Origin of the sequence: Micromonospora violae, from assembly GCF_004217135.1 — a bacterium.
GTDB classification, from domain to species: domain Bacteria; phylum Actinomycetota; class Actinomycetes; order Mycobacteriales; family Micromonosporaceae; genus Micromonospora; species Micromonospora violae.
In genome coordinates this window covers 230,687-287,380 of the sequence record NZ_SHKK01000001.1, presented here as the reverse complement: position 1 = coordinate 287,380, position 56,694 = coordinate 230,687, and the positions used below count along the sequence as shown (strand labels likewise).

Sequence of the window (56,694 nt, the reverse complement as noted above, 5' to 3'; positions counted from 1 at the left end):
CGATGCGCCGCAGCCACCAGGGCAGCCGGCCGATGTCCTCACCCGGGCCGAGGATCAGACCGGCCCGGGCGATCAGCGCGCGCTGCCCGAACACCCCCCGCACGGCGTGCTCGGCACCGGCCTTGAGCTGCGGGTAGTCGCCGTCGACGGCGTCCGGGTCGGCGTCCACCACCGGGGAGTCCTCATGCAACCCGGTGGCGGCGTGGTCGGTGTAGACGGAGCCGCTGGACACGTACACGTAGTGGCCGACCGCGTTGACGAGGGCGCGGGCGGCATCGCCGGCGGCCCGCGGGGCACCGTCCCAGGTGTCCACCGCCACGTCCCACTCGCCGCCGGCCAGCGCCGCCAGGCCGTCCGGCGCGGTGCGGTCACCCCGCAACCGGTGCACGCCGGGCGGCACCGTGCCGTGCAGCCCCCGGTTGAACACCGTCACCGACCAGCCGCGGCGCACCGCCTCGATGACTGTCGCGCCGCCCACGAAACCCGTACCGCCCAGCACCAGCAGTCTCATGCGCTCCACAGTGCCGGCCCCGGTTGGCCCAGGACACCCCTGTTCACCGGTAGCGGATCTGCTCGTGGCAGAACCGCCAGGCGCGCGCTGGCCGTGCGATCCCGGTCGGGTCGAGGGCGTCGGCGTTCACCTACTCATCCGTCTCCGTTGCGGCCAGCGCGTTCCGGCGGCGTACCAGCACCGCACGCGCCCGACGGGCCGCCCGCAGGTTCAGTGCCGCCACCGCGCCGAGCAGGAGCACAACGCCCAGCAGTGCCAGCTCCAGGTCGTGTCGCAGCAGGCTGATGACCAGCGCCCCAACGCTGAACGCCACCCACGCAGCGACACCGAGCCAACCGGCGACCACCCGATCCCGGGCGAACAGCGGCATCCGTCGGGTCACCGCCCAGCCACCGAACGCCGCCCAGCCCAGACCGATCGCCACCAGGACGCCGAAGGCCACACCTGTGCGCGTCGGCAACCCGGGCTCGGTGGCCCAGAGCAGACCGATCAGGGCGCTCCCGGTGAGACCGGCGAAGGCCACGGCCAGGTAGAAGACCCGCCTGCGCAGCGACAACGGCGTGTCCAGCCGCGCCAACACCTCTTCCGGAGTCATGCCTCGTACCCCTTCCTGAGCAGTTCCTGACGCAACAGGGCGCGTGAGCGGTTGAGGCGGGACTTGATCGTGCCGACGGGTACGCCGCAGATCTGCGCGCAGGCGTCCAGCGACTGATCCTCCAGGTAGAACAGCATCAGCACCTCCCGTTCCCGGGCGGGGAGCGCCGCCAGCGCCCCGGCGAGCGTCTCCCGGTTGACGACCTCCTCCGCCTCGTCGTCGCCCGGCAGGTCGTCGATCGGCTCGGGTTCCGGGCGCCGGTACGCGTCCCGCAGCCGGTTCAGCACCGCGCGGCGCGCGATGGCGAACAGCCACGGGGCGAACCGGTCCGGTTGCCGCAGCTTCGGCAGCCCTGTGACGACCGCCAACCAGATCTCCTGCACCACATCGTCGTCGGACCGGCCCAGCATCCGCCCGACGTACCGCTCGACCGCCGGATGCCAGCCCTGCACCAGCTCGGTGAACGCCTCCCGCTCACCCAACTGACAGCGGACCACCAGCAACTCATCGCTCATCGGCCCTCCTTCGCCTGTTCAGTCGGCGGCGGAGCCCGGCAGGTTCACGCGGCCCGTTCACGAGCGGACCTCCGTCCAGAATGCAGGAAAGCCACCCCAGGCATGGTCAACAGAGCCGCCGGTTGCGAAACTGCTTCAATCCGCGTCAGCACGGGCAATCGAGGCGGTTGACGCATTCGGTGACCATACGTACCGACCAGGTGACACCAGGTGCCCGACAGGTGGACCCGACCGCTACCCGAGGCTGGCGCGACGTCGGCACGACCCGGACGGAGAAGGGAATGCCCAGCACCCCGCTGTCCCTGCCGCAACCCTCCGCGCGGGCCCCCGAGTTCGGCCGGGACGCGCTCATCGTCTGCGAGAACCTGGTGCGGATCTACCAGACCGGTTCCATCGAGGTGCAGGCGCTCCAGGGACTGGACCTGGCCGTGCAGAGCGGTGAACTGGTCGCCGTCGTCGGTGCCTCCGGGTCGGGCAAGTCGACGCTGCTCTCCATCCTGGCCGGCATCGACGCCCCCACCGCCGGGCGGGTCCGGGTCGACAAGTGGAATCTGCTGACGATGTCCCGCGCGGACCGGGTGAACTACCGGCGGCACACCGTCGGGTTCGTCCGCCAGCAGACGGCGAGCAACCTGATCCCGTACCTGACCGCACGGGAGATGGTGGACCTGCCGATGACGGCGGCCCGCACCGCGAAGGCGGAACGCCGGGAGCGCGCGGCCGACCTGCTGGACAGCCTCGGTGTCGCCGACTGCGCCGACCGGCGCCCCGGGCAACTCTCCGGCGGGCAGCAGATGCGGGTCGCGATCGCGGTGGCGCTGGCCAACCAGCCGCGGGTCCTGCTCGCCGACGAGCCGACCGGCGAACTGGACGCCGCCACGTCCGCGGAGGTCTTCGGGGTGCTGCGCGACGTCAACCGGCGCTACGGCGTCACCGTCGTCGTGGTGACCCACGATCCGGAGGTCAGCGGCCAGGTCGAACGGACCGTCGCGATCCGCGACGGGCGCACCAGCAGCGAGGTGCTGCGCCGCACGACCACCAACGCGGAGGGCGACACCCACATGATCGCCGAGGAGTACGCCGTGATGGACCGGGCCGGGCGGGTCCAGGTGCCCCGCGAGTTCCGTCAGGCGCTGGCGCTGACCCGACGGGTTCGGCTGGCCCTGGAACCCGACCACATCACGATCCGCCCCGACTCGGGAAGCGGCGAATGAGCGGCGAGGCGCTGCTGCGCGTACGCGGCGTACACCGGCGTTTCGGCACCGGGCCGACCGTCGTACACGCCCTGCGCGGCGTGTCGTTCGACGTGGCCACCGGTTCGATGGTGGCACTCGTCGGCCGGTCCGGCTCCGGCAAGACCACCCTGCTCAACGTCATCGGTGGCCTGGACCGCCCGGACGCCGGCACCGTGCACGTCGACGGCACCGACGTCACCGCGCTCGACGAGGACGGCCTGTCCCGGCTGCGGCGCGAGAAGGTGTCGTACGTCTTCCAGAGCTTCGGGTTGATCCCGGTGCTGTCGGCCGCGGAGAACGTCGCCGCCCCGCTGCGGATGGCCCGCGTCGACCCCGTCGAGCGCGAGCGGCGGGTCGAGCTGCTGCTGGAGCTGATCGGCCTGGCCGACCACGCTCGGCAGCGGCCGGCCGAGCTGTCCGGCGGCCAGCAGCAGCGGGTGGCGATCGCCCGCGCGTTGGCCGCCTCCCCCCAGCTTCTGCTCGCCGACGAGCCCACCGGGCAACTGGACGCCGAGACGGGCCTGTCGGTGATGGCCCTGCTGCGCGGGATCGTGGAGGCCGAAGGCGTCACCGTACTGGTGTCGACGCACGACCCGGTGATGATGGCCCTGGCCGACCGGGTGATCCGCATCCACGACGGGCACCTCGACGAGGACGCGGCCGGGCCGTCGTACGCCCCTGCGGAGGACGCCGGGTGACGCGACGATGAGGCTGGTCCGCCGGCGCGCCCGCGCGCAGTGGCCGTTGCTGGCCGCCCTCCTCGGGGTCGTCACCATCGGCGCGACCCTGCTGGGTACCTGCACCCTGCTGATCACCCACACCGCGGAGCGGGCGCTGGAGGTCGCCATGGCCCGCGCCGCGCCCGCCACCGTCGACGTGACCGTCTACACCGGCACCGTCGAGGGCCCGGACACGCGGTCGGTCGCCGCCGACACCCGCACCGAGGTGTCCGCCGCGCTCGCACCGTTCCCGGCGACCACCACCGCCCGGGCGTCGACGGTGCTGCGGGCGCTGCCGCCCGCGCTGGCCAAGGGCACCACCGTCCCGGCCCAGGCATACCTGTCGGGGTTGGACGACCTGCCGACCCGAGCCGAGTTGGTCACCGGGCGCTGGCCACAGCACCCGGGCGACGCGGTGCTGCTGGAGTCCACCGCACAACTGCTCGACCTCACCCCCGGTCGCCGGGTGCGCCTCGGCGCCGAGCTGGCCCACGCGCCCGTCCCGGCCATCGACGTGACAGTCGTCGGTGTGGTACGCCCACTCGCCGGGCGCGGCTGGGACCGCGACCCGCTGGCTGCGGCCGGCTCCGCCATCGGCTACCGGGACGGCCGCTTCATGCAGCCGGTCAACGCCTACGGCCCGTTCCTCGTCGACCTCGCCGACCTGGTCACCACCGGCGCCACCGTCGACCGGATGGAGATCACCGCCCATCCGGACCTGTCCCACAACAACCGCCGCGACCTGGCGACCGTGGCCGAGGCCATCCACAGCGCCGACCGCCGCCTGGCCGCCACCCTCGGCGGCCGTGTCCAGCTCGCACGTGTCGCCTCCGACCTGCCGCTGACCCTGCGCGCCGCCGACGACCAACAGCGCGTCACCGCCGCCGTCGTGCTCGCCATCGCCGCCCTCGGCGGTGTCCTCGCCGCCACGGCACTCGTCCTCGCCGGCCGGCTGACCGCGGGCATCCGCGCCGACGAGACCGCCCTGCGGTCCGCCCTGGGCACCAGCCGCCGCCAACTCGCCGCCACCGCGACACTCGAGGCCGGGCTCGTCGCGGCGGTCGCCGCCGCGCTCGCCATACCGGCCTCGTCGGCCCTGCACGCCGCCCTGACCCACCTGCCGCCGCTGGACGACGCCGGCCTGACCGTCCGACCAATCATCGCCGGTGCCCAGGTCCTCGCGGTCACCGGCGGCGCGCTGGTGCTCGCCGCCGTCCTCACCGTCCTGGCGATCCGGCCCGTCCCGGCACCCGGCGACCAACGCACCCGCCGCGAACTGCTGGCCCGATCCGGCGTCGACCTGATGCTCGCGGTGTTCGCCGCCGCCGGATGGTGGCAGCTGTACGCGCAGCCCACCGCCGCCAGCCCACGCGCCGACACGGTCCGGGTGCTCGCGCCGGCCCTCCTGCTCACCGCGGGCGCCGCCCTGGCCCTGCGGGTGATCCTGCCCGCCCTGCGCGGCGTCGACCGGCTGGCGTACCGCGCCCGCGGGCTGGCGCTCCCGCTGGCGATCTCCGAGGCCGCCCGCCGGCCACAGGCGGTCGCCGCCGGGCTGCTCGTCGGGCTGGCCTGCGCGGCCGGAACCTTCGGCCTCGCCTTCGACAACACCTGGCACCAGTCGCAGCGCGACCAGGCGGCGCTCTCCGTCGGCACCGACCTGGCACTCACCCTCAGCGCGGCGCCGGCCGCCGGAGACGGCGCTGCCGTCAGCGCGGCCACCACGGGGGCGGTGAGCCCCGCCCTCAACCGTGCCACCACCGTCGGTCAGTGGCTCGGCACCGCCGGCGACGCGCCCCGCCTGGTCGCCGTCGACACCACCCGCGCGACCGCGCTGCTGCGCGGGCGACTGGGCCACGACCGCGAATGGGCGGACGTGGGCGCCGCGCTGGCACCACGCACCCACATCACCGGCCTCGCCATCCCGAACGGCGCCCCGCTCGTCCTGAGCGGAACCGCCGACGGCGACACACCGCTCACCGTGACACCCCGGCTGCTGCTACAGGACGCCACCGGCCTCCGCACGTCCTGCACCGCTCCCGCCGTACCACTGAACGGGCAGGAGTTTCGGCTGCCCGCCTGCGCGACGGCGGACGGGCTGCGCCTCGTCGCGGTCGCCCTGCCGGTCACCGCCGACACGGTCGGCGGATCCGTCGCCGTGGCCGTCACGCTCACCGTGCCGCCCGGCGGGCCGGCGCAGCGGCCCACCGACGGATCGGACTGGACCGCCACGTCCGCACCGCCGGTCCCGAACAGGCTGCGCGACCCGAGCGTCACGGTGTCCACCACCCCGACGGGAACCGCGCTGCGGATGGCCGCGACCGTCGACCTCGGCGGCGCCGAGGACGCCGCCCGCACCCTCGTCGCCACCGCCTTCCCCGACCCCGGCCCGGTGCCCGTCGCCGTCTCCGACCGCTTCGCCAGCGAGGTCGGCGCCGGCAGCGGCAGCGAGCTCAGCGTCACGATCGGCATCACGCCCGTCCCGATCGTCGTCACCGAGGTCGTGCCGACCGTACCGTCCGCCCCCGGCGCCGTCGCCATCCTCGCCGACCTGGACACACTGTCGCGCGCACGCGTCGTCACCGGCGACCTTTCGTTCCCGGTCGACGCCTGGTGGGTCGGCCACCCCACCACTCCCGACGCCGCCGAGCGGGCCACCAACCTGCACCTGGGCAGCGTCGCGACCCTCGACGCGGAGACCGCCCGGCTCGTCGGCGGCCCGCTACGCGCCGGGCTGCCGGCCGCACTCCGGCTCATCGTCCCGGCCGCCGCCCTGCTGCTGCTCGCCGGAGTCGTCCTGCACGTCACCTGCGACCTGCAGGTCCGCGCCGTCGAGGTGGCGCGGCTGCGCGGGCTGGGCATGTCCCGGCGCGACATCCGGGCCGTCCTGCTCGGCCAACACGCCGGCGTGCTGCTGCCCCTGCTCGCGGCGGGCGCGACCGTCGGCGCGCTCGCCACCCGCGTCGTCGCCCCCCTGCTCGTACGCTCCGACACCGGCGCCACCCCCGTCCCGACCCCCCAGCCACACTGGCCGTGGCCAGCGGAGGCCGCGCTGCTCGCCGTCCTGCTGGCCGGATGCGTGCTGGCGGTCGCCGTCGTGGTCACCGTCCAGGTCCGCCGGGCCGACGCCGCGCACCTGCGGGTGGCCCCGTGAAGCGGTGGCTGACCCGCCGGCGGCCGGTGCCACACTGGCCCAGCATCCGTGGTCGCGGCCGTACCGACGCCGGACCGCTGCTGCTCACCGCCGCCGTCATTGCGGCCGTCGCGCTGCTCGCCGGGGCCGCGCCGGCGCTGCTGCGCGCCGCCGCCGACAACGCCGTCGAGGACGCGGTCCGCAGCGCCGGGCCGGACGCGAACGTCCTCGTACACGCCAACTTCGAACGCGACGACGGACCGACCGGCGGGCGGGTCCGGATGCCCGACCTCGCCGACGAGGTCGACGACTTCCGTGCCCAGGCGACCTACGCGCTCGGGCCCGACCTGGACGCCGCGCTGCTCCCGCCCGTCGCCGTCGTCGACGGCCCGATCCTGCGCATCACCGCCGGCAACGTGCCGCGTACCTTCCGATTCAGCTACCTGGCCGACGACCCCGGCGGCCCCGACATGACCTGGATCGCCGGCACCGCGCCCGGCCCCGCCGTCTCCGACGAGTACGTCGAGGTCCCCTACGGCGGACCACCCTGGCCGGTGCAGGTCGGCCTCTCCGAGGCGGACGCCGCCGCACTCGACCTCGGCCCCGGCGACCGAATCCCGGCCAAGGACGACCAGGGTCACGACCACGACATCCGCGTCAGCGGGATCTACCGGCCCACGGAGAGCGCCGACCCCGCCTGGCAACTCGCCCCGGAGCTGCTGCGCCCCGTGCCCGGCGTCGACGGCGTCGGGACCACCCGCTTCGCCGGCCTGCTGTCGCGCGAGTCGTTACCGGACGCCCGGCTCGCCCTCGACGAGGACCAACTGCGGCGTACCGTCCATTTCGCACCTGTTCCCGATGCGCTCACCTGGGACAGCACCACGACGCTCGCCGGCCAGGTGGTCACGCTCAAGGCCACCTCCGGCTCGTCGAGCGACCGCGCAGAATCCCTGAAGTGGGAGTCGCAGCTCGACACCGCCCTGCGCGATGCCCGGAATCGCAGCAGCGCCGCCTGGGCACAGGCCGCCGGCCTGCTCACCGGGGTGCTGACCGCCACGGTACTGGTCCTGCTGCTCGCCGCCGACCTGCTGGTCCGCCGCCGTACCCCGGTGCTGAGCGCCGCCCGGCAGCGTGGGGCGGCGCTACCCGACCTCGGCGCGGAGCTGCTCATCGAGTCCACAGTGGTGTCCCTGTCCGCCGCCGCTGTCGGGCTCGCGCTCGCCCGTACGGCCGCTCCGGGCGTCTCCTGGACCTGGGCCGTTCCCGTGGTCCTCGCCGGTGTCGTCGCCGGGCCGGCATTCGGCACCCTCGCCGCCGCCCGCGCCAGCCGCGACCGACGCCAACCCGCCAACCCGACCGCCCGGCGCTGGATCCGGGCCACCGGCCACCTGCGCCGCGCCGCCGTGGAGGCCGCCGTCCTGATCGCCGCGGTCGCCGCCTTCGTCACCCTGCACCAACGCGGGCTCCTGCCCGACGTCTCCGACGGCGACACCGGTGAGCTGACCGGCGACCTGATCCTGCCCGTCAGCGCCCTCACGCTGGGCGCGCTCGTCGGCGCGCTCGTCCTGCTGCGGCTCGTGCCCCTCGGAGCACGGTTCGCACTCCGCCAGTCCCTGCGCTCGCGCCGCCCGCTGGCCGTGTTCGGTGCCGCGCAGGCGGCCACCACGGCCGGGCGCGCGCTGCCGCTGCTGGTCCTGGTCAGCACCACGGCGCTCGCGTCGTTCGCGCTCATCCTCGGCAGCACCGTCACCCGAGGGCTGGCCGACGGCGCGTGGAGCACCGTCGGCGCCGACGCCCGCCTCGACATCGGTGCCGACGCCACCGCCGCCACGCCGGCTCTCGCCGAGCGCATCGCCGCCGCACCCGGGGTACGGCAGGTCGTCGTCGCGCAGGTGACCGACTCGGCCCGCGTCTTCAGCGACTCGACACTGCTCACCCCACGCCTGGTCATTGTGGACACCGCCGCGTTCCAGCGTCTGCTGGCCACCACCGCGCTGCCCGACGCGCCGGCGCTGGCCCGGCTCACGGCACCCGGTCCCGGGGACGTCCCCGCGCTGGTCCGATCGAGCGACGGCGAGCTGCGGACCGGCAGCCGGCTGCAACTGCCCCGCGACGACGCCCCGGCGATCCGACTCACCGCGGTCGGCACCGCTCCCTCCGTCGGCGGCGCCACCGACGTCGTCATCGTGGACGCCGCCGCCCTCGCCGACGCCGGGCTGCCCGCCGTCCCGAACACCGTCTGGGTGACCGGCCCCGGCGCGGCGCGGGCCGTGTCGAACACCGGCGTCGCCGCCGACGTGGTGCTGCGCGCGGACGTCCTGCGGGCGCAGCGCGTGGCTCCACTGACCGCGGGGCTGCTGCGGCTGGCGTGGACGGCCGCCGCGGTGCTGCTGGCGCTGGGGCTGCTCGGCCTCACGCTCGCCGCCGCCGCCGGTGCCTCGCAGCGGTGGCAGACCCTGACCCGGCTGCGGACCCTCGGCCTGCGACCACGCGACGTCCGCTGGGTCGCCGCCGGAGAGCTGCTGCCGCCGGTCGTGGTCGCCGCGGTGTGCGGCCCCCTCCTCGGGGCCCTGCTCGCCCGCCTGACGCTCGGCCCGCTCGACCTGCGGCTGCTCACCGGCCAGGCCACCGACCCGGCGGTGGTCCTGCCGTGGTGGCTGCTCGGCCTGGTGGGCGTGGCGCTGCTGGCGGCGGCCACCACTGTCGTACCGGTCGAGTCGGCGCTGCGGCGACGCGATCGGCTGAGTGAGGTGCTCCGCGCCGGCGAGTGACCGGAAGCCGAAACGCCGAGACCCGTTACCGGAGAGCCGGCAACGGGTCAGCTGATCTGCTTGCAGAGCTGGTGGGCGATACTGGGTTTGAACCAGTGACCTCTTCCGTGTCAAGGAAGCGCGCTCCCACTGCGCCAATCGCCCGTGGTGGCCCCGTGGGGCACATCGCGAGCGGACGACGGGATTCGAACCCGCGACCCTCACCTTGGCAAGGTGATGCGCTACCAGCTGCGCTACGTCCGCACGTCCCCGGCAACCGCCGGCGACAGGTGAACTCTACCCGATGCCAAGATCGCTTGGCACGGCACCCTCGGCGGTGGCGATTGCGCCGGTCGGCAGCGGGGTACTGAACACCCTCGACAGCGCACCACACCCCCTAAGGAGGCTGTCGTGGGTATCGGCACCAGCATCTTCCTGATCGCGCTCGGCGCGATCCTCACCTTCGCACTGGACGCCAGCGTCGGCGGCATCAACCTCGATGTGGTCGGCTGGATCCTGATGGCGGCCGGTGTGCTCGGCCTGATCATGACCACGCTGATCTGGGGTCGTCGCCGCCAGGTCGTCAGCACCACGGAGCAGCCGGTGGAGTACCAGCGGGTCGAGGAGCGGCGGGACATCGCCCCGCCGCTGTGACCCGACCGCGTCCAATCGCTGGCGGAGCCGGCGGATCACAGTGATCCCGGGCCGGCCGCCTTCCTGAAGGCGGCTGGCCCGTCGGTCAGTCCAGGCAGGTGAGCGCGACCTCGGCGTAGCGCGTCAGCGCCGCCCGGTCCGGGTTGATGGCGCCCATCACCCGCAGGCCCTGAAGGCTGGTCACCAGGAAGCCGGCCAGATCCGTGGCGCTGCGGTCGGACGTGATCTGGCCCCGCAACTGCGCCTCGGCCAGCAGGTCGTAGAGCGCCGCCTCCAGGGACTGGGTGGTCGAGCGGAGCCGGTCGGCGACCCGTACGTCCTGGTGGGCCCGCTCCATCGACGCGCCGACGATGAGGCAGGAGAGGTGCCGGCCGTCGCCGGTGATGTCGTCAACCGAACCGATGAACACCTCACGGATGACCGCCCGCGCGTCGTTGCCCGAGCGCAGCAGATCGACCATCGGGGTGGCGTAGCGCTGCCGGTACAGGTCGAGCACCGCCAGGTAGAGGCCGTCCTTACTGCCGAACGCGGCGTAGATGGAGCCGCTGCCCAAACCGGTCGCCTCGGAGAGGTCACGCATGGAGGTGCCCTCGTAGCCCTTGCGCCGGAACACGTCCATGGCAGCGTCGACCGCGGCGTCGAGGTCGAACTCACGGGTGCGGGCCACGGCGCAACGCTACCCGCTATCTGGAACGCTCGACAAAGTTTCGCCGGTCACAGCCGGCCGAAACGAGCCGTTCCCGCTGACCAGGAGGGTTCCGACAGTCGAGTTACCATCCAGATCATGGAGCCTCTCGACACGGTGCTGACCGCGCACCGGGCGTACCTGCTCGGTTGGAACATCGGTGTCGCCGGGGGCTCAGACCTCCCGACCTACCGCAGTGACGTGCCGCACGCACCTCTCAACGGCGTGCTGCGGGTGGCCGGGCGCACGCCACAGGACGCGCTCGCCGAGGCCCGGCGGCGCCTGCACGGCGTACCCCGGGTCTGGTGGGTTGGCCCGGACAGCGACGCCGGCACGGCGGACGGCCTGGTCGCCCTCGGCGCCGCGCAGGTCGCCCGCATGCCGATCATGACCGTGGGGATCGGGGAAGCAGCCGACGTTCCGACTCCGGCCGGCGTGCACATCGCCGAGAGCACCGACCTCGCCACGTTCGTCACGGCCTACGCCCGGGTGTCCGGAATTCCGGCGGACGGCGTGCCGGCGACAGTCGAACGAGAGAAGGCGTTCACCGGCGACGGCATGGTGCATCGGCTGGTCGGCCACCTCGATGACGGTCGGGTTGTCGCCACGGCCGTCGCCTGGATCAGCCACGGTCTGGTCACGCTCTACTTCGTCGGCACCCAGCCGGAGCAGCGCCGCCGGGGCATCGGCGCGGCGATGACCAGGGCCGCGCTCGATCTGGCCGCTGAACGGGGCGTCCGCACCGCCGCCCTCACCTCGTCGGCGGCCGGTGAGTCGGTCTACCGCAGCCTCGGTTTCCGGCCGGTGGGCGAGTTCCGTCTGTTGACATTTTGAGGGCCAGCGCGCGCGGCCCGCCAGAAACCATTGACTACGGGGTTGGGACAGCGTTGTCTTTACTGGCACCTGGGGAGGTACGACAGTGATCGATGATGTGTCCCTCGTGTTCTGTGTGACAGCTGACGTGTCGGTGCGCGAGCGGATGGTCCGACGCCTGAACGGCCTCGGCACTCTGGTGATCTGCACCGACCTCGCGGAGTTGCAGGCGATGATCGGCGGACCGGTCATCGGTGGGCCGGCCCGGCTCCCCACCACCGCGTCCACGCCCGCCGCCGCTCCACCTGTCGGCGCGGCCGGCCAGATCAGCCTCGGTGACCTCACCATTGACCCGCTTGAGCACCGGGTGACGTGGCGCGGGAAGCCGCTGGCCCTGACCCGACTCGAGCGCAACCTGCTCACCCAACTCGCCACCGCACCGGTCGGCGTCTGGACGTACGAGCGGCTCTTCGAATCGGTGTGGGGCTGCGCGTTCCTCGGCGACACGTCGATCCTGCACTCGGCCGTGAAGCGGCTACGCCGCAAACTGCGCGCCGCCGACGACACCCTGCGGGTGCACACCGTACGGGGAATCGGCTACCGGCTCACCGTCGACTAACCGCAGCCCGCCCGCGACGCCCGCCCGGCCCGCCCGGCCCGCCCGGCCCGCCCGGCCGCCCGCCCGGCCCGCCCGCGTCGATCATGGACTTGTGGTGCCGGATTTAGGGTCACTTGCTGAGTTTGTCCCCCACCACAACTCCATGATCGACGCCCCTTTTCCACGAGCGACGCCGCTCATCCAGGACCGACGCCGCCCAAAAGCGAAACGGCTCGTCACCGGTCTTCCGGTAACGAGCCGTTCTCCTGTGGTGGGCGATACTGGGTTTGAACCAGTGACCTCTTCCGTGTCAAGGAAGCGCGCTCCCACTGCGCCAATCGCCCGTGCTTGTTGCCGAGGTGGGGACGGGATTTGAACCCGCGTACACGGCTTTGCAGGCCGTTGCCTCGCCTCTCGGCCACCCCACCGAGGTTGCCCCCGTCATGCGTGGCGGCATCTCCGAGCGGACGACGGGATTCGAACCCGCGACCCTCACCTTGGCAAGGTGATGCGCTACCAGCTGCGCTACGTCCGCACGCCCCCGGACGTTCCCGGGTGACGGATGAGAACTTTAGCCGAGTAGGTGTTTGACTGCCAAATCGGGGTCGCCTCGGCGCGTCCCGGGTGGTTGCGACGGGATCGTCGCCACCGTCGGCCAGCTTCCTAGGGGGCTGATCTGGTGGCTGGATCGACCCTCGGCCGTCACACTCCGACACCAGTAGGCAACGATCGTCATCATCGCGTCGCAGGCCCGGGCAGCACCGGCCCCACGCCGTTCCACTGGGCGGCGGACCTCGACGAACACTCTCGGTGGAACGACCCAGGACACCCGAAGAAAGTGTCCGGCTTCCGACTGTCGCGGCGCTGATCAGCGCGTGGTGGTAACTGTTCGTGTTCGGGTGGATGGGCTACGGTAACGGTCGTGACGAGACGTGCGGCCGAGATCCGCCTGGATGCCCTGCTGCGCACCGCCTGTGACGTGATCGTGGAGCGCGGTCTGGCCAACACCCGGACGGCGGACGTGGCGAACGCCGCGGGCGTGAGTCAGGCGTTGGTCTTCTACCACTTCGCCACCAAGGAGCGGCTGCTCGCGCAGGCCTTCGCGTACGCCGTCGAACAGGACCTGGCCCGACTGGACGCGGTGACCCGCTCCTCGGCCGCGCCCCTGACGAAGCTCCGCCGGATCCTCAAGCTCTACACCCCGGCCGGGCGGGCGACCTCCTGGTCGATGTGGATCGACGGCTGGTCCGAGTCGCTGCGTACCCCCGAGTTGGAGAAGGTCTCCCGCCGACTCGACCTGCGCTGGCGGCAGGACCTGGCCGCGGTGATCTCCGCCGGGGTGGCCGACGGCACCTTCCAGTGCGCCGACCCCGACGGGGCCGCCTGGCGGATCAGCGCGGTGATGGACGGCCTCGCCGTCCAACTCGCCGTGCACGACCGGGTGATCTCCCGCCGACAGTTCGGCGAGTGGGTCCGGCTGGTCACCGCCCGGGAGCTCGGCCTGGACCCGGCCGACCTGGACTGAAGCCAGACGACCAGCACCAGGGCGGGCAAAACGGACTCGGCCCGCCCCGCTGACCGGAACAATCGGCAGCATGGAGCTCCTGGAGGCGTACCGCCGCAGTCTGGCCGAGTTTGTCGATCGGGTGGACCAGATCGAGCCCGGCCAGTGGTCCGACCCGACCCCCTGCTCGGACTGGGACCTCCGCACACTGGTCAACCACGTGGTGACCGAGGACCGGTGGAGCGTTCCGCTGCTGGCCGGCCGGACCATCGACGAGGTCGGCGACCGGTTCGACGGTGACCAGCTCGGCGACGACCCGATCGCGACGGCGCGGGAGGCCGCCGCGCAGTCCGAGATCGCCGCCACCCACCCCGGCACGCTCGACCGCACCGTGCACCTCTCCGGCGGCGACGCCCCGGCCACCGAGTACCTCCAGCAGCTCCTCGCCGAACACCTCGTACACGGATGGGACGTGGCGGTGGCGATCGGCGTGCAGCCGCGCCTCGACCCGGACGCGGTGCACGCCGCCGCCCAGTGGTTCGCCGGCCAGATCGACGCCTACCGGCGCGACAACCTGGTCCGCACCGGGGTAGAGGTGCCCGCCGACGCCGACGAGCAGGACCACCTGCTGGCCGCCTTCGGCCGCGACCCCAACTGGGCGCCGAGCAGCTGAGCAAATCTCGATCTGTTGGTGCGATAGCGGCTCGGGACCTTGCCGTGACCTCGGGAGACTGATATTCACAGATGCGCATGCGTCATCGCGCATTTGTGGTCGGTGACTCGCCGACCATCTCTCTCCCACAAGGAGGTCCCGTGCCACAACCGGAGTGGTCACCCCCGATGAGCCGGCGTCGACGCCGGCTCATCGCCATCCTGGCGACAACGGCGACGGTCGCCGCGCTGCTCCCCACCGGCGCAAGCACGGCGGCCCCCACCGGCGGCGCCGCCCCCACCGAGCGCCGGTCCGGGCCGTTCGCCGAAGGGCACGCGCCCGCCGACGCCGACAACCGCACCGGTACGGCGGCACCCGACGCCCGCCAACGCGGCCTGGCCCGCGCCGTCGACCCCGATGTCCGGTGGAACCGGCTCGGCACTCCCCAGGCGCTCGGCCCCGGCCGCACCCCGCTGGCCAGCGGACTGCCCGCCGACCCGGAGGCCGCCGCCCGCGCCTACCTGGTCGCCAACCGCGACCTGTTCGGGATGGACGCCGCCACGGTCGCCCGCATGGAACGGGTGCTGGTCCGGCCGATCGGCAGCGGCACCGTGGTCACCCTCCGGCAACGCTTCGGCGACCTGCCCGCCGGGCCGGACGGCCTGGTCACCCTCGCGATCGCCGACGGCGCGGTGCTCTCGGTCAGCTCCTCGCTGGCCCGCGACACCGACGCGCCGGCGCCGGCCACCCGCACCGCCGAGCAGGCGTACGCTGCCGCGCTCGCCGACGCCGCACTCACCCCCGACGCGGTGGCCAGCCACACCGTCCGGCCGGTGGCCGTGCCCACCCCGCTGGACGGGCCCCGGGCCGCCTACGAGGTGACCATGATCGGGGCGGACACCGAGCACCCGGCGGCGTTCACCAGCTACGTGGACGGCGGCACCGGGCAGGTGCTGGTCCGCGAGGACCTCGTCGACTACGACTCCGACAACCCGAGCTGGGCGGTCTTCCCGGCCACCCCACCCCGCGACCTCGGCCCCGGGCAGGACCCCCGGGTGCGCTGGTGCGGTGACCCGACCCCCGGCTGCCAGGCCGCCTTCCGCGACCCGGCCACCGGCCAGCCGTGGGATGTCGACGCGGGCACCGGCACACCGACCTTCACCTCGCGCGGCAACTCGGCCAACACGGTGCTGTCCTGGGGTGCGAACACCCCGGTCGTTGCCGCCCCCACCAGCCCGGAACGCCGCTACGAGTACCCCTTCACCGACCAGTGGCACCAGGCCCGGTGCAACCCGGCGGTGTTCACCTCCGCCCAGCGCAACGACGCGGACGCGTCGATCGCCAACCTCTTCGCCATGCACAACCGGATGCACGACTGGTCGTACCAGTTGGGCTTCACCGAGTCGGCGTGGAACCTCCAGGCGGTCAACCTCACCCCGTCCGGGCTGGGCGGTGACGCCGAGCAGGGCCGCGCCCAGCAGGGCGCGCTGAGCGGCAACCGCAACAACGCCAACCAGGGCACCCCGCGCGACGGGCTGCCACCGACCACCAACATGTACCTCTGGCAGCCGCAGGCCGGCGGACCGTACCCGCCGTGCGTGGACGGCGACTACGACATGACGGTGATCGGCCACGAGTACACCCACGCGATCACCAACCGGATGATCGCCGGCCCGGACAGCGGGATCAGCGGCCACCAGGGCGGCGCGATGGGTGAGTCGTGGGGCGACCTGCTCGCCGCCGAGTACCTCTTCCAGCACGGGCTGCGCGCGCCCGGCGAGACGCCCTTCATCACCGGCGGCTACGTCACCGGCAACCTGGTCAGCGGCATCCGCAACTACGACCTGAGCCGCAGCCCGCTCAACTACTCCGACATCGGCTACAACACCGCCGGCCCGGCCGTGCACGCCGACGGGGAGATCTGGGGCGCCACCAACTTCCGGGTCCGCTCCGCCCTGGTCAAGCGGTACGGCCTCGGCACCCCGCAGCGGCAGCTCGACTGTGCGTTGGGGAAGGTCGCGGCCGACCAGTGCCCGGGCAACCGGCGGTGGTCCCAGCTGGTCTTCGACTCGTTCCTGCTCCAGGCCGCCAGCCAGGTCAGCATGCTCGACATGCGCGACAACATGATCACCGCCGACCTGCTGCGCTTCGGCGGCGCGAACCAGGACCTGATCTGGGCCGAGTTCGCCCGCTCCGGCATGGGCCGCGACGCCGCCACCAACGGCGCCGCCGACACCGACCCGACGCCGAGTTTCGCCTCACCGCGCGGCGGCAACGCGACGCTCACCCTGCGTCCGCGCGGAGACAGCGCCGACGCGCCGATCCGGGTGTACGTGGGGGCGTACGAGGCACGGGCCGTACCGGTGGCCGACACCGACCCGGCGACCCCGATCCCGGACACCGTGGAGCTGGTGGCCGGCACGTACGACCTGCTCGCCGTGGCCCCCGGCTTCGGCCACCAGCGGCTCAGCGTGGTCGCCAAGGCCGGCCAGAACGGGTACGTCGACCTGCGGATGAGCCGCAACCTCGCCTCCGCCGCGTCCGGCGCGACCATCACCGGCGACGGGGTCAACCTGGACCGGGTCGTCGACGACACCGAGGCGACGAACTGGGCCTCCCTGGACGGGGTCGCCGGCCGGCAGCTCACCGTGGCGCTGCCCGGGGACGCCCCGCAGACGGTCAAGCGGGTGAACGTCAGCGCGATGCTGCGCCCGGCGATCACCGGCGACGCCGACACCGGCGCCCAGAACGCGCTCAGCGCGCTGCGCTCGTTCGCGGTGTCCGCGTGCAACGCGACGACCACCGACTGCGCGGACCCGGCGCGCTGGCAGCGCATCTACACCAGCGCGGCGGACGCGTTCCCCGGCGGGGCGTACCGGGCGTACAGCCGGGACATCAACCTCCGGACGTTCGCGGTGCCCACCACCCGTGCCACCCACCTGCGACTCGAGGTGCTGGCCAGCCAGTGCACCGGCGGCCCGCACTACGCGGGCGAGCAGGACGACGACCCGGCCACGACGACGGACTGCGCGACCGCCAGCCCGGCCCGCAACCAGGTCAGGATCGCCGAGTTCCAGGCGTTCTCGAAGTGACACCGTGGGGGCCGGCGGTCGCCCGCCGGCCCCCACGGCCCCCGATCAGCGGTACGCCCGACGCCAGCGACCGCCGGACCATCCCAACGACGGGCCCCCGATCAGCGGTACGCCCGACGCCAGCGACCGCCGGGCGCCCCCAAGGACGGGCCCCCGATCAGCGGTGCGCCCGGCGCCAGGGGTCAGCGACCGCCGGACGCTCCCAGCGCCGGTCCACCGGTGGGTCGTCGTCCGCACCGTCGGCCGCGGCCCGGGTCAGGTGCCGCAGCCGCAGCAACAGCCCCACCCCGAGGAAGAGCAACAGCCCGCCGAGGAGGAAGGCGACCTGCACCACGCCGAACGGGCTGGTCTGCGAGACCGGCCGGCCGGCGGTCGGCGGTGCGGCGTCGACCGGGTAATCCGTGACCGCCTCCTCCGTCGCCGTACCCTCGTCCTCGGTCGGCGCGCTCGCGGATTCGGTGGGTTTCGGCCGCGTCGGCGTCGGCTTCGGCGTGGCGGTCCGGACGCCGCCCACCCCCACCACCGAGCGGGTGGCGGTCTGCCGGGCCAGCAGGCGCAGGTTGGCGTCGTACGCCTCGGCGGCGAGGGTGATTCGCCCCTGGGTGACGTCCTCGGCGAAGGCCACCCGGTAGCGGGCGGTGACCGTGCGACCCGGGCAGAGCGTGCCCGGGTCGAGCTGCCGGTCGGTCAACCGGGCCACGTCACCCTCGGTACGGATCTCCAGCGGAAAGTCGCCGGTCTCCTCCACCCGGTCCATCTTCACCTGGTCGAGCCGGAGGCCCTGCACGGTGAGCACCATCGACCAGCGCACCTTCGCGCACCCGCCGCGCCGGTCCGTCTGGGAGACCACCGCGGAGATCGTCCGCACCTGCTCGCCGGCGGTGAACCGCCCCGGCAGGCCGCTCATCTCGGTGGTGAAGGCCGCCTGTGCCGGGGCGGCCGCCGCCAGCTCCACCCCGCTCAGACAGGCCAGCACCACCCCTGCCCGCAGCGCATACCGCCACACCGTCACCACCGCCGCCCTCCGTTCGGTCGCCTCCACCCCGCAACGCTAGGAGCGGGGCACCGGCCCGACCAGACGGGTGTGTTCGCACCGGACGGCAAGGAGAGGGTGGCTTTTCACCGACCGTGGTGAACCGGTCACCACTCCCCCGCGACACGCCGGGAGTCGGGCCGCTGGGAGAATCACACGGTGTCCGAGCTCTCCAGCGCGTTCGTCCGGCTGCACGCCCGGCTGGCCCCGGTCCCCTTCGTTCCCGAGGTGCGGCTGCACCAGGCGGACGAGCCGATCGGGCTGTGGGAGCTGACCGAGGGCCAGTTCTCCAGCGACCGGCCGCCACCGTTCTGGGCGTTCGCCTGGGCCGGCGGGCAGGCCCTCGCCCGCTACGTGACCGACCACCCGGAGCTGGTCGCCGGCCGCCGGGTGCTCGACCTCGCCTCCGGCTCCGGCCTGGTGGCCATCGCCGCCGCCCGCGCCGGCGCGGCGTCCGTGCGGGCCGTCGAGGTGGACGAGCTGGCGGTGGCGGCGGTCGCCCTCAACGCCGAGGTCAACGGGGTACGCGTCGACGCCGAGTTCGGCGACATCCTCGACGGTGACGCCGGGGACGCGGAGGTGGTGCTCGCCGGGGACGTCTTCTACAGCGCGGAGATGGCCCGCCGGGTCCTGCGGTTCCTGCTGCGCGCCACCCGGGCCGGCGCGCCGGCGCTGGTCGGTGACCCCGATCGGGCGTTCCTGCCCCGAGACCGCTTCGACGAGGTGGCCGCGTACGACGTGCCGGTGCCGGAGGCGCTGGAGAGCGTGCGGGTGAAGCGCACCACCGTCTGGCGGCTGCGGGCCGGGCTGCCGGAGGCGTCCAGCTAGCGTGTCCGGGTGCTGTTCCGCAGCTGGGCGCAGGTGTCCGACCCCGCATGGCCGGACGTGGCCCGGGTGCCGGACCACGTCGGCGGCTCCCACCTGGTCGTGACCCGGCACGCGTTGGTCCGCCAGGTCCTCGCCGACCCGGTCACCTACCGGCCGGACAACGCGCTGGACGCGGTGACACCGATGCCGGTGACCGCGTTGCGGGTGCTCGCCGGGCACCGGTTCCGACTGCCGCCGACCCTGGCGAACAACTCGGGTGCCAGCCATCCGCAAATCCGGGCGATCGTCGCGGAGGCGTTGCACCCCACCCGGGTCACCGCGCAGCGGCCCTGGCTCACCGCGCTGGTCCGCGACCGGGCCGCCCGGCTCGACGCCACGCTCGACACCGGTGCGCCGGTCGACCTGTACGCGGACCTCGCCGCCGACCTGCCGCTGCTGGTGCTGGCCCGGCTGGTCGAGCTACCCGACGCACCGGTGGGCGCGGTCAAGGAGTTCGCCCGCGCCGCGCTGGAGTTGTTCTGGGCGCCACTGGACGGCGACCGGCAGGTGGCGCTCGCCGCCGAGGTGGGCCGGTTCCACCGCGTACTGCGTGACTTCGCGGCCGTCGGTGGCGGGCTGGCCGCCGAGCTGCGCGCGGCCGGGCACCCGCCGGACGTGGTGGTCGGCGCGCTCTTCTTCCTGTTGGTCGCCGGGCAGGAGACCACCTCGCAGTTCCTCACTCTGCTGTTGCACCGGTTGGCCGGCGAGCCAGCGGTGCGGGCCGGCCTGCGCACCGGCGAGGTCGCGGTGGCCGACGTGGTCGAGGAAGGGCTGCGGCTGGAGCCGCCGATCGTCACCTGGCGGCGGGTGGCGGCGACGGCGAGCACGCTGGGCGACACGGAGGTGCCGGCGGGCAGCAGTCTTCTGCTGTGGCTGGGCCGCGCCGGTCGGGACCCGGCGGTCGTGGAGTCGCCCCACGAGTTCCGTCCGGGCCAGCGTGGATCACGCCGACATCTGGCGTTCGGGGCGGGCGCGCACCGCTGCGTCGGGGACGTGCTGGCCCGCATGGAGGCGGCCGTGGTGGTGACCGAGGCCGCGCCACTGCTGGACGACGTGAGCGTCCTACGTGCGCCCTGGTGCCCGGACAATCTCACCTTCCGGATGCCGGACGCGTTCGTGGTCCGCCGCCACCCGGGGACAACACCGGGCTGACCGGATCCTGACCTCCGCTCGGTATGTTTCCGGGCGTGTCAGCCACCACCACCCGTCGAATCCCTGCCGTCGCAACGCTTCTGGCCCTGCTGGCGTTGACTGGCTGCGCAGTCGGCTCCGGCCACCCGGCCCACGCCCGGCAAATCACCGCGGCCTCGCCGACCGCGTCCGCACCGTCCCCGACCCCGTCGGCGTCGCCGTCACCGACCGCGAAACCCCCGTTCAAGAGCCTGGCCTGGTACGTGTCGCAGGTGCCGACGTTTCCCGAAGCGCCGCCGCCGCAACCGGTGCCACTGCCCAGCACCGGTTCGGCCGCGTTCTGGCACCGCGTGCCGACCGAGCAGAAGGTCGCTTTCATCACCATCGACGACGGTGGGCTGGCCCGCCCACCAGGGGTGATCGACTTCATCTGGGAGGCGCGCATCCCGGTCACGATGTTCCTCAACTCTCCGGCGGCGGCCGAGCACACCGACTACTTCCGGCAGATCGAGGCGGTGGGCGGGGTCGTGGAGAACCACACCATCCGCCACAATTCGCTGGCCGGCAGGTCGTACGACTACCAGAAGCGGGAGATCTGCGGTGGCGCCGACAGGTTGGAGGGGCTGTTCGGCAAGCGGCCCACCCTGTTCCGGCCGCCGTTCGGCGAGCACGACAGCACGACACTGAAGGCCGCGCACGACTGCGGCGCGAAGGCGGTTCTGCACTGGACCGAGACCGTCCACGAGGGGAAGGTGCGCTACCAGACCCCGGAGAAGGTGGTCCAACCCGGTGACGTGCTGCTGATGCACTTCCGGCCGGCGCTGATGGACGACCTGCTCGCGGCGTTGAAGGCGATCCACCGGGCGGGGCTCACCCCGGCACTGCTGGAGCAGTACGTACGGTGATCAGGCCGTCGCCGTCCTGACGAAAGTCAGGGGTGGGTGGTGCCGTTCGGGCGCGGCGGGACAGCTGGTCGCTCGCCTAGCGTCAGCACATGATCACATTACGTGGGTTGACGAAACGGTTCGGGTCGACCGTCGCGGTCGACACCCTGACCGTCGACATCACGCCCGGCCGGGTCACCGGCTTCCTCGGCCCCAACGGCGCCGGCAAGTCCACCACCTTCCGGATGATCCTCGGGCTGGACCGTCCCACCGCCGGGCAGGCCCTGGTCGGTGGGCGGGCGTACCGGGAGCTGCGCCGACCACTGCACGAGGTGGGCGCGCTGCTCGACGCCCGGGCCATCCACCCGGCCCGGTCCGGTCGGGCGCACCTGCGGGCCATGGCGCACAGCAACGGCATCCCGCTGCGCCGCGTCGACGAGGTGCTGGACACCGTCGGCCTGGACGGACGGGCCGCCGCCAAGCCGGGGCGGACGCTCTCTCTCGGCATGGGCCAGCGGCTCGGCATCGCCGGCGCGCTGCTCGGCGACCCGCCGGTGCTGATGTTCGACGAACCGGTGAACGGCCTCGACCCGGACGGGGTGCGCTGGGTACGGCAGCTGACGCGCTCGCTGGCCGACGAGGGGCGGACCGTTTTCGTCTCCAGTCACCTGATGAGCGAGATGCAGCTCACCGCCGACCAGCTCGTGGTGATCGGCCGGGGACGACTGCTCGCCGACGCGCCGATCGGCGAGGTGCTCTCCCGCAGTACGGTCGCGGTCCGGGTCCGCAGCCCGCACCCGGACGGGCTGGCCGCCCTCGCCGCGCGCCTCACCGCCGCCGGGGCGACCGTCGAGGCGGCCGACCGGACCGAGCTGAGCGTCACCGGCGTCACCCCGGACCAGGTCGGCGACCTGGCCCACCAGCTCGGTGTACGACTGCACGAGCTGAGCGCGCACGCCGCGTCGTTGGAGCAGGCGTTCATGGAGCTGACCGCCGACAGCGTCGAGTACGCCGGTGGCCCGATCGAAGGTGGGCAACGATGAGCGCACAGACCGACACGAAAACCCGTCCCGCCATCGCGCCGGCCGGCGGTGCGCCGGCTGCCTTCCGCGCGGCGGTGGCTGCCGAGTGGACCAAGCTCTCCTCCGTGCGGAGCAGCTGGTGGACGGCGCTGGCCGGGCTGCTGGTGATGGCCGCGAGCGCCGGCCAACTGGCCATCTACGCCGCGAACGACAACACCAACGACGACCCGACCGACGACCGGGGGATCGTCACCGTCGGCAGCGTGCTGATCGACTCGGTCGAGCTGACCCAGTACGTGGTGCTGGCGCTGGGCCTGCTCGCGATCACCGCCGAGTTCACCAGTGGCACCATCCGTACGACGTTGCAGTGCACTCCGTCGCGCGGTCGCGTCCTGCTGGCCAAGGCCGTGGTCGCCGGCGCGGTCACCTTCGCGCTCGGGTTGCTGCTCGGCGGCGTCGGCGTCCTGGTCGCCCGGCCGGTGCTCGGCGAGTGGGGCAGCGCCCCGGCCGCCGCCACGATCGGCGACATCGTGCGCGTCGCCATCTACCTGGCGCTGGTCGGCGTCCTCGCCCTGGGCCTCGGCGCCGCGTTGCGCAGCGCGGTGCTCACCCTCACCGTGCTCCTGGCCACCCTGATGATCGTGCCGCTGTCCCTCCAGGAGCCGGACATCGACGTGTTGAACCGGATCGCCGACGTGTTCCCCGGCGTGGCCGGCGGGCACTTCCTGGTCGGCGACACCGAGCCGTACCCGCGCCTGGTCGGGCTGCTCCTGCTCGCCGGGTGGGCCGGCGCGGCGCTGCTGCTGGGCCGGACCGCGCTGCGTCGCCGCGACGCCTAGGTGTTCTGAGCGGGGGCCGATCGGCCCCCGCTCAGCCGTCCACCAACCCCGCCTCGTACGCGAGGATCGCCGCCTGCACCCGGTTGCGTACGTCCAGACGGGTGAAGATGCTGGTCAGGTAACTCTTCACGGTGCCCTCCACGAGGTGCAACCGGCGGGCGATCTCGGCGTTGGAGAGGCCCGCCCCGACCAGGGCCAGCACCTCCCGTTCCCGCTCGGTCAACCCGGCCGTACGGTCACGTGCGGCGGGTCGACGGGCCAGCCGGCCAGCCCCCAGCTCGATCACCCGGCGGGCCACCCTCGGCGACAGGTACGCCCCACCGTCGGCGACCGCGTGCACACCGGCGATCAGCTCACGCGGATCGCCGGCCTTGAGCAGGAAACCGCTGGCACCGTGCCCCAGCGCCCGGGCCACATGGTCGTCCTCACCGAACGTGGTGAGCATGATCGTCGCGGTGTCCGGCGCGACCCGGCGGATCTCGGCGGCGGCGGCCAACCCGTCCAGCCGCGGCATCCGGATGTCCAGCAGCGCGACCCGCGGCCGGTGGGCACGGACCAACTCCACCGCCGCGTGCCCGTCGCCGGCCTCGGCGACCACCTCGATGTCGGGATCGCTGGCCAGGATGGCCCGGACGCCGGCCCGGATCATCGCCTCGTCGTCGGCCAGCACCACCCGGATCGGCGGTGCCCCCGGCACGTCGCTGTCCACTAGGCGATCCACTCCTTGCTGACCAGCCGGCCATCGGTGAAACACAGCCGCCAGGTCGGCGCCGCGAGGGGGAAGTTGCCGTCGGTGTAGTACTCGCAGCCGGCCCGGTCGCCCGCGGCGGGGCGTTCCAGGTGCCGCCGGGGCAGCCCGACCAGCTCCGACCGGGCCGCGCCGACGCGCAACTGGTCGAAGGTGGCCCGGTCCAGCACCGTCCCGGCGGTCGCCACCGGGTAGTAGACGAGGGAGAGCACCAGAGCGAAACCGACAGGTGCGACGAGCGCCACGAGCAGGCTGCGCCGAACCCGCCGCCGGGCATCGTGCAGCCGCTGCTCGGCATCCGCCGGCCGCTCCACCGGACCGGGCCGCTCGTCCCACCGTGCCACCTGCCCGACCTCGGCCGCCTCGGCTGGCGGTGCGATGGCCGGCAAGACGGTGGCCGGCAGTGCGGTGGCCGACAACGCGGTGGCCGGCGGTGCGGTGGCGGGCAACACCGCCCGTACCGCGAAACCGCCGTCGGCGCGGTGGCCGGCGTCGAGCGTTCCACCGGCGAGGCGGACCCGCTCGGCGAGGGCGAGCAGCCCACTGCCCTGCGACGGCGGGGCGGGCAACGGGCCGGCCGGCGGAGCGTCGTTGACGACGCTCACCTCGACCCGGCCACCGTCACGGGTGAGGCGCACCTCGACCGGGGCACCCGGGGCGTACCGGGCCGCGTTGGTCAGCGCCTCCCGGACGATCCGGTGAGCCGCGTGACCGGCCATCGCCGGTAGCTCCGCCGCCGCCGGGGCGGCGTCCAGCCGTACCGCCATGCCCGCCTCCCGGGCACCGTCGACCAGGTCCGCGACGGTCTCCCCGCTCGGACGCAACGACGCGCCGGCCTCCTCGCGGAGCACCCCGATGATCTCGTGCAGTCGCTCGGTGGCGGCGGCGACACTGGCCCGCAACTCCCCGGCCGCCGCCCGGTGCCGGTCGTCGAGGCCGGCGGCGACCTCCAGGGCGGCGGCGCGCACCGCGATCAGGCTGAGGTCGTGACCCAGCGAGTCGTGCATCTCCCCGGCGATCCGGGCCCGCTCCCGCAACCGGATCCGTTCGGCGGCGCCCCGCTGCTCGCGGGTCAACGCGTCGATGTGCCGGCGACCCGCGTCCGCCAACTCCTGCTGCTGACGCCGGTACCGGCCGACCAACCAGGGGAACACGGCGGCGAAGAGCAGCACCGAGGCGAGCAGGAACCAGGTGGCCGCGCCGACGCCGAGCAACCCCAGATTGAGCGCCGTGCCGCCGGCCACGATCAGCACGAAGACCCCGACCGCCGAACCCACCGAGGCACTGCGCCGCCCGGCGAGATAGCTGAAGACCGGAATCGCGAACACGAAGTTGCCGTCGACGACCGACCCCAGCACCACCAGCACGACGGCGACCAACGACTGCCGTCGACTCGCCACCACCGCCGCGCCGAGAAGCACCAACTTGCCGACCACCAGCGGCAACGCGTACCGCGGATGGGGCGGGCTGAAACCGGCATAGGCGACCGGGGCGGCCACCACCGCCCAGAGCAGCGCGTCCGACAACAGGCGACGCCGCCGGTCCAACCGACCGGGTGGCCGAGAGTCGAGGATCCGCACGGCGATCAGGCTACCCACATGCGACCTGGGCGGACACCGACGAAAGTCAGGTGTTCAGCCGCTCTCCTCGGCCCACACCCGCCAGTCGTCGAGCACGCCGTGCAGCGCCGGGGTGAGCCAACCCGGCGCGGAACGCCGGAACACGCCCGGGTCCATCGCGCCCGCGCCATCGGGCAGCGCGCCGAGCAGATTCGGCACCAGGTCGGTGAGGTTCGTCCAGTGCACCAGCTCCGGCCGGGCCGGCCAGGCACCGATCACCACACCGGCCGGCACCGCCCGACGGTCCAACGCCTCCAGGGTCAACGCGGTGTGGTTGAGCGTGCCCAACCCGGCGCGGGCCACCACCACCGCGGGCGCGCCCAGCGACACCGCCAGGTCGGCCATCGTCCACGGCTCACCCGACGGTCGCAGCCCCATCGGCACCAGCAGCCCACCCGCGCCCTCGATCAACACGAGGTCGTGCTTGTCGGCCTCCGCACGCACCGCGTCCACCGCCGTGTACAACTCCAGCGGCGGCAGATCGGCGACCCGCGCGGCGGCCAACGGGGCGAGCGGATCCGGGTAGCTGACCAGAGTCCGACCGGTCAGCGGCGCGGCCAACCGGTTCACCGCGTCCACGTCGCCGGGCTCACCGCCAGCCGTACCGGTCTGACCCGGTTTGACCACCGCCACCCGCAGCCCGGCAGCCTGGGCCGCGGCCGCGATCGCCGCCGTCACCACCGTCTTACCGACATCGGTGTCCGTCCCGGTAACCAGCACCGGCCCCGCCCACCCGGTCATGGGGCACAGTCCACGATGACACCCAGCGCCCGCTCGAACGCCGCCCGCGGTACCCCCGCGCTGACCGTCAGGCGCAGCCGGGAGCGGCTGTCCGGGGTGGAGGGTGGTCGGAAACAGCCCACCGCGACGCCCCGGTCCCGGCAGTCCTCGGCCCAGGCGGTGGCCGCCTCCGGCCCGGGGGCGGTCACCGAGATCACCGCCGCGTCCGGGGCGGAGACGGTCAGCCCGGCCGCCCGCAGTCGACCGACCGCCACGCTCACCCGGTCGGACAGCTCGGCGCGCAGGTCGTCGCCGGCCCGGGCGACGCGCAGCGCGGCGTGCACACCGGCGGCGACCGCCGGCGGCAGCGCCGTGTCGAAGATGAACGTACGCCCGGTCTCGACCAGGTGCCGGACGAACTCGGCCGGGCCGGCGACGACGCCACCCGCCCCACCGAGGGCCTTGGACAGGGTGGCGGTGATCACCACGTCCGGCTCACCGGCCAGCCCGGTGGCCGCCACCGCACCCGCGCCGGAAGGGCCGGTCAGACCGAGCGCGTGCGCGTCGTCGACCAGAAGCAGCGCGCCGTGCCGGCGGGCCACCGCATGCAGCCGCGCCAGCGGGGCGAGGTCACCGTCGACCGAGAAGATCGACTCGGTCACCACCACCGCCGGGCGGCCGGGAGCGGCCGCGAGGGCGGCGGCGACCGCGTCCACGTCGGCGTGCGGGGTGACCACCGTCTCCGCGCCGGAGAGGCGGCAGCCGTCGATCAGCGAGGCGTGGTTGTGCGCGTCGGAGACGAGCAGCGTCCGAGGCTGGACGAGCGCCCGCAGCGCGCCGAGGTTGGCCAGGTAACCGGAGGAGAAGACCAGGGCGCTGTCGGTGCCCAGCCAGCGGGCCAGGTCCTCCTCCAGCGCCTGGTGCGCGTCGGTGGAGCCCCGCACCAGGCGCGACCCGGTCGCCCCCAGCCCGTACGCCGAGAGCGCCGCCGTGGCCGCGGCGGTGACCTCCGGGTGGGTGGCCAGGCCGAGGTAGTCGTTGCCGGCCAGATCGGTCAGCTGATCGTCGGCCGGGCGCGGATGCAGTCGCCGGGTGAGCCCGGCCTTCGCCCGCAGTTGGGCGCGGCGGTCGAGCGCCGCCAGCCAGTCCGCCACCGTCACCCTCCCCCGCTGTGCGTGCCGGTCAGCCCGAACACCCGCCGGGCGAAATTACCACCCGCCACCATCGGCCCGACCATTCCACTCGGTGCGAGCTGTCGGCGAACTGCCAGGGCATTCCGGCTGATCGGGGGGCCCAAGGCCTGTGCGAGAGCCCCTGGCCGGCCTGCGACGGGCCCAGACAACGACCGGCCGCGTTGGATGTTCGTCCGGATACAACACCGGTATCCGGACGAACATCCGCCTTGCCGGACCGCCGCCCGAACTCCGTCTCGGCTCGACCAGGGGCTCTCGCACAGGCCTAGTAGGGTACGAGCCATGCCAGAGATCCTCGACCAGGCCCGGACCCAGGTCCTGGGTGACGGTGTCGGCCTCGATCAGGCCGGCGTCCTCGCCGTGCTGAACCTGCCCGACGAGCACCTGCCCGCCGCCCTCCAGCTCGCTCACGAGGTGCGGATGCGCTGGTGCGGCCCGGAGGTCGAGGTCGAGGGAATCGTCTCGCTCAAGACCGGCGGCTGCCCGGAAGACTGCCACTTCTGCTCGCAGTCGGGTCTGTTCACCTCGCCGGTGCGCTCGGTCTGGCTGGACATCCCGTCGCTGGTCGAGGCGGCGAAGCAGACCGCGGCGACCGGGGCGACCGAGTTCTGCATCGTCGCGGCGGTGCGCGGCCCGGACGCCCGGCTGATGAAGCAGATGCGCGAGGGCGTCGCCGCCATCAAGGCCGAGGTCGACATCCAGGTCGCCGCGTCGCTGGGCATGCTCAGCAAGGAGCAGGTCGACGACCTGGTCGACATGGGTGTGCACCGTTACAACCACAACCTGGAGACCTGCCGGTCGTACTTCCCCAACGTGGTCACCACGCACTCGTGGGAGGAGCGCTGGGAGACGCTGCGGATGGTTCGCGACTCCGGCATGGAGGTGTGCTGCGGTGGCATCCTCGGCCTCGGCGAGACCGTCGAGCAGCGGGCCGAGTTCGCCGCGCAGCTCGCCGAGTTGGACCCGCACGAGGTGCCGCTGAACTTCCTCAACCCGCGCCCCGGCACCCCGCTGGGTGACCGCCCGGTGGTGGAGGGCAAGGACGCGCTGCGGGCCATCGCCGCGTTCCGGCTGGCCATGCCGCGCACCATCCTGCGGTACGCGGGTGGCCGTGAGATCACCCTCGGTGACCTGGGCACCCGCGATGGTCTGCTCGGCGGCATCAACGCGGTGATCGTCGGCAACTACCTGACCACGCTGGGTCGACCGGCGACGGCCGACCTGGAGCTGCTCAACGAGCTGAAGATGCCGGTCAAGGCGCTCTCCGCCACGCTGTGACGACCATGACGACGACGGAGCTGTGGTGCGACAGGTGCGGTGAGTCGGCGACGGCCACCGCCCATCCGGCCTGCGCCTCGGCCCGCCAGTTGGAGCCGCCCCGGTTCTGCCCCCGCTGTCGACGCCGGATGAAGGTGCAGGTGCTGCCGGTGGGCTGGTCGGCGGTCTGCGTCGAGCACGGCGAGATCCGGGGCTGAGCCGATGCTGCGGGGGCGGGCGGTGACCCTACGACCGGCGACGGTCGCGGACGTGCCGGCCCTCGCGGCGATCCGGGCCGACCCGGAGGTCCGCCGGTGGTGGCGCGGCGGCGACGACCTGGCCGATTCCGTCCGCGCCGACCTCGGCGACGACGACCTGCACGTGTACGCGATCGAGCACGACGGCCGGGTGATCGGCGCGATCCAGTGGTACGCCGAGTCGGACCCGGACTACCGGCACGCCAGCCTGGACGTCTTCCTCGATCCGGCGGAGCGCGGTGCCGGCCTCGGTGGTGACGCCATCCGCACCCTGGCCCGACACCTGATCGACGAGTACGGCCACCACCGGTTCACCATCGACCCGGCGGCGGCCAACAGCGCCGCGATCCGGGCGTACGCGAAGGTGGGTTTCCGCCCGGTGGGGGTGCTGCGCCGCTACGAACGCGGCGAGGACGGCCGCTGGCACGACGCGCTGCTGATGGACCTGCTCGCGGAGGATCTGGTCGGCTGAGTCAGCCCGCCCAGAGCAGATGCCCGTCGGGCAGGCGGCGGGCGCCCTCGGCCGGCCGGTGCGGGCTGAGCCGGCCGTCCGGCATGAGGTGCGACACCGGCACCCCGCGGCCGAGCACTGCGACGTCGGCGATCAGCCGCCGGTGGCAGCGCCACCAGACGCTCTCACTGCACATCACCGCTGTGGTGCGCGGTACGGCGTCGGCCAGCACCTCGTCCAGGGCCGCGTCGAAGTCGGGCGTGCGCGTGTGCGCGGCGTACGCCCGGAAGGCGGCGACAGTCCACCAGGTGTCCGGTTCCGGCTCGCCGGCGCGGACGTGCCGGCGACCGCCGAGGCGCGGCTCCCAGCGGTAGCCGATGCCCCGTTCGGGCAGCCAGCGTTCCATGGCCTCCCGGCGGACGTCCGGGTTGGTCCGGCTGGCCGGGTAGCGGCGCACGTCCACGACCAGGGCGACCTCCGCGCCGGCCAGCAGTGCCCCGAACTGGTCCCGGCCAGCGGCCCCGTGCCCGACGGTCACCAACGCGCGCTCCATCGACCCAGCTTGCCCCGGATCGCCGCCGTCCGCCCGCCGGCCCGGCACGGGCCACCGACAAGCGCGCCCGGCACCATACGGGTGCCGGGCGCGCTTCGGTTCTGCGCGGTGGGCCTAGCGCTGGAGGGTCAGCACACCCGGCCGCCACGGCAGCCGGTTGTAGTCGCCGCCCGCGTTGGGGTCCTTGCCCTGGTACAGCAACTGCAGGTTGCAGGCGTCGACGGTCTTGGTCTGGTCGGGGTTGGTGCGGACCAGGTCACCGTGGCTGATGTCATTGGTCCACGTCGCGCCGCTGTTGGCCTTGCCGGCGAACGGGTTGCTCTCGGTGGCGGCCTGCGGGGTCCACGAGCCGCTCAGGCTGGTGGACGTGAACGACCGGAAGTAGCGCTGCCCCTGGCTTCCGATCGCCTCGACGATCATCAGGTACTGGTTCTGGCCCGCCACCTTGTAGACCTCGACGCCCTCGAACAGGTTGTTGGTCGAGTCGGTCATGATCGTCGTGTAGTTGGAGCCGAAGCTGCCCGGGAAGTTCCCCAACGGCATGCTCGACCGGTAGATCTTGCCGTTGTCTCCGGCGAAGAAGAGGTACATGTTCTGGTCGTCGCCGATGAGGGTCTGGTCGATCACCCCGTACGGGGCGTCGGAGAGGGTGGCGGTGGAGAGCGTCTGCGCCGAGGACCAGCCGTTGGCGTTGGTCGGGTCGCTCGACGTCTTGTAGCTGAACGAGGTCGGTCCCCACTGGTACGCCAGCACCCAGATGTTCTTCGGGGCGAAGTACAGCAGCGTGGGCGCCACCGTGCCCTGGCTCATTCCGTTCTGGCTGGCCGAGGCCATGTCGGACCAGTTGGTGAACGGGCCGAAGTTCATCGAGCTGTACTGGCCGCTGCTGTTGACGTACGACCCGTAGACCAGGTGCTGGCCGTTGTGGACGACGTTGGTGAAGTCCTTGAGCGAGAGCCAGCCGTTCTTCGGGCTCGTCAGCGCGCCGGTCGACGACCACCGGTAGGTCGACGGGAGCGCGCAGCCACCCGTCGGCGGGGGCGTGGTGGTCGGCGGGGGCGACGTCGGCGGGGTGCCGCCACCGAAGTCGGTCCGCCACTGCTGGTTGGTCTGGCCGTGGCAGTCGTACAGCTGGACCTGTTGGCCGTTGCCGGTGCCCCAGACGTCCAGGCAGCGGCCGGATTGCACGCCGCTGATGGTGCCGTTGGAGTTGATGTTCCACTGCTGGTTCGTCCCGCCGTTGCAGTCCCAGATGATGATTCCGGTGCCGTTGGCGGTGGCCGCGCCGTTCGCGTCCAGGCACTTGCTGCCGTAGACCCGCAACTCCTTGTTGAAGGTGTACGTCCACTGCTGGTTCGACTGGCTGTGGCAGTCGTAGAGCTGGACCCGGGTGCCGTTGGTCTGCGAGGCGTTGGGCACGTCGATGCACCGGCCCGACTGCACCCCGGCGATCCGGCCGGTGCCCCCACTCGGCGGCGGGCTCACGGTCGGGGTGACGGTCGGGGTCACGGTCGGCCCGGAGGTCGGCGGGGCCGCGTTGAGCGCGTTGAGGACGGAGTTGTAGGCGGCCTTCTTGTTGCCGTTGCCGTCGAAGAGCAGCGGGTTCTCGTTCGAGCGCCAGGAGTCGCTGTCGCGTACGCCCCAGACGGTGATGCCGATGCAGCGCGGCACGTTCAGGCACGCCTGGGTCAGCCCGGCGTACTGGGTGGTGGAGGAGTTGGTGACGTCGACCTCGGTCAGCGCCACGTCCACGCCGAGGGCGGCGAAGCTGGACAGCGTGGTCTGGAAGTTGCTCGGCAGCGAGCTGCCGCCGGTGAAGTGGGTCTGCAACCCGACGCAGTCGATCGGCACGTTCCGGGACTTGAAGTCCTGGATCATGCGGTAGACGCCCTGCGTCTTGCCGTACGACCAGTTCTCGATGTTGTAGTCGTTGTAGCAGAGCTTGGCCGACGGGTCGGCCGCCCGCGCGGTGCGGAACGCCACCTCGATCCAGTCGTTGCCGGTGCCCTGAAGATTCGACTGGCGGCGGCTGCCGTCCTCGTTGAACGCCTCGTTGACCACGTCCCACGCGGCGAGCTTGCCCCGGTAGTGGCCCATCGCGCCGTTGATGTGGTCGATCATCGCCTGACGTAGGTTGCTGCCGTTGAGGCTCTGCATCCACCCCGGCTGTTGCGCGTGCCAGGCCAGGGTGTGCCCACGCACCTTCAGGCCACGCTGGGTCGCCCAGTTGTAGATCTGGTCACCGGAGTTGAAGTTGAACTGGCCCCGCTGGGGCTGTGTCGCGTCCGGCTTCATCTCGTTCTCGGCGGTGATCATGTTGAACTCACGCGCCGCGATCGTGCTGTACGTCGAGTTGCTCAGCCGGCCCGCCGCGATGGCGGTGCCGAAGTACCGGCCGGACTGCGCGGCGGCCGCGCCGAGGGTGCTCTCGGCGGCGTTCGCCGAGGGCATCATCACCGCGACGGCGGCCACTGTCACCACGCTGAGCGTGCCGCCGAGCAGCGCTCGGACGACGGGTGATCGCAGTCGCCGGGTCCCGCCGCGATGAACGGATGGGCTCATTGCCATCTTGGCCTCCTTGGTGGCCAACACCCGGAGCGCCGAGGCGGGACCGGACGTCTTGGTTGGATGATCAACTCAGTCGATGTTCATGCCATGCGGCCGGAACGACGTGGCCTGGCCTCAGGCGATGGCGCAGGCGGTGTTGTTGACGGTGAAGGCTGTCGGCTTCGGGTTGCTGCCGTTGTGCGTGCTGTTGAAGCCGAAGCTCACCGACGCGCCGGGCGCGATCGTGCCGTTGTAGGACAGGTTCGTCGCGGTGACCGCCGCGCCGGACTGGCTGACGGTCGCCGACCAGCCCTGGCTCACGGCCTGCCCGCTGGGGAAGCTGAACCGCAGGGTCCAGCCGTTGATCGCGGTGCTGCCGGTGTTGGTGATCGACACCGTGGCGGTGAAGCCGGTGTTCCAGTCCGTCGTGGCGTACCCCACCGAGCAGGTGCCGCCGACCGGCGGGGCCGCGGTGGTCACCGCGACCGGCGTGGACGCCGCGGAGGTGTTACCGGCCGCGTCGACGGCCACCACGTAGAACTGGTACGCCGTGGAGGCGGTCAGCCCGGACACCACCTGGGTGGTGCCGGTCGGCGAGCCGATCAGCACGTCGGTGGCGCCGGCCTCGCGGTAGACCCGGTAGCCGGTGACGCCCACGTTGTCGGTCGACGGGGTCCAGGCCAGGGTGAGCCCGGTGGCGGTGACGGCCGAGGCGACCGGCGTGCCGGGTGTGCTCGGCGGGGCGGTGTCGGCGGTGCCGGCCGGTGGCGTGGTCACGCTGAGCTTCGACGAGGCGGCCGACGTGTTGCCCGCGCCGTCGCGGGCCACGATGGTGTATTCGTACGTCCGCTCCGGCAGCAGGGTGGTGATGGTGATCGAGTTCTGGGTGACCGGCCGGGTGACCACCACGTCGTTGCCGACCTCGAATTCGCGCACGTCGTACCCGGCGAGGCCGCTGCCGCCGCTGTCGGTGGACGGCGTCCAGGTCAGCGTCACCGACCTCGGCGTCACCTGCGACGCCACCGGGGTGCCCGGGACGGTCGGCGCCGTGGTGTCCGGTACGGCCGGGCCGGGCTCCTCGCCCCAGACGCGGGTGGTGCCGGAGTAGAGCGGCACCTTCCGGTTGGGCCCGGCGGTGCTCTGGTACGACGGGTCGTTGGTCGGGTCCCAGGTGCCGCCCTCGGGCACGCCGACCTTGAACTGGACCTCCATCCGGTGCTGCGACTGACCGGCCGGGGCGATGGTGTACCCGGTGCAGTCCACCTCGACGTACCAGATGTCGCCGCTGAACTGCTTGGCGGTGGTCGGGGACGGGCAGCCCTGGGTGTAGCCGGCGGTGACCTGAACCGGGCCGGTGCCGTCGGGCCGGAAGTAGTACCGGAACCGGCCGTCGGTCAGCGCGCGGGCCGGGAACGCGGACTTGTTGTAGACCATCACCTTGAGCCCGGTGGCCCGAGGTTCGGCCTGCGTCACAGTGGTCTCCACGGTCAACTCGTCGATGTCCGGCACCTCGGCGACCGGGAAGTTCGCCAGCGGTGTGCCGCCGTACTCGGAGGTCAGTCGGACCAGCGCGGAGGTGAAGCCGGCGTTGTAGTCGGTGGCGACCTCGTTCATCACGTAGTCCGACCGGCTGTCGCTGTACGCGTCGTTGGGCGAGGACGGGCCGCCGACCAGCGCGCCGTAGAGGGTGTGCCGGGTCTCGACGGGCACCGTCTGGCTGTCCCACCAGGAGCCGTGCGCGGTGCGGTGGTGCGGGTTCTTCGGTGAGTTGGCGCCGAACCCGATGACGTAGCTGGAGTTGCGGGGGTTGTCGCCGAGCGCGTAGTTGATCTGCCGGACGGCGAAGTCGTGGTAGCGCGCCTTGCGGGTGGTGTCGGTGGTCTTGTCGCTGTAGACCAGCGCGGCGAACGAGGTGTTCGCGGCGTAGCGCAGCGCGCCCCAGGAGTCGAGCACCGCCATTCCGCCCGGTGAGTACGGCACCCGCTGCCCGTCCACCCCGACGGTCCAGTAGTCCAACCACCGGTTGGCGTCGTCGATGTACTTCTGCTTGCCGGTCAGGTTGGCCAGCAGCACGTACGCGCCGAACTGCTTGTTGTCCCAGGCGATGGTCCACTTGTAGGAGCGGGTGGTGGACTGGTTCTCGGTGCCGAGCTTGTCGTACTCACTCTCGGCCTTGGTCAGGTAGCTGGCCTCGCCGGTGGCCCGGTGCAGCCAGATCGCGGCCCAGACCAGCTCGTCCTGCCAGCCGCTCCAGGAGCGGTAGAAGCTCGTGGCGTCGGTGATGCACTCGTGGTAGGACTTTCGCACCGTGTCGGCGAAGGTGTAGAGCTGCCGGGCGTGCCCGAGCAGCCGGTCGGCGTAGGTCGCGTCGGTGGGCCGGAACACCATCGAGGAGGCGGCCATCGCGGCCGCCGTCTCGCCCGCCAGGTCCGCGCCGCCACAGCTCGCATCGATCCTGTACGCGGGCCGCGCCATCGGCATCACCTCGGCCGGGCCCCACCACTTGTGGTCGTCGTCGCCCTTGCCGACCTGTCCGTAGAGGACGTTGGCCGACGGGTGCGCCTTGATGAAGTAGTCGTTGACGAAGCGCAGGTTGTTGAGCAGGTGCGGCAGTTGCCCGGACGCGGTGTAGCCGCTGCGGTACTCGACCGCGCCCCAGGCGAGCATGGTGGCGCTGAACGCCATCGGGAAACCGAACTTGACGTGGTCACCGGCGTCGTACCAGCCTCCGGTGAGGTCGAGGCCCGCGCTGGCGCCGTCGGTGAGCGCGCTGTCTCCCCGCCAGGAGACGCGGTTCCAGTCGGGTAGTCGGCCGGACTGCTGCGCCTCGTAGAAGAGCAGCGACTTCTGCAATGCCTCGGCGTAGTTGTAGGTCGCTGCCGGCGCGGCGGAGGCGGGTCCGGACGGCGGCGCGGTCACCGCGAGGGACGCGCCGGTGAGCAGCGCGACGCCGATGGCCAGCAGCCGCCGCGGCCAGGGTTGGTCGGCGGCCGGTGACCGGCCGGGCTGGCCGTGGAACGGCCGGGTCAGGTGGCGCATGGCGGGCTCCTGTCGGAGGCGCCGCCGGCGGTCGCACCGACGCGGGACGGCGTACGGGCGGCACGGCCACCGGCGACAGCGGGGGTGGCGGTGTGACCACGGGGTCATGGAAGCGCTCCCATGGATAACCGACAATGTAATGGGCGGGTCGCCGGTTGGGAAGCCTGCCGGCCATGTCGCAGCGCGGGGACCCTCTCGTACTCACGAGTAACAAGTGCGGACCATTTCACACCATCGGCGTACATCTATTAACGGTCGCCGTTTCCGCAGCTCAAGGGATGGGACCCGAGAAAGATCCACGCGCCGTTCGGAGGCGTCGGCGGCCAGCCGGACAAACGTACTGTTGCTGACCGGCTACCGGGCACGAGACAGTACCGCTCACCAGCGGTGCCGTCGACGCCGCCGCTCCCCGGTCAACCCTGAGGAGAAGCGATGGCACTACGACTCGCCGACGGCACCGCCTGGACCGACACCCTGGCCCGCGCGGTGGCCCTCACCCCGGAAGCGTTCGGCGTCGCTGTCGACGGCGTCACCACCCTGCACAACCTCGTCGAAGGCGAATGGCGAGCGGGCGGCCAGCCCGTCGCGGTCCGCACCCCGCTGGACAACACCGTCCTCATCAACCTGCCCCGGCTCGACGCCGCGACCGCGCGCGCCGCGGTCGCCCACGCCGCCGCCGCGCACCAGCGCTGGGCCCAGACCCCGCTGGCCGACCGCAAGGCCCGGGTCGCCGAGGCCCTGGACTCGCTCACCGCCCACCGCGACCTGCTCGCCCTGCTGCTGGTCTGGGAGATCGGCAAGCCGTGGCGGCTGGCCTGCGCCGACGTCGATCGGGCGCTCGACGGCGTCCGCTGGTACGTCGGCGAGATCGACCGGATGCTCGCCGACGGCCGTGCGCCGCTGCCGGGCCCGGTCAGCAACATCGCCTCCTGGAACTACCCGATGAGCGTGCTGGTGCACGCCGAACTGGTGCAACTCCTGGCCGGCAACGCGGTCATCGCCAAGACCCCGTCGCAGGGCGGCGCGGTGTGCCTGACCGTCGCACACGCGCTGATGCGCCGGGCCGGACTTCCCGCCACGCTCGTCTCCGGCAGCGGCGCGGAGCTGTCCGAGGTGCTGGTCCGCGCCCCCGAGATCGGCGCGGTGGCGTTCGTGGGTGGCCGGTCCAACGGTGGCAAGGTGGCCGCCGCGCTGCTCGACACCGACAAGCGGCACTTCATCGAGCAGGAGGGTCTCAACGCCTGGGGCATCTGGAACTTCTCCCAGTGGGACCTGCTCGCCACGCACCTGCGCAAAGGCTTCGAGTACGGCAAGCAGCGCTGCACCGCGTACCCCCGGTTCGTGGTGCAGCGCGACCTGGTCGACGAGTTCCTCGACATGTACCTGCCGGTCGTCCGCTCGGTCCACTTCGGCCACCCGCTCGCCGTCGACGACGACTGGGCCGCCGGTGACCCGCTGCCCGAACTGGACTTCGGGCCGCTGATCAGCGCCGCCAAGGCCGACGAGCTACGCCGCAAGGTCGACGAGGCGGTCCGCGGCGGTGCCATCCCCCTGCACCGCGGCAAGCTCACCGGCGCGCCGTTCCTACCCGGGCAGGACACGTCGGCGTACGTCGCGCCGTCGGTGCTGCTCGCCCCACCCGGGCGGTCCCGGCTGATGCACGCCGAACCGTTCGGGCCGGTCGACACGATCGTCGTGGTGGACACCACCGATGAACTGCTGGCCGCGATGAACGCCTCCAACGGCGCGCTGGTGGCCTCGCTGGCCTGCGACGACACCGACGAGGCCGGCAAGCTCGCCGTGGACCTCCAGGCGTTCAAGGTCGGCATCAACAAGCCACGCTCGCGCGGTGACCGGGACGAACCGTTCGGCGGCCGGGGCGCCTCCTGGAAGGGCGCGTTCGTCGGCGGCGACCTGCTGGTGCAGGCCGTCACGGTCGGCGGCGACAACCGGCTCTACGGCAACTTCCCCGACTACACCAGCTACCCCAGCACCTGAAACGGCGGCGGCGGGAGGGGCACCGGCTACCCGGCGGCGCCCCTCCGATCCGCCAGGGCGGGAACCGCGAGCGGAACGGTGATGGTGAGCAGCCCGCCGTCGCGCTGCGTCGAGCTGGGCCGGCCCAGGCCGCGCAGCGTCCGCAGCATCGGGTGGTTCTCGGCCTGGACGTGCAGCACCAACGCCGCGTACCCGGACCGGTCGGCGTGCTGGACCAGCCGACGCAGCAGCGCCGAACCGAGCCCCCGACGCTGCCAGTCGTCCCGCACCAGCAGCGCCACCTCGGCCTCGTCACCCTCGCCGAGCAGGTTCGCCATGGCGACCACCGACTCGGCCGTACCGTCGGAGCCGGCCGTGGCGATCAGCGTCAACCCGCGAACCGGCTCCAGCAGCCGACGCAGGCGGGCCGGCTGCGGCAGCGCCGCCCCACCCAGGTAACGCCGCTGCCGGCTGCGCGGCGAGCACGCCTCGTGCAGCTCCCGGACGCCGGACAGGTCGTGGGCGGCGGCCGGCCGGACCGCCACCTCCGCGCCGTCGGGCAGCACCAGGGTGACCTGTTCGGCGGCCCGACGCGCCACGGTCGTGGCCAACTCGACCAGGGCCTGCGCCCGCGCGTACTCCGCCGGGGTGAAGTCGGGCGCGGCCCGGCGCAGCGCGAACGAACCGCCCGCCGGGTCGGCCAACAGCATGGTGGCCCCGGTGATCCCGCGTTCGACGCCGACCGACGCGGGTCGCCAGCTCACCACGTCGGCGGCGAGCAGGGTCCGCAACGCCTCGGCCGTCGCGTCCGGGTCACGCACCAGCCGGTTGGCCAGCCCGAGCACCCGGGTGGGCTGGTCGACCAGACCGCGCGCCTCGCTGCGCGCCACCCAGCAGTCCCGGCCCCGACCCCGCTCGACGGCGGCGATCAGCTCGGCCTCGTCGAGCGCGTCCGGCGCGTCGACCAGGAAGTCGTCCACCGCGCCCCGCTCGGTGGGCTGCACCTGCACGGTGAGGATGTTGACCCCGCGCAGCGCGAGGCTCGCCGTGAGCACCGACAGGTAACCCGGTCGGTCGTCCACCGTCGCCCGGATCCGCCACAACGCCATGGTTGGCTCCCTTCCCCACCAAGAGCCTCACCCCCGCCTGTTGCCGCCCGGTTGCCCGGCGGTGTCGGCCCGGGAACTCCTCGGGCCGGTCAGGGGCCGGCGACCACCGGCGGCGCGCCGACCAGATCGAGTCGGTCACCGAGGATCACCGCGCAGGCGCGGACGAGCTGGGTGAGCCGATCCACCTCGGTGCCGTGGAACGCCGCCGCGGTGAGGGTCTCGCTGCGCTCGCGGGCCACCACCAGCACCAGGCCCGCCCGGCCGAACGGCGCGATCGCGTGGTGGGTGCCGTCGGGCGTGGTCATCGACCGGCCGCGCAGCGGAGTCACCTCCGGCAACCGCGGCGGTACGGGAGCGCGCCAGCTCGCGTGCCCCACGGTCGCCCCACCACCGTCGGTCCGGGAGGCCCAGTCGACCGGGACCACGGCCGCCACCGCCCAGTCGGCGGCCAGCAGCCCGGGCACCGCGTCGACCAGGGTGGCCAGCCCGTCGGCCGGGTTCGCCGCGACCTGGGCCAGCAGCTCCGCGTCCTGTCCGGTGGTGGTGGGCGCGCCGATCGCCCGCCACACACCGTCCACCCGCACCCCCGGAATCGCCGCGAGCCCAGCCAGCAGCCGCTCCACCCGCGCCGCGCCGGGCCAGACGACAGTGAAGTCGTCCACCGCGCGCCCGCCGAGTCGTTCGAGCACCACCACCTGGACGATGTCCGCCCCGGAGACGCCCAGCGTGCGGGCGACCTGGCCGAGGGTGCCCGGACGATCCGGCAGGGTGACCCGAACTCGCAGCAACATGTCTGTCCCTCCGCTCGGCGGGCCGGCAGAAGAGCCGCCGGCAGGCTGTCCCCAGCCTGATAGTTGACCATTTCGTCCCTGTTGCAGCGGCATGTCCCGAGGGCAAATTCCGACCTTGACAACGTGAGCGGGCTGCCATCAACTAGTCGGATGAGTGATCCGGCCGTCGATGCGTCACGGCCGGGGGCCGTCTCCACCTCCCCGGCGGGGCTCGCCCTGGACCGGCTCGCCGACTATCTGGCGGCGCACCGACCCGAGCTGGCCGTCGGGCCGCTGCGGGCCCACCTGATCGCGGGCGGCAAGTCCAACCTCACCTACCTGCTGCGCCTCGGTGACCGCGAGGTCGTGCTGCGCCGCCCCCCGCTGGGGCACGTGCTGGCGACCGCGCACGACATGGCGCGCGAGTTCCGGGTCATCTCGGCGCTGGCACCGACCGAGGTGCCCGTCCCGGGCGCGCTGCTGCTCTGCGCCGACCCCGAGGTGATCGGGGCACCGTTCTACCTGATGGAACGGATGCCCGGCGAGGTGTTCCGCACCCGCGCGCAGACCGACCCGCTGGGCGACGAACGCCGCCGGGCCCTCGCCATGGCGATGATGGACACCCTCGCCGCGCTGCACAGCGTCGAACCGTCCACCGTCGGGTTGGCCGACTTCGGCCGCCCCGAGGGTTACCTCGCCCGGCAGGTCCGCCGCTGGGCGGGGCAGCTCGACCGCTCCCGCAGCCGGGCACTGCCCGGCATCGACGAGCTGCGTGATCTGCTCGCGGCGACCGCCCCGGAGGGCGCGAACGCCGGCCGGATCGTGCACGGCGACTACCGGCTGGACAACCTCCTCGCCTCGGCCGACCCGGTCGCCGTGCACGCGGTGCTCGACTGGGAGATGGCCACCCTCGGCGACCCCCTCGCCGACCTGGGGCTGCTGCTGACGTACTGGGACGTGCTGGGCGGCAGCGACACCGCCGCGGGCAACCCCGTGGCCGACGGGCTCGGCCCGCGCGCCGGCTTCCCCACCGGCGGTGAACTGATCGACAGGTACGCCGGCCGCAGCGACGTGGACGTCGGGCCGCTGCACTGGCACGTGGCGCTGGGCTGCTTCAAGCTCGCGGTCATCTGTGAGGGCATCCACTACCGCCACACGCTCGGGCAGACGCTCGGCGAGGGCTTCGACCGGATCGGCGAGATGGTGGCACCGCTGGTCACGCACGGGCTGACCGCCGCCAGGGAGCGGTGATGGACTTCTCATACGACGCCCGAACCGAAGAGCTGCGCGACGAGCTGACCCGGTTCCTCACCGAGCACGTCTACCCGGCCGAGGCCGTGCACGCCGAGCAGGTGGCCGCCGGGGACCCGTGGTCGCGTACCCCGGTGTTGGGCGAGTTGAAGGCGGAGGCCCGCAAGCGCGGCCTGTGGAACCTCTTCCTGCCCGACCCGCGCTACGGCGCCGGCCTGACCAACCTCCAGTACGCTCCCCTGGCCGAGCTGACCGGGCGCAGCCCGCACCTCGCGCCGGAGGCGGTCAACTGCGCGGCACCGGACACCGGCAACATGGAGTTGCTGGCCGAGTTCGGTTCCGAGGCGCAGCGGCAACGGTGGCTGATGCCGCTGCTGGAGGGCGAGATCCGCTCGGCGTTCTGCATGACCGAACCGGACGTGGCGTCCTCCGACGCCACCAACATCGCCACCCGGATCACCCGCGACGGCGACGAGTACGTCATCAACGGGCGCAAGTGGTGGTCGTCCGGGGCCATGGACCCGCGCTGCGAGATCTTCATCGTGATGGGCAAGACCGACCCCACCGCCGACCGGCACCGCCAGCAGAGCATGGTGCTGGTCCCCCGGGACACCCCCGGGGTGACCGTGCGCCGGGGCATGACCGTCTTCGGCTACACCGACGGCTCGCACGGCGGCCACGCCGAGATCGACTTCACCGATGTCCGGGTGCCGGCGGAGAACCTGATCGGTGCCGAGGGCACCGGCTTCGCCATCGCGCAGGCCCGCCTCGGCCCGGGCCGCATCCATCACTGCATGCGATTGATCGGAATGGCTGAGCGGGCTTTGGAGCTGCTCTGCCGCCGGGCCAACGAACGCGTCGCGTTCGGCCGACCCCTCGCGGAGCAGGGCGTGGTCCGGGAGTGGATCGCCGAGTCCCGGGTCCGCATCGAGCAGGCCCGACTGCTGGTGCTCAAGACGGCCTGGCTGATGGACACCGTCGGCAACAAGGGCGCGCACACCGAGATCCAGGCCATCAAGATCGGCACGCCGGCGATGGCGGAGTGGGTGATCGACAAGGCCATCCAGGGGTACGGCGGCGCCGGCGTCAGCCAGGACACGCCACTGGCCGCCCTCTGGGCGCAGACCCGTACCCTGCGCCTCGCCGACGGCCCCGACGAGGTCCACCGCAACTCCCTGGCCAAGCGCGAACTCCGCCGCTGGGCCCCCTGACCCCTGGGCCCCGTTAGGCGGAGGCTCGGTGGACCAGTTGGGTGTCCAGGAGAATGTGCGAGGCGGGTAGCTCCTCGCCTCGGATCCGGGCCACCAGCAGGCGGGCCATCTGCCGGCCCATCTCCTCCACCGGCTGGAAGACAGTGGTCAGCGGCGGTTCGGCCTGCCGCGCGATCGTCGCGTCGTCGAAGCCGATCACCGCGACGTCCTCGGGCACGCGCCGGCCGGCCTCACGCAGGGTACGCAACGCGCCGAACGCCATCAGGTCGGAGGCGACGAAGACCGCGTCCAGGTCCGGGCAGGAGTCCAACAGCCGACGCATGGCGGTCACGCCGCTGCCCTCGCTGAAGTCGCCGTACGCGATCAGGTCGGGGTTGACGCTGGCCCCGGTGGCCTTGACCGCCTCGGTGTAGCCGGCCAACCGGGCCAGACCGGCACCCATGTCCTGCGGACCGGCGATGGTGGCGACGCGTCGCCGTCCCTGCCCAGTCAGGTACTCCACCGCCTGCCGGGCCCCGCCAACGTTGTCCACGTCGACGAACCAGGCCGGCTGGGCACCGGGTTGCAGCATCCGGGCGGGCCGGCCACCGAGCACGGCGGGCAGGCCGCGCTCCTCCAGCAGCGTCGGCAACGGGTCGGAGTCGTGCAACGACAGCAGCAGTACGCCGTCGACGTGCTGGTTGGTGAGGTGGTGCTCAACCCGCTCCCGCTCCACCGGCGACTGCGCCATCGCCAGCCATAGCTGCATCGGCGTCTCCAGCAGCCCGGAGCTGATCCCCCGCACGATCGCGGCGAAGAACGGCTCGGTGAAGACCCGCTCGCCGGATTCGGACACCACCAGCGCGACGGAGTCGGTCCGCTGGGTGACGAGCGCACGGGCCGCCCGGTTCGGCACGTACCCCAGCTCGGCGATGGCCTGTTGCACCGCGGCCCGGGCCTCCGGGCTGACCTGGGGCGAGCCGTTGACCACGCGGGAGACGGTGCCCCGACCGACGCCGGCACGCGCCGCGACCGCGTCGAGGGTCGGGCGCCCGAGCGACCGGGTGCGCTGCGTTGTCATCGTCTGCTCCTCCGACGGCGGGCGGGCCCGGCGCCACCTACGAGAGGTGGACGCCGGAGCCGTCCTGATTGCTGGCCCGAGCCTATTGTGCGGCCAGACCGTTGCGCCGGATCACCGAGGCGTACCACTTGGCGCTGGACTTGGGCGTGCGGATCTGACTGTCGTAGTCGACGTGGATCATGCCAAACCGCTTGGTGTAGCCCCAGGCCCACTCGAAATTATCCATCAACGACCAGGCAAAGTATCCCCGCAGCGGCACCCCGGCGTCGATCGCCGCGTGTGCGGCGCGCAGATGGGCGTCGAAGTAGGCCAGCCGGTCGACGTCGTCGACCTCCCCGTCGACCACCGAGTCGACGAAGGCAGAGCCGTTTTCGGTGACGTACAGGGGCAGATCGGTGTAGCCGTGCACCCGGCGCAGCGTCTCGGTCAGGCCCGGGGCGTCGATTTCCCAGCCCATGTCCGTGACGGGGACGCCACGGGTGACGAATCGGACGTCCTCGCTGCCCGGCCAGCACGAGGGGGCCGGGTCGGCCGGCGCGTCCTCGACCGGCGCGGCGACCACGTGCCGGCTGTAGTAGTTGACCCCGACCAGGTCCAGCGGCGTGGAGATGACCGCCAGGTCGCCGTCGCGCACGTGGTCGAAGTCGGTCACCGTGCTGAGGTCGACCACCAGGTCCTCCGGGTACGACCCCCGCAGCAACGGGTCGAGGAAGAACCGGTTGGCCAACCCGTCGATCCGCCGGGCGGCGTCGGAGTCGGCGGGAGTGTCGCTGGCCGGGTCGACCGGATACAGGTTGACGGTCACCCCCACCTCGGCGCTCGGCCGGGCGGCCCGCAGCGCCTGCACGGCCAGGCCGTGACCGAGCATCAGGTGGTGTCCGGCACGCACCGCGTCCGCCCCGTTGGTGCGGCCCGGGGCGTGTACGCCGGACCCGTAGCCGAGGAACGCGGAGCACCACGGCTCGTTCAGCGTGGTCCAGTAACGCACCCGGTCACCGAGCGCGTCGGCCACCAGGGTCGTGTAGTCGGCGAAGCGGGCCGCGGTGTCCCGGGCCGGCCAGCCGCCGGCGTCCTCCAGCGGCTGCGGCAGGTCCCAGTGGTAGAGGGTGAGCCACGGCTCGATGCCGTTGGCCAACAGCTCGTCGACCAGTCGCTGGTAGAAATCCAGGCCCTGCGGGTTGGCCGCGCCGGTGCCGCCGGGCTGCACCCGGGGCCAGGAGACCGAGAAACGGTACGACTTCAGGCCCAGCTCGGCCATCAGCGCGACGTCGTCGCTGAGCCGGTGGTAGTGGTCGCACGCCACGTCTCCGGTGTGCCCGGCGACGACCCGACCCTCGGTGTGGCTGAAGGTGTCCCAGATCGACGGGGTGCGGCCGTCCACGGCCGCCGCCCCCTCGATCTGGTACGCCGCCGTCGCGGCCCCCCAGAGGAATCCGGGTGGAAAGGTCAGCCCGGAGCGCTCGTCGAGGACATCGACGGCGGATGGGCTGGCGGGGTTGCTCACGACTTGACGGCACCTTCCATGATCCCGCCGATGATCTGGCGGCCGAACACGAGAAACACGATGACCAGGGGGATGGTGCCGACCGCCGTGGCGGCGAACACCTGGGAGTAGTCGGTGTAGTAGGCGTACGAGAGGAAGGAGAGCGAGACCTGCAGGGTCGGGTTCTCCGGGGTGAGGATGGCGTACGGCCAGAGGAACGAGTTCCAGGTCTCCATGAAGGTGAGCAGGCCGAGGACGCCGGCGGCGGGGCGCAGCGCGGGCAGCACGATGCTCCAGTAGATCCGGAACGTGCTCGCGCCGTCGACGCGGCCGGCTTCGATCAGCTCGTCGGAGATCGCCTGGCTGGCGTACTGACGCATCATGAACACGCCGAAGGCGGTGACCAGGAACGGCACCGTGACCGCGTAGAGGGTGTCGTACCACCCCAGGTCCTGCATCATGCCCCAGAGCGGGATGAGCCCCATCTGGGTCGGGATCATCATGGTGACGATGATCGCCAGCAGCAGGGCGTTGCTGCCCCGGAACTTCAGCTTGGCGAAGGCGAACCCGGCCAGCGAGCCGGTGAGCACCACCGACAGGGTGACCACCGAGGAGACGATGATCGAGTTCATCATGCCGGTGAGGAAGTTGGCGGCGTCGTTGTCGAGCACCCGCCCGAAGTTGTCACCGAACGCGCCACCGGGGGTCAGCGGCGGCGGCACGTCGTTGATGTTGTCCAGGCTGCGACTGCCGATCACCATCATGTAGTAGAACGGGTAGATCGACAGCAGCGCCGCCAGGACGAGCGCCACGTAGGTCAGCGGGCTGGTGCGCCACAGGCGCTGGGAAGCCGAGATCATCGATCTCTCCTCACTTCGCCGAGCGGCGGACGAGTAGGAAGTTGAACAGCGACACCAGGATGATGATCATGAAGATCGCCCAGGCCACCGCGGCTCCGTAGCCGGCGGTGTTCAGGTTCACGATGCCCATCTCGTACATGTACATGGCCAGCGTCTGGAACTCCCGCTGGTTGCCGCCGATGATGTTGCCGTTGGCGAAGAGCAGGGGCTCGGTGAAGAGCTGCATGCCGCCGATCGTGGAGAGGATGACCACGAAGATGAAGGTGGGCTTGAGCATGGGCAGGGTGATCTGCCAGAACTGTCGCCACGGGCTGGCGCCGTCGATCGCCGCGGCCTCGTAGAGGTCCTTCGGGATCGCCTGCATGCCGGCGAGCAGGATCAGGGTGTTGTACCCGGTCCACCGCCAGTTGACCATCGACGAGATGGCCATCCAGGAGCTCCACCGGTGCCCGTCCCAGTCGACCGGGTCGACACCGACGAAGCTGAGCAGCCAGTTGAACAGGCCGAACTCCCGCTGGAACAACATCCCGAAGACGATCGCGACGGCGGCCACCGACACCACGTTCGGCATGAAGATGGCCATCCGGAAGAAGGTCTTGGCGCGCAGGAACGTGCGGTTGAGCAGGTTCGCGAGGAAGAGGGCGAGCAGCAACTGCGGGATGGTCGACAGGGCGAAGATGCCGAACGTGTTGACCAGCGCGTTCCAGAAGTACTCGTCGGACACCAGCCGGGTGTAGTTGTCGAAGCCGATGAACGTGTGGTCGCCGATCATGTCCCAGTCGTGCAGCGACATCCAGGCGGTACGCATCATCGGGTACAACCCGAAGGCGCCGAAGATCAGGAAGAACGGCGCGATGTAGAGGTACGGCGAGTACTTGACATCGAGGCGGTTGAGTAACTTCCCCCGTCGACGTCGGGAAGAATCGTCGGGAGGAGGCGGTGCTGCTGGCGACGGCCGTGCCGTCGTGGCCGACAGGCTCATGCGAATTTCCTTTTCCGGCGAGGCCCGGGGGCCCTCGCGCAGGGCGCTACGCGGAGGGGACCGGCCGGTGGCGTCCGGGAAGCCCCGAACGCCACCGGCAGGGAATCACTCAGAAGGCACCCTGAGTCTTTGCGTCCTTCGTGAACTGCTCCCAGGCCTTGGCCTTGTCGGCCTGCCCGTTCTCGAACGCCCGCAGGGCCGGCTCGAGCGCGTTCTCCTTCACCGCCTGGTGCTTCGGACCCAGGTACATCGGCTGGATCTTGGCAACGCTCTCCCCGAAGATCTTGCCGGTCGGCGCGTTGCTGAAGTACTCGTTGGTGTAGCTGATGAACGCGTCGTTCTTCAGCGCCTCCAGGTTGGTGGGCAGCGGGCCCTTGAGCTTGAATGCCTCGACCTGGCTCTTGGCGTTGGTGAGGTACTCGGCGAGCTTCGCCGCCTCCTTCGGGTACTTGCTCTGCTCCGGAACCGCGAGCCACGAGCCACCCCAGTTACCGCCGCCACCCGGCACGGCCGCGACGTCCCACTTGCCCTTGTTGGCCGGGCCGGAGTTGTCCGCCACGATGCCGAGCATCCAGGACGGGCAGAAGGTGGCCGCGAAGGTGCCCTGCTTGAAGCCACCCGACCACTCCGGCGACCAGGTGCCCGCCTTGGCGGAGATGTCCGCCATCGACGTGGCGGTCTCCCAGGCGTTCTTCACCGCGGGGCTGGTGTCCGCGATGATGTTGTTCTCCTTGTCGTAGAACAGATCACCGTTGCCCTGGAACATCACACCGTTGGAGACGGCGGTGATCGAGTCGATGAACGCCTTGCCGCCGCTGCCCTGCTTGTACTTCAGACCGGCGTCGTGGAAGCCCTTCCAGTCCGGCCAGAGCGCCGACACCTGGTCGCGGTCGGTAGGCAGACCGGCCGCCTCGAACAGGTCCTTGCGGTAGCAGACGGCGAGGCTGCCGACGTCGGTCGGCAGGCCGATCAGCCGGCCGTCCGGCGCCTTGCCCAGCTCCCACTTCCAGGGCAGGAACTCCTTGGAGTGGTCGGCGACCAGCGGGTTGAGGTCGGCCCAGTTGCGCGGGTTGGCCTTGAACTCGTTGAGAATGCCCTCTTCCAGGGCGGTGACGTCCGCCGCGCCCTTGCCGGTGGCGAGGTAGCGGACCAGCTTCGGCCGATAGTCACCGAGCTGCGCGGTCTTACGCAGCTCGACCTTGATGCCGGTGTCCTTCTCGTACTGCTTGACGAGCTCGTCGTAGCCGAACTCGCCGAACGTGTCGACGACCAGCTTGGCCGGCTTCTCGCCGGCCGCCGGCTCGTCGTCGTCGTTGCCGCAGGCCGCGAGACCGCCGATTGCGGTGACCGCGGCCAGAGCAGCGGCCGCCAGGCGGGTACGCCGCGTGGTGACACTCATGCGCTGACCCCTCTTTCCGGTGGTGAGGCTCATTGGGTGTGGTGGGGGGTGTCTCATCGCGCCAGGCCGGGGTCCGTGAGTGAGCCACGCCACCGCCGGGAGCGCTCCCATGAGATTGCCGGCGGGTAACGGGGGTGTCAATAGGGCGTTGGGAGCGTTCCCAGATCGTTACCGCTGACCACTCGCGTAACAGCAGGCCCCAGCGACACCTCCCGATGGCGGGTCAGCAGAAGCGGCGAAGGAGTGTGGTGGCGCGGTGGGGGTCGAAGCCGGACGGGTCGAAGGTGGGACCGGCCCAGTCACGCAGCATCGCGTGCCGCGGGTTGCCCAGGCCGGCTGCGGTCTGGTCGGCCAGGGCCTCCAGGAGCGCCTGGTAGCCCACCGGCCCGCCGATACCCTCCGGCGGGCAGGCCCGCTCGCCGGCCAGGCAGACCGGGTACCGCTCGTCCGGGTCGGCGGTCAGCGCGTCCTCCACGACCAGCTCGTGCTCCCACCAGTCGCCGAAGTCGTACGTGTAGGAGAACCGGCTGCCCTTGCCGAGCACCGCGTCCAACCGCGCGTCCAGCTCGTCGTGCAGCGCCAACTCGCCGTCCGGGTCGGGCTCGCCGTACTGCACCGCGTCGATCTCGAACGAGTGCAGGTGGCAGTCCCGCCAACCCATCGCGTGCTGCGCCACCCGGTGCAACCGGTCCAGCGTGTAACCGGCCGGCACGAGCACCCGGCGCCACACCTGCGGGCGGGTCCCGGCGAGGGACATCTTCAGCTGGAAGATCTGACGCGGCATGCTGCCCTGTCCTCCCTCGGCTTAGGCTGCGAGGCATGATCTGCCGAGCGTGCCGGGCCCGGCGACACGACGACTGCCCGGGCCGGAACTGGTGCGACTGCCAGCACCGTACCGCCGAACCCACCCCTCCGGTCACCGGTCCGGCCGGCGAATGACCGTCAGAATTCCGATCCGGCGGCTCTGGCCCGAGCCGTCGACGCAGCCCCTCGACGACGCCGCGCTGACCGCTCTCTACGGCCGTGCCGACCAACCCCGACTGCGAGTCAACTTCGTCACCAGCCTGGACGGCGCGGTCACCGTGGACGGTTACTCCGCCGGGCTCTCCGGCGAGCCCGACAAGCGGGTGTTCGGCCTGCTGCGGATGGCCTGCGACGCGCTGGTGGTGGCCGCCGGCACGCTCCGCCACGAGGGGTACCGGGCGGTCCGCCTCGACGAGACCCGCCGCGCCTGGCGTCATACCAACGGGTTGGCCGAGTACCCGACGCTGGTGGTCGTCTCCGGGTCGCTCGATCTGGACCCCACGCAGGCCGCCTTCGCCGACGCGCCGACCCGCCCCATCGTGCTCACCCACACCGACGCCGAACCGCCGCCCGGCCTGACCGACGTCGCCGACGTGCTGCGCTGCGGCACCGAGCGGGTCGACCTGGCCGCCGGCCTCGCCGAGCTGCACCGACGCGGGCTCACCCAACTGCTCTGCGAGGGCGGCCCGCACCTGCTCGGCGCGCTCACCGCCGCCGACCTGGTGGACGAGCTGTGTCTCACCGTCTCGCCGCTGCTCGCCGGCCCCGGACCGGGCCGGATCACCGCCGGCGACACCGCCCCGCCCCGACACCTGCCGCTGCGCCACGTGCTCGCCGCCGAGGACGGCGTCCTCCTGCTCCGCCACGCCCGCCGGTAAGACCCACTCGCTGGCTGACGCGTGGCTCAGTCGTTGAGCACCGCGCCCGGGGCCCACGGGATTCGGTAGCGCTGGCCGTCCGCGGTGGTGGCCCAGACCTGCACCTCGTCGTACGGCTCGGCGGCGGTTACCTCCGCCACCGCGCCGCCCGGGGCCGGGCCGAGGGGGTGCGGCACCCCTCCGGCCACGACCTCGACGGTGCGCCCCTGCGGCGCCTGAACGAGCACGTAGAGCCCGCCACCGGAGCGCCGGGCCACCGCCACGCCCAGCCCGCTGCCGGTGGACCGGACAGCCGCACAGACCACATCACCGTCGATGCATGCCAGATCGTACGAGAGGTAATCATGCAACCGCCGCGCGTCGCCCCCGTCCGGGGCGACCCACACCTCGGCTGCCCGTCCTCCGACGGCCCGTTCCTCGGCGCGTGGCTCCCTCTTGACCAGCACAAGCGTCTCCGTCCCGGCCCGACCGACGGCCACGACCTGCTCCGGTGTCACCGCTCGACCGTCGGAACCGACGACCCCGGCCGGGACGTCAACGGCCGCCCTGGGCTCGGCGCCCCCGACGTCGCCGCCGCCATCGCGACCAAGCGGGCCCACCTGCGGGAGCAGCAGCGTGACCGCAGCGACCACCGCCGCCGCCGTGCCACCCGTCAACAGGAGGTGCCGGCGTCGACGCGCCCGGCTTCCGGCAACAACCCGCCGCGCGAGCCCGGGTGGCAGTTCGACGGTCGCGACAGCGTCGTCGAGCAGGCCAGCCACCTCGTGATCACGCATGGTTGTCCTCCGCAAGGTCGACGTCGAGTGGTGTGACACCAGCAGCCTCCAGCCGGGCCCGCAGGCGATGCAGACCACGAGACGCCTGGCTCTTGACCGAGCCCGCAGAGCAGTTCAGTTCGGCAGCTGTCTCCGCCTCGGAGAGACAGAGCCAGTACCGCAACACCACCACGGCTCGCATCCGCGGCGGAAGCTCCCGCAGCGCCGCCAGGAGCACCTCCCGGTCGTCGACTCGAGCCATCTCGTCCTGCTGCGCCACCACGTCCGGCAGGTGGCCGGCCCGCCGTCGGCTCCACGGTGAGCGCCACTGGCTGACCAGCCGGTTAGTCATGGCGCGGCGCAGATAGGCCTCCGGCTGCCGCTGCCGGACCGCACGCCAGCGGGGGTACGTCCGCTCCAGCACCTCCTGCAGCAGGTCCTCGGCGTCCGCCCGCTGCCCCGTGATCAGAACGGCGAAGCGGAGCAGTCGCGGGCCGCTGGTAGCGACGAAGGTGGCGAAGTCGTCATTCACGCGTGCTCCATACCTAGGTAACGCGACCGCTGCCCGGGAAGTTGAGTTCGCGTGTCGCCACGCGCCACGACTCCCGCCCACGTGGTGAGCTCGTTTGAGCACGCAGCGTAATGAGTGTGACGGCGCATGGTGTCGTCCGCCGCGTCGCGTGGCGACCTGTCGTACTCCTCGGGCAGGATGCACGCATGCGCGCCGACCGTGATGCCCGAGCGACCCGGGTCGCCCGATGACCGACGCCGACATCGACAGCCCGGGCGAGGCGGTCGGGCGGGTGCTGGGCACCGCCGACGCCACTCCGTTGCAGTTCTGGACGGCCGTGGCGCCCGGCAGCTACCTCCAGCTCGACGACGTGGTGGTCACCCGACGGGACCTGCCGGACCGGGAGCCGGTGACGATCGCCGGGGTGGTCACCCAGGTCCGCGCGCGGCACGAGGGCGCGCAGTTCGACTCCGACGTGTTCGCCATCGCCGACGGCACGCTGCCGGCGCAGGTGCAGGAGGCGGCCGAGGTCACCACGACCCGGGTCGATCCGGAGCTGTACGTGCCGCCGACGCCGGGCGCGGTGGTGCACCGGGCCGAGGGTGACGCGCGGGCGCGTGCGCTGCACTTCGACCGGATGGAGCGGCGCATCCCGATGGGCATGGGCCGCGACGGCGTTCCGGTCTACCTCAACGCCGACTTCCTCGACGGCAGCCGGGGCGCGCACGTCTCCATCTCCGGCATATCCGGGGTGGCGACCAAGACCAGCTTCGCCACCTTCCTGCTCTACTCGGTGTTCCGTTCCGGGGTGCTGGGTGGCGACGCGGTCAACGCCAAGGCGCTGATCTTCAACGTCAAGGGTGAGGACCTGCTGTTCCTCGACCACCCCAACACCCGGCTCGACGAGCCCACCCGCGCGGCGTACGCGAAGCTCGGGTTGAGCGCCGGTGCCTTCCCCGACGTGCGGGTCTACGCCCCGCCCCGGGTCGGCGACGCGGCCGGCACGCCGGACGTGAGCAGCCGGCTCACCGGGGTCGACAGCTTCTACTGGACGCTGAGCGAGTTCTGCACCGACCGCCTGCTGCCGTACGTCTTCGCCGACGCCGACGACGAGCGCCAGCAGTACACGATGGTGGTCCACTCGGTGGCCGCGCACCTGGCCCGTTACGCCCAGCCGGCCGACGGCGGGGTGAGCATCGACGGGGTGCGGCTCGGCTCCTACGGCGATCTGGTCGACCACATCGTCGACCAGCTCAACGACGACGAGACCCGCTCCGACTGGGCGGGCAGCGCGGTGGGTCTGGGCACCGTCAACGCGTTCGCCCGGCGGTTGATCGGCAGTAAGAAGGACCTGGCCCGGCTGATCCGCGGTGACCTCGCGGCCCGCCGCCCGCACTCGATCAACACCAGCGAGTCGGCGCAGGTGACGGTGGTCGACCTGCACAACCTGCCGGACCGGGCGCAGCGGTTCGTGGTAGGTGTGACGCTGAAGAGCGAGTTCGAGCGCAAGGAGAAGGCCGGCACCGCCAAGCCGCTGCTCTTCGTCGTGCTCGACGAGCTCAACAAGTACGCCCCCCGGGAGGGCTCCTCCCCCATCAAGGAGGTGCTGCTCGACATCGCCGAGCGGGGCCGCTCGCTCGGGGTGATCCTGATCGGCGCGCAGCAGACGGCGAGCGAGGTGGAGCGGCGGATCGTCACCAACTCGGCGATCCGGGTGGTCGGCCGGCTCGATCCGGCCGAGGCGTCCCGCCCGGAGTACGGCTTCCTGCCGCCCGCGCAGCGCCAGCGGGCGCTGCTGGCCAAGCCGGGCACCATGTTCGTCAACCAGCCGGACATCCCGGTGCCGCTCTGCCTGGAATTCCCGTTCCCGGCCTGGGCCACCCGGGTCTCCGAGGCGGGCCGGGCACCATCGGAGACGCTGCGCTCGATCACCCAGTCCGCCGACCCGTTCGCCGTGGTGGGCTCCGGCGGCGGCAGCTCCGACGACGACATCCCGTTCTAGCTGAGGGCCGGCAACAACCATGAAGATCCTGCACACCTCCGACTGGCACGTGGGAAAGGTGCTCAAGGGGCAGTCCCGGGCTGACGAGCACAAGGCCGTGCTGGCCGGGGTGATCGACATCGCCCGCGCCGAGCAGCCGGATCTGGTGATCGTCGCCGGTGACCTCTATGACACCGCCGCGCCCAGCTCGGAGGCGACCCGCCTGGTCACCCGGGCGTTGACGGCGCTGCGGCGGACCGGGGCGGACGTGGTGGCGATCGGCGGCAACCACGACAACGGTCCGGCGTTGGACGCGTTGCGCCCGTGGGCCGATGCCGCCGGCATCACGCTGCGCGGCGGGGTGCGGGAAAACCCGGATGAGCACGTCATCGACGGCACCACCGCCGGTGGTGAGCGGTGGCGGCTGGCCGCGTTGCCGTTCCTGTCGCAGCGGTACGCGGTGCGCGCGTTGGAGATGTACGAGCTGACCGCCGCGGAGACCAATCAGACGTACGCCGACCACCTGGGTCGGGTGCTGGGTCGACTGACCGAGGGTTTCACCGAACCGGACCGGGTGCACCTGGTCACCGCGCACCTGACGGTGACCGGTGCGGCCACCGGTGGTGGTGAGCGCGACGCGCACACCGTGTTGGGGTACGCCGTTCCGGCCACCGTCTTCCCGGCCACCGCGCACTACGTGGCGCTGGGTCACCTGCACCGGGCGCAGCGGGTGGCGGGCCCGTGCCCGGTGCGGTACAGCGGCAGCCCGCTCGCTGTCGACTTCGGTGAGCAGGAGAACGTCCCGTCGGTGACGATCGTCGAGGTGACGGCCAGCACCGCCGCCCGGGTGCGGGAGGTGCCGGTGACGGCGGCGAGCGCGTTGCGGACGGTGCGGGGCACCCTGGCGCAGCTCGCCGAGATCGAGGCGCCGGACGCGTGGCTGCGGGTGTACGTGCGGGAGCAACCCCGCGCGGGCCTGCGCGAGGAGGTGCAGGAGCTGCTCCCCCGGGCGCTGGAGATCCGGATCGACCCGGAGTTGTTGGCCGCACCGGGCAGTGGGGCGCGCATCGCCCAACGCTCGGGGCGTTCGCCTCGGGAGTTGTTCGCCGACTACCTGGACAGCCGGGGCCACGCCGACGAGGGCGTCCGGGAACTCTTCGACGAGCTCTTCGAGGAGGTCGAGCACTGATGCGTCCGATGCGGTTGGACATGGCCGGGTTCACGGTCTTCCGGGACGAGACCACCATCGACTTCACCGACGCCGACTTCTTCGCGCTGATCGGCCCGACCGGTTCGGGCAAGTCGACGGTGCTGGACGCGATCTGCTTCGCCCTCTACGGCATGGTGCCGCGCTGGGGTGGCGCCCGAGGGTTGGCGAACGCGCTCGCTCCCTCGGCGACGGAGGCGCGGGTGCGGCTGGTGTTCGAGTCCGGCGGTGCCCGGTATGTGGCGACCCGGGTGGTCCGCCGCGATGGCCGGGGCAATGTGAAGACCGCGAACGCCGGGTTGCAGTTGATGCCGGCCGGCTTCGACGTGACCAAACTGGACACCGGGTTGAGCCCGGACGACCTCGGCGAGGTGGTGGCCGGCACCCCCGCCGAGATGGAGCAGGCGGTGCTGGAGGCGGTGGGGCTGCCGTACGAGCAGTTCACCAGCTGTGTGGTGTTGCCGCAGGGGCAGTTCGCGGATTTCCTGCACGCCAAGCCGGCGACCCGGCAGCAGATCCTGGTCAACCTGCTGGGCCTCGGCGTCTACGAGGACGTGCAGAAGAAGGCGACGGCGCGCGCCGCGCAGGCGGAGGCCCGGCTGGAGGCGGTCGACCAGGTGCTCGCCGGGTTGACCGGTGTGGACGACGAGGCGTTGGCCGAGGCCGACGCCCGGGTCGATCGGATGACCGAGTTGGCGAGCGCGGTGGCCGACGCGGTGCCGGAGCTGGCGGCGGCCCGGGCCACGGCACGGGAGGCGGCGGCGGCGTTGACCGCGCTGGACGACGAGCTGACCGTGCTGACCGGGGTTCGCGCGCCGGCCGGGGTGGCCGAGGTCGCTCGCGCGGTCGCCGCGGCGCGGGCCGAGGCGGAGGCGGCGGCGACCGGGGTGTCGCTGGCCGAGGAGCGCGAGGAGAAGCTGCGCGGTGAGCTGGCCAGCGCCGGGGACGAGAGCGCGCTGCGACTGCTGCTGCGGGCGTACGACGATCGGGACCGGCTGTCCGTCGAGGCCGACACGATCCGCGCGACGGTGCGTGCGGCGAACGACGAGCACGCGGCGGCGGTGGCGGCCCTGGCCGCCGCGCGCGCGGTCGCCGAGCGGGCCGACGCCGAGTTGGAGGCGGCTTTCCGGGCGCACGAGGAGGCGAAGGCCACCGACCTGGCGGTGAGTCTGCGGGTGCACCTGCATGCCGGCGCGGCGTGCCCGGTGTGCGAGCAGCCGGTGGCCGAGGTGCCGGCGGTGCCGGCCGATTCGGCGGTGGCGGCCGCCACGGCGGCGGGCAAGGCCGCGCGGGCCGCGACCAAGGCCGCGCAGGCGACCGTGCAGGAGCGGGACGCGGCGGCGCGTGAATTGGAGCGGCTGCTGGTGCAGGCGCGCGCCCGGCAGGAGCAGGTGGAGGCCCGGCTGGCCGAGTTGGACGCGCAGCTCACCGGCGCGGCCGAGCCGGCCGTGTTGCGCCGGGAGTTGGCCGAGCACGCCCGGCTGCGGGGTGCGTTGGAGGAGGCGGCGACGGCGGTCCGGGCCGGTCGCGAGACGGCTCGCCAGGCCCGGGCCGGGGTGGACGCCGCCGAGGATCGGCTGCGGGCGACGTGGCGGGCTTTCGACACCGCCCGGGACGGGTTGGCCCGGTTCGGCCCGCCGGTGACCGATCGGGACGACGTGGCGGCCGCGTGGGCGGCGCTGACCGACTGGGCGACGGCCGAGGCGGACCGTCGCCGCGCCGACCGGGCCGGTCGGGCCGTGGCGGTGGCGGAGGCCGAGTCGGCGGCGGACGGAGTGCAGCGGGCCATCGCGGCCATCTTCGCCGCCGTTGACGTGCCGGTCGGGGACGACCCGGTGCACGCGGCGACGGTGGCGGTGGAGCGGGCCGACGCCGACCGGCGGCGACTGCACGAGCGTCGTGAGCAGGCCGGTGCGTTGCGGGAGCAGCGGGCGGGGCACGAGCGGGAGGCGCAGGTGGCGCGCGCGCTCGCCGGGCACCTGCGGGCCAACAACTTCGAGCGGTGGTTGCTGGCGGAGGCGTTGGACCTGCTGGTCGACGGCGCGTCGGGGATTCTGCGGGAGCTGTCCTCCGGGCAGTACGAGCTGGTGCACGACAAGGGCGAGTTCGTGGTGGTCGACCACCACGACGCGGGGCTGCGGCGGGGGGTACGCACCCTCTCCGGCGGTGAGACGTTCCAGGCGTCGCTGGCGTTGGCGTTGGCGCTGTCCGAGCAGTTGGCCGGGATGTCCACCACGGCGGCGAGCCTGGAGTCGATCGTCCTGGACGAGGGTTTCGGCACCCTCGACGCCGCCACGCTGGACACGGTGGCGGCGACGCTGGAAAACCTGGCAGCCCGGGGCGACCGGATGGTCGGCGTGGTCACCCACGTGCCGGCGTTGGCCGAGCGGATCCCGGTCCGCTTCGAGGTGCGCAAGGATGCCCGGTCGGCCCGCGTCGAGCGGACCGGCCGGTGAGCGCGCGGAGTGCGGCGCGGATGGGACGGACCGGCCGGTGAGTGACGCCGCGTTCTTCGTGGATTCGTGGGATCCGGCGTACGGGGCGTCGTTCGAGGCGTCCACGGCCGGCCCGGCGGCGCCGAGCAGCGCCCAGGTCGACGCGGACGTGGAGTTGCCGGCCGTGGACTGGCGGGCAATCGGGGTACGCCCCGGGGTGCGGGCACCGGACGTGGTGTTGCTGGTCGACGGGGTTCGCCGGATCGACGCGAGCATCTGGACGGCGGAGACCGACGGCGGGTCGTTCCCCGGGTTGGCGGCCTCGTACGCGGCCGGGGTGGTCCGGTGCGACCTGGGCCGGGGTGCGGCGCAGTTGGCGGGTACCCGGGTTGGTCGGGGTTTGTTCAC

General features: G+C 72.5%; 48 protein-coding genes and 5 tRNA genes (2 of these 53 only partly in view). 26 read left to right on the top strand and 27 right to left on the bottom strand.

Annotation, left to right across the window (positions count from 1 at the left end; all coding sequences use genetic code 11):
* The 3 genes from EV382_RS01330 to EV382_RS01320 all read right to left on the bottom strand — a co-directional run.
* On the bottom strand, positions 1-511 hold the 5' portion of the coding sequence (locus EV382_RS01330; RefSeq protein ID WP_130399837.1) for an NAD-dependent epimerase/dehydratase family protein. 482 nt of this gene lie to the left of the window's left edge; 511 of the gene's 993 nt are visible here — the first part of the coding sequence; its start codon is at positions 509-511; its stop codon lies beyond the left edge, outside the window.
* A gap of 130 nt (positions 512-641) precedes the next feature.
* Positions 642-1,106, bottom strand: coding sequence for a hypothetical protein (locus EV382_RS01325; protein WP_130399836.1), 465 nt, complete (start codon positions 1,104-1,106; stop codon positions 642-644).
* Positions 1,103-1,621: an RNA polymerase sigma factor gene (locus tag EV382_RS01320; protein WP_130399835.1), complete on the bottom strand. Its 519-nt coding sequence runs from the start codon at positions 1,619-1,621 to the stop codon at positions 1,103-1,105. Before EV382_RS01320 ends, EV382_RS01325 begins: the two co-directional genes overlap by 4 nt.
* Before the next feature lie 281 nt (positions 1,622-1,902).
* On the opposite strand from EV382_RS01320, the gene EV382_RS01315 reads away from it, so the two are divergent.
* The 4 genes from EV382_RS01315 to EV382_RS01300 are packed head-to-tail and all read left to right on the top strand — an operon-like array spanning position 1,903 to position 9,476.
* Positions 1,903-2,835, top strand: a complete 933-nt coding sequence (locus EV382_RS01315) for an ABC transporter ATP-binding protein (protein ID WP_130408321.1) — start codon at positions 1,903-1,905, stop codon at positions 2,833-2,835.
* Positions 2,832-3,554: an ABC transporter ATP-binding protein gene (locus tag EV382_RS01310; RefSeq protein WP_130399834.1), complete on the top strand. Its 723-nt coding sequence runs from the start codon at positions 2,832-2,834 to the stop codon at positions 3,552-3,554. Before EV382_RS01315 ends, EV382_RS01310 begins: the two co-directional genes overlap by 4 nt.
* 7 nt (positions 3,555-3,561) lie before the next feature.
* The gene (locus EV382_RS01305) at positions 3,562-6,726 is read left to right on the top strand and encodes an FtsX-like permease family protein (RefSeq protein ID WP_130399833.1); all 3,165 of its coding nucleotides are present in this window, start codon (positions 3,562-3,564) and stop codon (positions 6,724-6,726) included.
* The gene (locus EV382_RS01300) at positions 6,723-9,476 is read left to right on the top strand and encodes an FtsX-like permease family protein (protein WP_130399832.1); all 2,754 of its coding nucleotides are present in this window, start codon (positions 6,723-6,725) and stop codon (positions 9,474-9,476) included. Before EV382_RS01305 ends, EV382_RS01300 begins: the two co-directional genes overlap by 4 nt.
* Before the next feature lie 69 nt (positions 9,477-9,545).
* On the opposite strand, the gene EV382_RS01295 is transcribed toward EV382_RS01300, so the two are convergent.
* Together EV382_RS01295 and EV382_RS01290 are read right to left on the bottom strand one after the other, a co-directional pair.
* A tRNA-Val gene (locus tag EV382_RS01295) sits at positions 9,546-9,620 on the bottom strand.
* 26 nt (positions 9,621-9,646) lie between these two features.
* Positions 9,647-9,719, bottom strand: a tRNA-Gly gene (locus EV382_RS01290).
* 147 nt (positions 9,720-9,866) lie between these two features.
* On the opposite strand from EV382_RS01290, the gene EV382_RS01285 reads away from it, so the two are divergent.
* A complete protein-coding gene (locus tag EV382_RS01285; protein ID WP_130399831.1) occupies positions 9,867-10,109 on the top strand; it encodes a DUF6458 family protein in 243 nt (80 codons plus the stop codon).
* Positions 10,110-10,194: 85 nt separating this feature from the next.
* Here the strand turns inward: EV382_RS01285 and EV382_RS01280 are convergent, their stop codons facing one another.
* The gene (locus tag EV382_RS01280; protein ID WP_208758278.1) at positions 10,195-10,776 is read right to left on the bottom strand and encodes a TetR/AcrR family transcriptional regulator; all 582 of its coding nucleotides are present in this window, start codon (positions 10,774-10,776) and stop codon (positions 10,195-10,197) included.
* A gap of 117 nt (positions 10,777-10,893) precedes the next feature.
* Here EV382_RS01280 and EV382_RS01275 point away from each other — a divergent pair, with 117 nt between their 5' ends.
* Both EV382_RS01275 and EV382_RS01270 read left to right on the top strand, forming a co-directional pair.
* Positions 10,894-11,628, top strand: a complete 735-nt coding sequence (locus EV382_RS01275; RefSeq protein ID WP_130399830.1) for a GNAT family N-acetyltransferase — start codon at positions 10,894-10,896, stop codon at positions 11,626-11,628.
* Between the two features lie 145 nt (positions 11,629-11,773).
* The gene (locus EV382_RS01270; RefSeq protein ID WP_130408317.1) at positions 11,774-12,226 is read left to right on the top strand and encodes a winged helix-turn-helix domain-containing protein; all 453 of its coding nucleotides are present in this window, start codon (positions 11,774-11,776) and stop codon (positions 12,224-12,226) included.
* A 248-nt stretch (positions 12,227-12,474) separates the two neighbouring features.
* Here the strand turns inward: EV382_RS01270 and EV382_RS01260 are convergent.
* The 3 genes from EV382_RS01260 to EV382_RS01250 all read right to left on the bottom strand — a co-directional run bounded on the left by EV382_RS01260 (position 12,475) and on the right by EV382_RS01250 (position 12,740).
* Positions 12,475-12,549: transfer RNA gene (locus EV382_RS01260), tRNA-Val, on the bottom strand.
* Between the two features lie 13 nt (positions 12,550-12,562).
* Positions 12,563-12,633, bottom strand: a tRNA-Cys gene (locus EV382_RS01255).
* Between the two features lie 34 nt (positions 12,634-12,667).
* Positions 12,668-12,740 (bottom strand) — tRNA-Gly (locus tag EV382_RS01250).
* A gap of 387 nt (positions 12,741-13,127) precedes the next feature.
* On the opposite strand from EV382_RS01250, the gene EV382_RS01245 reads away from it, so the two are divergent.
* The 3 genes from EV382_RS01245 (at position 13,128) to EV382_RS01235 (ending at position 17,453) form a co-directional block, all read left to right on the top strand.
* Positions 13,128-13,730: a TetR/AcrR family transcriptional regulator gene (locus EV382_RS01245; RefSeq protein WP_130399829.1), complete on the top strand. Its 603-nt coding sequence runs from the start codon at positions 13,128-13,130 to the stop codon at positions 13,728-13,730.
* 70 nt (positions 13,731-13,800) lie between these two features.
* The gene (locus tag EV382_RS01240; protein ID WP_130399828.1) at positions 13,801-14,382 is read left to right on the top strand and encodes a TIGR03086 family metal-binding protein; all 582 of its coding nucleotides are present in this window, start codon (positions 13,801-13,803) and stop codon (positions 14,380-14,382) included.
* A gap of 140 nt (positions 14,383-14,522) precedes the next feature.
* Positions 14,523-17,453, top strand: coding sequence for a M36 family metallopeptidase (locus EV382_RS01235; protein ID WP_130399827.1), 2,931 nt, complete (start codon positions 14,523-14,525; stop codon positions 17,451-17,453).
* Between the two features lie 157 nt (positions 17,454-17,610).
* Here the strand turns inward: EV382_RS01235 and EV382_RS01230 are convergent, their stop codons facing one another.
* Positions 17,611-18,495 carry a hypothetical protein gene (locus tag EV382_RS01230; protein ID WP_244236496.1) on the bottom strand — a complete coding sequence of 295 codons (885 nt, stop codon included), beginning with the start codon at positions 18,493-18,495 and terminating at the stop codon, positions 17,611-17,613.
* A gap of 150 nt (positions 18,496-18,645) precedes the next feature.
* Between EV382_RS01230 and EV382_RS01225 the strand changes: the two genes are divergently transcribed.
* The 5 genes from EV382_RS01225 to EV382_RS01205 all read left to right on the top strand — a co-directional run bounded on the left by EV382_RS01225 (position 18,646) and on the right by EV382_RS01205 (position 23,229).
* Positions 18,646-19,314: a class I SAM-dependent methyltransferase gene (locus EV382_RS01225; protein WP_130399826.1), complete on the top strand. Its 669-nt coding sequence runs from the start codon at positions 18,646-18,648 to the stop codon at positions 19,312-19,314.
* Between the two features lie 9 nt (positions 19,315-19,323).
* Positions 19,324-20,505 (top strand): cytochrome P450, encoded by a 1,182-nt coding sequence (locus EV382_RS01220; protein WP_130399825.1) that lies wholly within the window; start codon positions 19,324-19,326, stop codon positions 20,503-20,505.
* Between the two features lie 35 nt (positions 20,506-20,540).
* Positions 20,541-21,389 carry a polysaccharide deacetylase family protein gene (locus EV382_RS01215; RefSeq protein ID WP_244236495.1) on the top strand — a complete coding sequence of 283 codons (849 nt, stop codon included), beginning with the start codon at positions 20,541-20,543 and terminating at the stop codon, positions 21,387-21,389.
* An 89-nt stretch (positions 21,390-21,478) separates the two neighbouring features.
* The gene (locus EV382_RS01210; protein WP_130399823.1) at positions 21,479-22,411 is read left to right on the top strand and encodes an ATP-binding cassette domain-containing protein; all 933 of its coding nucleotides are present in this window, start codon (positions 21,479-21,481) and stop codon (positions 22,409-22,411) included.
* Positions 22,408-23,229 (top strand): ABC transporter permease subunit, encoded by an 822-nt coding sequence (locus tag EV382_RS01205; RefSeq protein WP_130399822.1) that lies wholly within the window; start codon positions 22,408-22,410, stop codon positions 23,227-23,229. The genes EV382_RS01210 and EV382_RS01205 overlap by 4 nt, the downstream gene beginning before the upstream one ends.
* Before the next feature lie 31 nt (positions 23,230-23,260).
* Here EV382_RS01205 and EV382_RS01200 read toward each other — a convergent pair whose 3' ends face one another.
* Genes EV382_RS01200 through EV382_RS01185 form a run of 4 tightly spaced genes read right to left on the bottom strand, consistent with a single transcriptional unit; the run spans position 23,261 to position 27,470 of the window.
* Positions 23,261-23,878 carry a response regulator gene (locus EV382_RS01200; protein WP_130408313.1) on the bottom strand — a complete coding sequence of 206 codons (618 nt, stop codon included), beginning with the start codon at positions 23,876-23,878 and terminating at the stop codon, positions 23,261-23,263.
* 59 nt (positions 23,879-23,937) lie between these two features.
* On the bottom strand, positions 23,938-25,557 hold the full coding sequence (locus EV382_RS01195) for a sensor histidine kinase (RefSeq protein WP_244236494.1): 1,620 nt from the start codon (positions 25,555-25,557) through the stop codon (positions 23,938-23,940).
* A gap of 54 nt (positions 25,558-25,611) precedes the next feature.
* Positions 25,612-26,337 carry a dethiobiotin synthase gene (bioD, locus tag EV382_RS01190; RefSeq protein WP_130399820.1) on the bottom strand — a complete coding sequence of 242 codons (726 nt, stop codon included), beginning with the start codon at positions 26,335-26,337 and terminating at the stop codon, positions 25,612-25,614.
* A complete protein-coding gene (locus tag EV382_RS01185; protein WP_130399819.1) occupies positions 26,334-27,470 on the bottom strand; it encodes an 8-amino-7-oxononanoate synthase in 1,137 nt (378 codons plus the stop codon). The genes bioD and EV382_RS01185 overlap by 4 nt, the downstream gene beginning before the upstream one ends.
* A 321-nt stretch (positions 27,471-27,791) precedes the next feature.
* On the opposite strand from EV382_RS01185, the gene bioB reads away from it, so the two are divergent.
* Genes bioB through EV382_RS01170 form a run of 3 tightly spaced genes read left to right on the top strand, consistent with a single transcriptional unit; the run spans position 27,792 to position 29,495 of the window.
* Positions 27,792-28,787, top strand: a complete 996-nt coding sequence (gene bioB, locus EV382_RS01180) for a biotin synthase BioB (protein ID WP_130399818.1) — start codon at positions 27,792-27,794, stop codon at positions 28,785-28,787.
* Between the two features lie 5 nt (positions 28,788-28,792).
* Complete coding sequence (gene bsaP / locus EV382_RS01175; protein WP_130399817.1) at positions 28,793-28,984, top strand: biotin synthase auxiliary protein BsaP; 192 nt, start codon at positions 28,793-28,795, stop codon at positions 28,982-28,984.
* A 4-nt stretch (positions 28,985-28,988) separates the two neighbouring features.
* Positions 28,989-29,495 (top strand): GNAT family N-acetyltransferase, encoded by a 507-nt coding sequence (locus EV382_RS01170; protein ID WP_130399816.1) that lies wholly within the window; start codon positions 28,989-28,991, stop codon positions 29,493-29,495.
* A 1-nt stretch (position 29,496) separates the two neighbouring features.
* Here the strand turns inward: EV382_RS01170 and EV382_RS01165 are convergent, their stop codons facing one another.
* The 3 genes from EV382_RS01165 to EV382_RS01155 all read right to left on the bottom strand — a co-directional run bounded on the left by EV382_RS01165 (position 29,497) and on the right by EV382_RS01155 (position 35,613).
* Positions 29,497-30,027 carry a DUF488 domain-containing protein gene (locus EV382_RS01165; RefSeq protein ID WP_130399815.1) on the bottom strand — a complete coding sequence of 177 codons (531 nt, stop codon included), beginning with the start codon at positions 30,025-30,027 and terminating at the stop codon, positions 29,497-29,499.
* Positions 30,028-30,141: 114 nt separating this feature from the next.
* On the bottom strand, positions 30,142-32,595 hold the full coding sequence (locus tag EV382_RS01160) for a non-reducing end alpha-L-arabinofuranosidase family hydrolase (RefSeq protein ID WP_208758277.1): 2,454 nt from the start codon (positions 32,593-32,595) through the stop codon (positions 30,142-30,144).
* 114 nt (positions 32,596-32,709) lie between these two features.
* Positions 32,710-35,613, bottom strand: a complete 2,904-nt coding sequence (locus EV382_RS01155; protein WP_244236493.1) for a glycoside hydrolase family 9 protein — start codon at positions 35,611-35,613, stop codon at positions 32,710-32,712.
* 432 nt (positions 35,614-36,045) lie between these two features.
* Here EV382_RS01155 and EV382_RS01150 point away from each other — a divergent pair, with 432 nt between their 5' ends.
* Entirely contained in the window at positions 36,046-37,611 is a 1,566-nt protein-coding gene (locus tag EV382_RS01150; protein ID WP_130399814.1) for an aldehyde dehydrogenase family protein, read from the top strand.
* 26 nt (positions 37,612-37,637) lie between these two features.
* Here EV382_RS01150 and EV382_RS01145 read toward each other — a convergent pair whose 3' ends face one another.
* On the bottom strand, positions 37,638-38,699 hold the full coding sequence (locus EV382_RS01145; RefSeq protein ID WP_130399813.1) for a GNAT family N-acetyltransferase: 1,062 nt from the start codon (positions 38,697-38,699) through the stop codon (positions 37,638-37,640).
* An 89-nt stretch (positions 38,700-38,788) separates the two neighbouring features.
* Positions 38,789-39,490, bottom strand: coding sequence for an ACT domain-containing protein (locus tag EV382_RS01140; RefSeq protein WP_130399812.1), 702 nt, complete (start codon positions 39,488-39,490; stop codon positions 38,789-38,791).
* Between the two features lie 150 nt (positions 39,491-39,640).
* Between EV382_RS01140 and EV382_RS01135 the strand changes: the two genes are divergently transcribed.
* Positions 39,641-40,720, top strand: a complete 1,080-nt coding sequence (locus EV382_RS01135) for a phosphotransferase family protein (RefSeq protein WP_130399811.1) — start codon at positions 39,641-39,643, stop codon at positions 40,718-40,720.
* Positions 40,720-41,931, top strand: a complete 1,212-nt coding sequence (locus EV382_RS01130; protein ID WP_130399810.1) for an acyl-CoA dehydrogenase family protein — start codon at positions 40,720-40,722, stop codon at positions 41,929-41,931. Before EV382_RS01135 ends, EV382_RS01130 begins: the two co-directional genes overlap by 1 nt.
* 13 nt (positions 41,932-41,944) lie before the next feature.
* Here the strand turns inward: EV382_RS01130 and EV382_RS01125 are convergent, their stop codons facing one another.
* The 6 genes from EV382_RS01125 to EV382_RS01100 form a co-directional block, all read right to left on the bottom strand.
* Positions 41,945-42,991, bottom strand: a complete 1,047-nt coding sequence (locus EV382_RS01125) for a LacI family DNA-binding transcriptional regulator (RefSeq protein ID WP_130399809.1) — start codon at positions 42,989-42,991, stop codon at positions 41,945-41,947.
* A gap of 82 nt (positions 42,992-43,073) precedes the next feature.
* The gene (locus tag EV382_RS01120) at positions 43,074-44,495 is read right to left on the bottom strand and encodes a GH1 family beta-glucosidase (RefSeq protein ID WP_130399808.1); all 1,422 of its coding nucleotides are present in this window, start codon (positions 44,493-44,495) and stop codon (positions 43,074-43,076) included.
* A complete protein-coding gene (locus EV382_RS01115) occupies positions 44,492-45,334 on the bottom strand; it encodes a carbohydrate ABC transporter permease (protein WP_130399807.1) in 843 nt (280 codons plus the stop codon). Before EV382_RS01115 ends, EV382_RS01120 begins: the two co-directional genes overlap by 4 nt.
* Positions 45,335-45,344: 10 nt before the next feature.
* Positions 45,345-46,316 carry a carbohydrate ABC transporter permease gene (locus EV382_RS01110; protein WP_130399806.1) on the bottom strand — a complete coding sequence of 324 codons (972 nt, stop codon included), beginning with the start codon at positions 46,314-46,316 and terminating at the stop codon, positions 45,345-45,347.
* A 109-nt stretch (positions 46,317-46,425) separates the two neighbouring features.
* On the bottom strand, positions 46,426-47,715 hold the full coding sequence (locus tag EV382_RS01105; RefSeq protein ID WP_130399805.1) for an ABC transporter substrate-binding protein: 1,290 nt from the start codon (positions 47,713-47,715) through the stop codon (positions 46,426-46,428).
* Between the two features lie 223 nt (positions 47,716-47,938).
* A complete protein-coding gene (locus EV382_RS01100; protein ID WP_130399804.1) occupies positions 47,939-48,499 on the bottom strand; it encodes a plasmid pRiA4b ORF-3 family protein in 561 nt (186 codons plus the stop codon).
* A gap of 151 nt (positions 48,500-48,650) precedes the next feature.
* Here EV382_RS01100 and EV382_RS01095 point away from each other — a divergent pair, with 151 nt between their 5' ends.
* Positions 48,651-49,397, top strand: coding sequence for a pyrimidine reductase family protein (locus tag EV382_RS01095; protein ID WP_130399803.1), 747 nt, complete (start codon positions 48,651-48,653; stop codon positions 49,395-49,397).
* A 26-nt stretch (positions 49,398-49,423) separates the two neighbouring features.
* On the opposite strand, the gene EV382_RS01090 is transcribed toward EV382_RS01095, so the two are convergent.
* A complete protein-coding gene (locus EV382_RS01090) occupies positions 49,424-50,173 on the bottom strand; it encodes a hypothetical protein (protein ID WP_130399802.1) in 750 nt (249 codons plus the stop codon).
* Positions 50,166-50,684, bottom strand: coding sequence for a SigE family RNA polymerase sigma factor (locus tag EV382_RS01085; protein ID WP_244236492.1), 519 nt, complete (start codon positions 50,682-50,684; stop codon positions 50,166-50,168). The genes EV382_RS01090 and EV382_RS01085 overlap by 8 nt, the downstream gene beginning before the upstream one ends.
* A gap of 226 nt (positions 50,685-50,910) precedes the next feature.
* Here EV382_RS01085 and EV382_RS01080 point away from each other — a divergent pair, with 226 nt between their 5' ends.
* The 4 genes in view from EV382_RS01080 to EV382_RS01065 are tightly spaced (at most 37 nt apart) and all read left to right on the top strand, a layout consistent with a single transcriptional unit that may run on beyond the window.
* Positions 50,911-52,665, top strand: a complete 1,755-nt coding sequence (locus EV382_RS01080; protein WP_130399801.1) for an ATP-binding protein — start codon at positions 50,911-50,913, stop codon at positions 52,663-52,665.
* Positions 52,666-52,684: 19 nt separating this feature from the next.
* Positions 52,685-53,833 (top strand): exonuclease SbcCD subunit D, encoded by a 1,149-nt coding sequence (locus EV382_RS01075; RefSeq protein WP_130399800.1) that lies wholly within the window; start codon positions 52,685-52,687, stop codon positions 53,831-53,833.
* On the top strand, positions 53,833-56,307 hold the full coding sequence (locus EV382_RS01070) for an AAA family ATPase (RefSeq protein WP_130399799.1): 2,475 nt from the start codon (positions 53,833-53,835) through the stop codon (positions 56,305-56,307). Before EV382_RS01075 ends, EV382_RS01070 begins: the two co-directional genes overlap by 1 nt.
* 37 nt (positions 56,308-56,344) lie before the next feature.
* Positions 56,345-56,694, top strand: partial view of a hypothetical protein gene (locus EV382_RS01065; protein ID WP_130399798.1) — the start only. The gene runs 610 nt beyond the window's last position; 350 of the gene's 960 nt are visible here — the first part of the coding sequence; the start codon lies at positions 56,345-56,347; its stop codon lies off the right edge, out of view.

What these genes read in the sequence shown, in the direction of transcription:
- EV382_RS01325 (WP_130399836.1), bottom strand. Translation starts at nt 1,106, where the DNA reads ATGACTCCGGAAGAGGTGTTGGCGCGGCTGGACACGCCGTTGTCGCTG.
- EV382_RS01320 (WP_130399835.1), bottom strand. Translation starts at nt 1,621, where the DNA reads ATGAGCGATGAGTTGCTGGTGGTCCGCTGTCAGTTGGGTGAGCGGGAG.
- EV382_RS01315 (WP_130408321.1), top strand. Translation starts at nt 1,903, where the DNA reads ATGCCCAGCACCCCGCTGTCCCTGCCGCAACCCTCCGCGCGGGCCCCC.
- EV382_RS01310 (WP_130399834.1), top strand. Translation starts at nt 2,832, where the DNA reads ATGAGCGGCGAGGCGCTGCTGCGCGTACGCGGCGTACACCGGCGTTTC.
- EV382_RS01305 (WP_130399833.1), top strand. Translation starts at nt 3,562, where the DNA reads ATGAGGCTGGTCCGCCGGCGCGCCCGCGCGCAGTGGCCGTTGCTGGCC.
- EV382_RS01275 (WP_130399830.1), top strand. Translation starts at nt 10,894, where the DNA reads ATGGAGCCTCTCGACACGGTGCTGACCGCGCACCGGGCGTACCTGCTC.
- EV382_RS01270 (WP_130408317.1), top strand. Translation starts at nt 11,774, where the DNA reads ATGGTCCGACGCCTGAACGGCCTCGGCACTCTGGTGATCTGCACCGAC.
- EV382_RS01240 (WP_130399828.1), top strand. Translation starts at nt 13,801, where the DNA reads ATGGAGCTCCTGGAGGCGTACCGCCGCAGTCTGGCCGAGTTTGTCGAT.
- EV382_RS01210 (WP_130399823.1), top strand. Translation starts at nt 21,479, where the DNA reads ATGATCACATTACGTGGGTTGACGAAACGGTTCGGGTCGACCGTCGCG.
- EV382_RS01205 (WP_130399822.1), top strand. Translation starts at nt 22,408, where the DNA reads ATGAGCGCACAGACCGACACGAAAACCCGTCCCGCCATCGCGCCGGCC.
- EV382_RS01200 (WP_130408313.1), bottom strand. Translation starts at nt 23,878, where the DNA reads ATGATCCGGGCCGGCGTCCGGGCCATCCTGGCCAGCGATCCCGACATC.
- bioD (WP_130399820.1), bottom strand. Translation starts at nt 26,337, where the DNA reads ATGACCGGGTGGGCGGGGCCGGTGCTGGTTACCGGGACGGACACCGAT.
- bioB (WP_130399818.1), top strand. Translation starts at nt 27,792, where the DNA reads ATGCCAGAGATCCTCGACCAGGCCCGGACCCAGGTCCTGGGTGACGGT.
- bsaP (WP_130399817.1), top strand. Translation starts at nt 28,793, where the DNA reads ATGACGACGACGGAGCTGTGGTGCGACAGGTGCGGTGAGTCGGCGACG.
- EV382_RS01170 (WP_130399816.1), top strand. Translation starts at nt 28,989, where the DNA reads ATGCTGCGGGGGCGGGCGGTGACCCTACGACCGGCGACGGTCGCGGAC.
- EV382_RS01165 (WP_130399815.1), bottom strand. Translation starts at nt 30,027, where the DNA reads ATGGAGCGCGCGTTGGTGACCGTCGGGCACGGGGCCGCTGGCCGGGAC.
- EV382_RS01160 (WP_208758277.1), bottom strand. Translation starts at nt 32,595, where the DNA reads ATGGCAATGAGCCCATCCGTTCATCGCGGCGGGACCCGGCGACTGCGA.
- EV382_RS01155 (WP_244236493.1), bottom strand. Translation starts at nt 35,613, where the DNA reads ATGCGCCACCTGACCCGGCCGTTCCACGGCCAGCCCGGCCGGTCACCG.
- EV382_RS01150 (WP_130399814.1), top strand. Translation starts at nt 36,046, where the DNA reads ATGGCACTACGACTCGCCGACGGCACCGCCTGGACCGACACCCTGGCC.
- EV382_RS01145 (WP_130399813.1), bottom strand. Translation starts at nt 38,699, where the DNA reads ATGGCGTTGTGGCGGATCCGGGCGACGGTGGACGACCGACCGGGTTAC.
- EV382_RS01140 (WP_130399812.1), bottom strand. Translation starts at nt 39,490, where the DNA reads ATGTTGCTGCGAGTTCGGGTCACCCTGCCGGATCGTCCGGGCACCCTC.
- EV382_RS01135 (WP_130399811.1), top strand. Translation starts at nt 39,641, where the DNA reads ATGAGTGATCCGGCCGTCGATGCGTCACGGCCGGGGGCCGTCTCCACC.
- EV382_RS01130 (WP_130399810.1), top strand. Translation starts at nt 40,720, where the DNA reads ATGGACTTCTCATACGACGCCCGAACCGAAGAGCTGCGCGACGAGCTG.
- EV382_RS01125 (WP_130399809.1), bottom strand. Translation starts at nt 42,991, where the DNA reads ATGACAACGCAGCGCACCCGGTCGCTCGGGCGCCCGACCCTCGACGCG.
- EV382_RS01115 (WP_130399807.1), bottom strand. Translation starts at nt 45,334, where the DNA reads ATGATCTCGGCTTCCCAGCGCCTGTGGCGCACCAGCCCGCTGACCTAC.
- EV382_RS01110 (WP_130399806.1), bottom strand. Translation starts at nt 46,316, where the DNA reads ATGAGCCTGTCGGCCACGACGGCACGGCCGTCGCCAGCAGCACCGCCT.
- EV382_RS01105 (WP_130399805.1), bottom strand. Translation starts at nt 47,715, where the DNA reads ATGAGTGTCACCACGCGGCGTACCCGCCTGGCGGCCGCTGCTCTGGCC.
- EV382_RS01100 (WP_130399804.1), bottom strand. Translation starts at nt 48,499, where the DNA reads ATGCCGCGTCAGATCTTCCAGCTGAAGATGTCCCTCGCCGGGACCCGC.
- EV382_RS01095 (WP_130399803.1), top strand. Translation starts at nt 48,651, where the DNA reads ATGACCGTCAGAATTCCGATCCGGCGGCTCTGGCCCGAGCCGTCGACG.
- EV382_RS01090 (WP_130399802.1), bottom strand. Translation starts at nt 50,173, where the DNA reads ATGCGTGATCACGAGGTGGCTGGCCTGCTCGACGACGCTGTCGCGACC.
- EV382_RS01080 (WP_130399801.1), top strand. Translation starts at nt 50,911, where the DNA reads ATGACCGACGCCGACATCGACAGCCCGGGCGAGGCGGTCGGGCGGGTG.
- EV382_RS01075 (WP_130399800.1), top strand. Translation starts at nt 52,685, where the DNA reads ATGAAGATCCTGCACACCTCCGACTGGCACGTGGGAAAGGTGCTCAAG.
- EV382_RS01070 (WP_130399799.1), top strand. Translation starts at nt 53,833, where the DNA reads ATGCGTCCGATGCGGTTGGACATGGCCGGGTTCACGGTCTTCCGGGAC.